This window comes from Stenotrophomonas sp. YJH_SMC_133 (genome assembly GCF_059370655.1).
On the sequence record NZ_JCAFTW010000009.1, the window covers coordinates 57,672 to 112,466 of the forward strand.

Consider the following 54,795-nt stretch of genomic DNA (forward strand, 5'->3'; position numbering starts at 1 on the left):
GCTGGATCATGGACTTCGGCGACGTGAAGGCGGCCTTCCAGCCGATCTACGACCGCCTGGACCATCACTACCTCAATGACATCCCCGGCCTGGAGAACCCGACCAGCGAGAACCTGGCGGTGTGGATCTGGAACGAACTCAAGCCCAGCCTGCCGGCGCTGAGCGAGATCACCGTGCACGAAACCTGCACCTCCGGCTGCCGCTACCGCGGCCCGACGGCCTGATCAACCCATTGATCTAAAAGGTGTTTCAAAGGCGCCTGGGGCGCCTTTGTTATTTTTGTTGCATTGCCGCATCAACGGCGTATGCTGCAATGCATCAAGCCACTCCCTGATGCCCCCATGGCCGCCGCCTTCAGCGATCGCTTCAGTGATGCCACCCGCCAGCTCGCAGCCGCAGCAACCCGCGCGAACCGGTTGGCGTTGGAGAACGCGGAAAGCATGTTCGGCGTGCAGCTGAAGGCGATGGAGCGCAACCTGACCGCGACCGGCGGCTGGTTGGGGGAACTGGCCCGTAGTGACGACACGGCCGGGATGCTCAACAAGGGCGCACAGCTGTGGCAGGACAACCTGCAGCGGCTGGGCCAGGCCCAGCAGGACGTGGTCGGTCTCGGCCTGCAGGCCGGCAAGGCCTGGTCCGAACTGGTGCAGGGCTACAACGAATCAACGGCGGACGCGAACAACCACTGACGCGACGCAACGCTCATTGCGTGGGTCCCTCCCCCCACGCAATCCGGACCCGGCAGATCCCTCCCTCTGCCGGGTCTTTTTTTGCCTGGCGTCTGCATTGAAGAGCGCTTCCTCGTCTGGATTCGCCGCGAACTGAAGGGCCCCGCCGGGACAGGCAGGGGCCTGGGCAAATGTCCCCCGGCGCCGGCCGTTGGCCGTCACCTCCTCCTTTACTTTGCCCAAACCCCTGCCCGCCCCGACGAGGCTCGGCGTGCGGTGAGGAAAGCGCAGCACGCGCGGCCGCCTTTCAAGGAAGCGCCGACAAACTCCGAACGCCGGGCGGATGCCCTTGCGTACGAAGTAAAGGGGGAGGTGACGGCCAACGGCCGGCGCCGGAGGACATTCGTACGCAAGGGCATCCGCACGGCGCCACGCAGAATGAATCCGCCACACGCGTGTCTTCGTCCCGATTCCCCGCGAACTGACGGGCCCCGCCGAGACAAGCAGGGGCCTGGGCAAATGTCCCCCGGCGCCGGCCGTTGGCCGTCCCCTCCTCCTTTACTTTGCCCAACCCCCTGCCCGCCCCCGACGAGGCTCGGCTTGCGGCAGGAAAGGAAAAGCGCAGCGCTCGCGGCGCCTTTCAACGAGGCGTCGACGAACTCCGAACGCAGGGCGTAGGCCCTTGCGTACGAAGTAAAGGGGGAGGTGACGGCCAACGGCCGGCGCCGGAGGACATTCGTACGCAAGGGCCTACGCCCTGCGCCACGCAGAACAAACCGCGAAGGAATCTCAACGCCCGCGATTGACGTGCCAGTGCTGGTGCCACGCCTGGAACATCAGCACGTTCCACAGGTGCGTGTGCCACTTGCGTTCGCCACGCAGGAACGCTTCCCAGATGCCGCGCACGCGTGCCGCATCGAAGCAGCCCTGGTTGCGCAGCAGCTGCGGGTCCAGCAGTGCCTCCGCCCAGTCGCGCAGCGGGCCCGCCAACCAGCGCGCCATCGGCGGTCCGAAGCCGCGCTTGGGGCGATACACCAGCGGCTCGGGCAGGTAGCGCGCCAGCAGGTGCTTGAGGATCCGCTTGTGCTCACCGTCGTGGTACTTCAGGTGCTGCGGCAGGCGCCAGGCCAACCGCACCACCTCCATGTCCAGCAGCGGCGCGCGCGTCTCCACGCCCGCCGCCATGCCCGCACGATCGACCTTGGCGAGAATGCCCTCGGCCAGGTCCATGCGGAAATCCAGCAGCTGGATGCGGGCCTCGGCCGGCAGCGCCGTGTCCTGCTGCTGGAAGATCGTCATCGGCTCGCGTGCACCCAGCACCACCTGCGCCGGCTGCCGCCAGCGCGTCACGCGCTGCAGGTAGTGACCTTCCACGTCGTTGGCGGCGACTTCCGCCACCAGTGCGCGCCAGCCGCCCAGGCGGCCGCGCTCGACATTCATGCGGTTGCCGCTGCGCCGCGCCAGATCACGCACCCAGTCCGGCAGGCCACCGCACAGGCGCGCATTGCGCAGCGCGCGGCCATAGCTGGGGTGGCCGAAGAACAGTTCATCGCCACCGTCGCCGGTGAGGGCCACCGGCTTGCGCGCGCCCAGCAGTTCACTGGCCAGCAGGGTCGGCAGCTGCGAGGCATCGGCGAACGGTTCGCACCAGACCTGCGGCAGCCGCTGCAGCAGATCCAGGCCTTGTCGCGCATCCATCCGGTGCAGATGATGCTGCACGCCCAGATGCCGCGCGACCTGCGAGGCCCAATCGCTCTCGTCATGGCCGGGATCATCGAAGCCAACCGTCCACGCTTCGATCGGAAGCGTCGACTGTGCCTGCATCATCGCCGTCACCAGCGAGGAATCGGTGCCGCCGGACAGGAACGCACCGCAGGCCAGCGGCGAATGCATGCGTGCGGCGATGGCCTTCTGCAACGCAGTTTCCAGCTGGTCGGTCGCCTGCTCCAGGCTCGGCGCCGGCAGCAGCGGTTCCTGCAGTGCGCTCTGCATCGCATCGCGTGCGCACCAGTAGCGTGAACCACCCTGTGCGGCCTGGCTGGAGCCGCCAGCCGCATGGTCATTCAGATCGACGCGCAGCATCGCGCCTGCCACCAGCTTGTGGATGCCGCGGTAGATGGTGTGCGGTGCCGGCACGTAGTCATGGCGCAGCAGCAGGCTCAGCGCATCCTGGTCGATGCTCGGGGCGAAACCGGCAAAGGCCTGGAGTGCCTTCATTTCCGAGGCGAACAGGAACCGGCCCTGGTACCAGCCGTAGTACAGCGGCCGCTCGCCAACCGGGTCGCGGGCCAGCCACAGTTCGCGCGACTCGCGGTCCCATACGCTGAAACCGAACGCGCCCTCGATGCGGGAAAGCGCCCGTTCCACGCCCCATTCGATGATCGCCTGCAGCAGCAGCCGCGCATCGCTGCAGCTGCGTGGCAGATCGCGCAGCTGCGACTGCAGGTCGGCCCGGTTGTACAACCGGCCATCCAGGCACAGCACGTAACGGCCACAGTCCGAACTCAGGGGCTGCAACGGCGTATCGGTTGGCGCCCGGCAGTGGCCCAGCGCCAGGCCGGCCTCGGCGTCGGTCCAGTAGCCGATGCGCCCCCGGCCGCGCTGCTGCAGGGCGCGCAGCATTGGCGCCAGCTGCTGCAGCAGGTGTTCGTCCTCGGCGGGCGGCAGCCAGGCCCCGACCACGCCGCTCATCGGGCACCTCCGCAGCGGCAGCGGCGGGACGGGTTCAGCAGGCAGGCGGCGGCGGGCGACATGGGAGCGACACGCGGAGCGGAGGAGACTCCATGCTCGGCCCGCCCCCGGCCCTGCGTCAGTCGCTTTGCTGTCAGCGATGGTCACCGTGCGTATCACGAAGGTAACGTTTTGTAACAGCATCAGGCTATGCTGGACGCCAAGTTGTTGCCAGGCCTGAGGCCCGGCCCGTGCGCCAGCAACCCCGGCTGAATGGCGCCCGCCCCCGGGACCCGGGCGGCCCGAAGGCTGGGATAGCATCGCCGCGCTCGTGCCGTGGCGGTACGTGTGCGTCCACGGAGGCCTTGAAAATGCTGGATATCGTACTGGTCGAAGACGATGCCCGCCTGGGTACGATGGTCAGCGACTATCTGCAGCGGCATGGCTATCAGGTGGCCCACGAGCGCAGCGGTGAGCGTGCGGTGGCCCGGATCCTGGCCGACAAGCCCGCCCTGGTCCTGCTCGATGTCGGCCTGCCCGACCAGGATGGTTTCGAAGTGTGTCGGCAGATCCGCCCCCACTATGACGGCATCATCTGCGTGCTGACCGCCCGCACCGACAACATCGACCAGGTGCTGGGACTGGAACTGGGCGCCGATGATTACATCGGCAAGCCGATCGAACCACGGGTGCTGCTGGCCCGCCTGCGCGCCCACCTGCGCCGCCACCGCCGGGTCGAACCACGCGACGGCAGCCTCCGCTTCGGCGAGCTGAGCATCGATCCGTCCACCCGCAACGTGCACCTGCAGAGCGCGCTGCTGGAGCTCACCACTGCCGAGTTCGACCTGCTGTTCCTGCTGGCCAGCAATGCCGGCCAGATCCTGGACCGCGATGCGCTGCTGCGCGGCCTGCGCGGGATCGCCTTCGACGGCCTGGACCGTTCGATCGATGCACGCATCTCGCGCCTGCGCCGCAAGCTGGGCGACAACCCTGAACAACCGGAGCGGATCAAGACCGTGCGGGGCCGCGGCTACCTGTTCAGCCGCTCGGCATGGGGATGAAGCGCACGCCCTCGGCGATGCGCGGCCACGCCTTCCACTTCCTGCGCTACGGCATCGGCTTCCTGGTCGCCCACCTGCTACTGATCGTGCTGGGCCTGTGGGCCTGGGATGCGCTGCTGGAAGACCGCACCGAAGCCGGACTGCTGGCCGAGATGCGCGGTACCCATGCCCTGCTGCAGCACCGCTTCGCCGAAACCCCGCGCGAGCAGTGGCCGACGCTGGCGCGCGAACTGGACGCCGACTTCGCCTATGCCCTGCGCATGGTGCCGTTGGCAGAGGCGATGAAGGCGCTGCCGGCCAGCCAGCGCCCCCCCTTCAGCAACGGCCGGGTGCAGATCGACCTGGAGCACATGCGCAGCCTGCAGCGGATCGGCGACAGCGACTACGCGGTGATGCTGGGGCCGTTGGACGAAGCGCTGCCTGACGAGGGCTGGCAGGACAGCGAAGTGTCAGGCGTGGCGATCCTGCTGCTGATCCTGATGGTGGCCGTGGCGCTGCCGATGTACGTGATGGTCTACCGCCTGTGGCGCGACGTCTCGCAGCTGGCCCAGGCCGCCCGGCAGATGCGCGACGGACAGCTGGACACGCGCGCCCCGCGCGCCGGCACTGCGCTGGTGCGGCCGCTGGCCAATGCCTTCAATCACATGGCCGAGCAGCTGCAGCAGCTGCTGGAAAGCCAGCGCGTGCTGGCCCAGGCAGTGGCGCACGAAGTCCGCACGCCGCTGGCACGGATGCGTTTCGGCCTGGCCGACCTGGAGGACACCGCGCTGGACGAGATCCAGCGTGATGCCTTGGGCGGCCTGCGCACTGATGTCGATCGGCTGCAGCACCTCACCGATGCCGGCGTCGAGTACGCCGCGCTCGGCCGCTGCCATCAGCTGACCCGCCAGCGCCTGCAGCTGGCGGCACTGGTACGTGGCGTGGTGGCCCAGTTCGCACCGCTGCCGATGCCGGTACAGCAGGTGCTATCGCCGGCGGGCCTGGTCAACGTCAACCGGCACATGCTGGAACTGGCATTGCGCAACCTGCTCGGCAATGCCCTGCGCTATGCGCGGCGGCAGATCCGTATCGCCAGCACGGTCAACGACGGCTGGCTGTGCCTGCAGGTGGAGGACGATGGCCCCGGCATCGCACCCGAACTGCGCGGCCAGGTGCTGCAACCCTATGTGCGGCTGGATCCGGGTAGCCCCGGTTTCGGCCTCGGACTGGCGCTGGTGCAGGTGGTGGCCGACAAGCATGGCGGCCTGGTCGAAGTAACCGATTCGGAGCTGGGTGGTGCCTGCATCCGACTGCACCTGCCGCTGGAAAGCGGCGCTGCCGTGGAGTGCGATGCGGCCTGCTAGGCCGCTGGTTCCGCACGCGGCAACGCAAACGCGAACAACGCACCGCGCTCGCTGTCACGCAGTTCGATGCGACGGCCGTGCAACTGCACGATGCGCTGCACGATCAGCAGGCCCAACCCGCCGTTCTCTCCACGTCGCGCGCCCAGCGCGGCCGGTGCCTGGAACAGCTGCGTGCGCAGTGCAGGGGCAACACCAGGTCCATCATCGGCCACGCTCACCTCCACGCTGTCCGGCGTCGCGCGCAGGCACACCTCGATCCGCCCACCGTCGGGCGCATGCCGCAGCGCGTTGTCGAGCAGGTTGGTCAGCACCCGCTCGACCAGGCCCAGATCGGCGCGCACCAGCGGCAGGCCGGGCGGGAAGTCCGCGTGCAGGTACTGGTTGCGAGCCTGCGCCGCCAGCTCGAATTTCTGCAGCACGTCCTGCAGCAGCTCCGGCAATGCGAACACCTCCAACTCCAGGCGCACTTCGCCATGTTCCAGCCGCGCCAGCTCGAACAGCGCACGCGCCAGCCGGCCAACCTTGGCGCTCTGCGCCAGCGCGATACCGAGGTAGCGGCGGCGCTCGTCCGGCGACAGCGTGGCGTCCTTCAGCGCCAGCGTTTCCAGATAGCCGTGCAGCGATGACAACGGCGTGCGCAGGTCGTGCGAGATGTTGGCGACCAGCTCGCGGCGCTGCAGGTCCTGCTGGCGCAGCTGCTGCCACTGCTCGCCCAGCCGCTGCGCCATCTGCGCGTGTGCGTGTTCGAGGATCACCAGCTCGTCGCGCTCACCGGGACGCAGCGGCTCCGGCGGCGGCAACGGCGTGGGTGCGTCGATGTCGAAGGCCTGGATGCGCCGGGTCAGCCGCCGCAGCGGGCGCGTCACCCAGTAGAAGGCCACCAGCCCGGCCAGCAGGCCCAGGCTGCCGACCAGCATCACCGACCACAGCGTGGTGTTCCACTGGCTGCCGGCGGCAAGGTCGTCGGACAGCATCTGACGGTGTTCGCCGACCAGCACCACGTACACATAACCGGCCTGGCGACCCTGCACGATCAGCGGCGCGGCACTGAACACCTTGCGGCCGTCCGTGCTGCGCGGGTCATCGCCCAGGATCGGCAACGGCGCACCGGCCAGCAGCCGACGCAGCGGTGCCACGTCCACCCGGTTGCGCACCAGATGGCCTGTCGGCGCATCGTGGCCGAGGATGCGGCCCTGGTCGTCCAGCAGGTAGACCTCGACGCTGGGGTTGACCGCCATCAGCTGGCCGAACAGCGCGCGCACCGCGGCATCACGCATGCCGCTGGTGTCCATCAGTTCGCTGCGCTGGGCAATGTGCTCGGCCAGGCCCAGCGACAACCGCTGCACCACTTCCTGCTCGTGGCGGGTGTTGGCGCGCATCTGCAGCGCCAGCAGCGCCATGCAGCACATCAGCATCAGCGCAGCGATCACCGCCGCCAGCTTCTGCCACAGGTTCGGCTTGATCATGCCGCCGCCCCGGCCGGATCGACCAGCTTGTAGCCACGGCCCCACACCGTCAGCAGCCGCCGTGGATTGGCCGGGTCCGGCTCGATCTTGCTGCGCAGGCGATTGATGTGGGTGTTGACCGTGTGCTCGTAGCCATCGTGCTGGTAGCCCCAGACCTGGTTGAGCAGTTCCATGCGCGCGAACACCTGGTCCGGATGACGGGCGAAGAACAGCAGCAGGTCGAACTCGCGCGGGGTCAGCTCCAGTGCGTTGCCATCCACTGAGGCGGTACGCGCGACCGGGTCCAGCTGCAGGCCGCCCAGCTCGATCGCGCCGGCATCGATGCGCGCGCTCTGCGCCATCGCCTCGGCCCGGCGCAGCAATGCGCGCACCCGTGCCACCAGTTCCGGCATCGAGAAGGGCTTGGCCAGGTAATCATCCGCCCCCAGTTCCAGGCCGACGATGCGCTGCGTTTCGCTGCCTCGCGCGCTGATGATGATGATCGGCACATAGCGCGCCATCGCGCGTGCACGCTGGCACACCTGCAAGCCGTCCACGCCGGGCAGCATCACGTCCAGCACCAGCGCATCCCATGGCCCTTCCTGCTCGAGCAGGCGCAGGCCGGCATCGCCGCTGGCGGCATGGGCGACGTCGTAGCCCTCATCGCCCAGATGCATGCGCAGCAGGTCGGCGATGTGGGCATCGTCTTCAACGATCAGCACGCGTTTGGTGGACATCGGCAGCTCGGGGCCAGTGGGGAGGCTGGCTGCATTGTGGCGCGGGATAGACGCCGATACCTCACGAAAAATTGAATCCTGCGTGAGGATTCGTTGACCCGGGCGGGCGCAGCATGGCCCCGTCGCCCCTTCCCGGAGTCCGCCATGTCCCTTACCCGACGCCATCTGCTGGGCCTGGGCGGTGTTGCCACCGCCGCCGGCCTGCTCGGTCTGGGGGCCTGCAGCCGTGCCGCCCCGGCCGCCGCTGAAGCGCGCCCGTCGCGACAGTTCGAGGTCATGCGCAGCGATGCCGACTGGCGCCAGCGCCTGACCCCGGCGCAGTACGCAGTGCTGCGCCAGCAGGCGACCGAGCGCCCGTACAGCAGCCCGCTCAACAAGGAACACCGGCAGGGCACGTTTGCCTGCGCCGGCTGTGCGCTGCCGCTGTTCTCCTCCTCCACCAAGTTCGAGAGCGGCACCGGCTGGCCCAGCTTCTGGGCGCCGCTGCACAACGCCATCGGCGAAGACCGCGACGTCACCTTCGGCATGCTGCGGGTGGAGGTGCACTGCCGCCGCTGCGGTGGCCACCTCGGCCATGTGTTCAACGACGGGCCTCGCCCAACCGGACTTCGCTACTGCATGAACGGCGCGGCGATGGTGTTCGTTCCCGGTGCCGCTGAGGGCGGTACTGCCGATGGCTGGCGGGTGCCGGTCGGTTCTTCCCCTGCTTCCGGAGCCTGACGATGCTGCTGTTGCTGCTTGCCTACCTGGGGGGCGCGCTGACCCTGCTCAGTCCCTGCATCCTGCCGGTGCTGCCGTTCGTGTTCGCGCGTGCCGACCGCCCCTTCCTGCGCAGCACGCTGCCGCTGCTGCTGGGCATGGCACTCACCTTCACCGTGGTCGCCAGCCTGGCTGCGGTGGGCAGCCAATGGGTGGCACAGGCCAACCAGGTCGGACGCTGGATCGCCCTGCTGCTGATGGCGCTGTTCGCACTGGCATTGCTCTGGCCACGACTGGCCGACCATCTGCTGGCGCCGTTCCAGCGCGTGGGTGCCCGCTTGAGCGCGCGTGCCGATGCGACCGACGCAGCGGGGCGTGGCGGTGCGTGGACCTCGCTGCTGATCGGCATCGCCACCGGCCTGCTGTGGGCGCCCTGCGCCGGGCCGATCCTCGGCCTGGTGCTGACCGGTGCCGCGCTGCACGGGGCAAGCGCCGGCACCAGCACGCTGCTGCTGGCCTACGCACTGGGCGCGATTACCGCACTGGCGCTGGCGGTATGGGTAGGTGGCCGCGTGTTCCGCGCGCTGCAGGCGCGGCTCGGCCTCGGCGATGTGCTGCGCAAGGTACTGGGCGTGGCTGCACTGCTGGCGGTGGTGGCGATCGGCCTGGGCTGGGATACCGGCCTGCTGACCCGCCTGTCCACGGTCAGCACCGCGCGCATCGAGCAGGGCCTGCTGGATGCCGTTCCCGGCGCGCAACCGGCAGCACCGTCGATGACGATGATGGCGGGCCCCGATGCGGGTGCCAGTGCACCGCTGCCAGTGGAAGGCACCCTGCCCGCGCTGGATGGTGCCACCGGCTGGCTCAACAGCCCGCCGCTGACGGCCCAGCAGCTGCGCGGCAAGGTGGTGCTGGTCGATTTCTGGACGTACTCGTGCATCAACTGCCTGCGCGCGATGCCGTTCGTGCACGAATGGGAGCGCCGTTATCGCGACCACGGCCTGGTAGTGGTCGGCGTGCACACCCCGGAGTTCGCCTTCGAGCGTGACCCGCGCAACGTCATGAAGGCGGTGCAGCAGCTGAAGGTTGAGTACCCGGTGGCACTGGACAACCAGTACACGATCTGGCGCGCGTTCAACAACCGCTACTGGCCGGCGCAGTACTTCGTCGATGCGCAGGGCAACATCCGCGGCCACCAGTTCGGCGAGGGCAACTATGCGCGCTCGGAACAGGTGATCCGTCGCTTGCTGACCGAGGCCGGCCAGACGAACCTACCGCCGCCGGCCGATCCGGCCGCCGCCGATCTGAAGGGCGTGGCTGCGCAGGCCGACATGGGCAATCTGCGCTCGCCGGAAACCTATCTGGGCCACGCCCGTGCCGAGCAGTTCGCCTCGCCCGGTGGGCAGCGCAGCGACACCGCGTTCGACTACACGTTGCCGGCCAGCCTGGCGTTGAACCAGTGGGGCCTGTCCGGACGCTGGACCGTTACCGACGAGGCTGCGCAGCTGCAGCAAGCCGGTGGCCGCATCGCCTTCCAGTTCCATGCGCGCGACCTGCACCTGGTGCTGGCACCGGGCCAGGAAGGAAAGCCGGTGCGCTTCCGCGTCCTGCTGGATGGCAAGCCATTGCCCGCCACCGATGCCGGCACTGATGTCGGCGCCGATGGCAGCGGCGTGGTCGACGAGCACCGCCTCTACCAGCTGGTGCGCCAACGCGGCACGGTCAGCCCGCACCGCTTCGAGATCGAGTTCCTCGATGCGGGCGTGCAGGCCTATGCCTTCACCTTCGGTTGAACCGGGAGGACACGATGAAATTCTCCTTTGAACAGGGCATTGCCGCTGGCGTTGCCGGACTGGTGGCCACGGCACTCATCGCCGGCGTGCTGCTCGTTGACCATGGCGCCATCGCGGCACCGGTCGAAGCCAGCGCGCAGACCCAGGCACTCCCTGTACCCACGGGCGACGCTGCGTTCCGCGATGACGCCACCCACGCCAGCGTGGTGTTCGCCGGCGGTTGCTTCTGGGGCGTGCAGGGTGTGTTCCAGCATGTCAAAGGCGTGAGTAATGCGGTGTCCGGCTACATCGGTGGCAGCGCTGCCAATGCCCGCTATGAGCGGGTCAGCAGCGGTCAGACCGGTCATGCCGAAGCGGTGAAGGTCGACTACGACCCACGCCAGGTCAGCTATGGGCAGTTGATGCAGGTGTTCTTCTCGGTGGTGCACGACCCGACCCAGCTCAACCGCCAGGGGCCCGACCACGGCAGCCAGTACCGGTCGGCGATCTTCACTGATGACGCCCGCCAGCAGGCAGCCAGCCGCGCCTACATCGCCCAGCTCGGCCAGGCCGGCAGCTACCGCGCACCGATCGTCACCCAGCTGGTCAGCGGCCAGCGCTTCTACCCGGCCGAGAGCTACCACCAGAACTACATGACCAACTACCCGCAGGCCGCGTACATCCGCTACTACGACGCGCCGAAGCTGGCCGCGCTGGGCAGGCAGTTCCCGGGGCTGTACCGGCGCGATGCGGTGCTGGTGCCGATGCGCTGACGGCATTTCCGTGGGGCCGGCTGGCGCTCGGTGACGCTCCTGCCAATGCGGTAACGATCCGGGTAGTGCCGGCCGCTGGCCGGCTCTTGCGGTTCCAGGGAATGCCGGCCAGCGGCCGGCACTACCAAAAAAAGACGCACGGCCATCCAGCCGTGCGCTTGGAAAGTACCGGCCGTGCCCCGATCAGGCCCGGCCGACAACGACATGCTAGGCTCGCCGTCATCATGGGTACAGCACCAGATGGCGGGAAACTCGATGGATACAGATGATCAGAGCGCAATGATCCCCCCCCGCTACCAACGGCTGTCCGACGAACTGGCCGAGGCCATCCACGGCGGACGCCTTCCGGTCGGCAGCCGCCTGCCCTCGCTGCGGCAGATGGCCCTGCAGCGCCGGCTCAGCCTGAACACGGTGATTGCCGCCTACCGCCAGCTGGAAGACGCTGGCCTGGTCATTCCGCGGCCGAAAGCCGGCTTCGAGGTGGCGCCGCGGCTGTCGGTGCCGGAACGTTCGCTGCGCGACACGCCTTCTGCGCCCACCGCGCCGCTGCAGCAGGTACTGATGGCCCGCGTGCTGGAAGCACAGCGCCGCCCCGGCGTGATCGACCTGGCCTTTGCCGGCCCGCGCGGTCGCCAGTTCTACCCCGGCGCGCAGCTGGCCAAGCACACGGCGCAGGTACTGCGCCATGGCCAGCAGACCGTGGAGACCTATGCACGCCCCAACGGCTCGCCACGGCTGCTGGCGCAGATCGTGCGCCGCGGCCCGCGCATGGGCCTGCATACCCACAGCGAACGCCTGCTGCTGACCCACGGTGCGATGGAAGGGCTGCAGCTGGCGCTACGCGCGGTCACCCAGCCCGGTGATGCGGTCGGCATCGAGGCGCCGTCCTACTTCAACCTCTACCCGTTGCTGGCCAACCTCGGCCTGCAGGCCATCGAACTGCCCACCCACCCGCAGCTCGGCCTGGATGTGGATGCGCTGGATGCGCTGCTGGAGCACACGCCGCTGGCCGCACTGGTGGTGATGCCGACCGTGCACAACCCGCTCGGCTGCACCATGCCGACCGCCGCCAAGCAACGCCTGGCCGAACTGGTCAACGCACGCCAGCTGCCGCTGATCGAAGATGCGGTGTATGCCGAGCTGCAGTTCTGCGAACCGCCGGCACCGCTCCTGAAGGCCTTCGATCGCGGTGGCTGGGTGATGGTGGTCGGCGGCTTTTCCAAGACGCTGGCGCCGGATTACCGCATCGGCTGGCTCGATGGCGGCCGCTTCGCCGAGCGCATCGCGCTGCTGAAATTCCAGTCCACCGGCGGCGAGCCGCAGCTGCTGGGCGACGCGGTGGCGGCCTATCTGGAAGCGGGCAGCTACGAGCACCACCTGCATCGCATGCGCCGGCTGTACCGCGAACAGGTCGGACGGCTGCGCCAGCTGGTGGCCGAACACTTCCCGGCCGGCACCCGCGCCACCGAACCGCAGGGTGGCTTCCTGCTGTGGCTGGAACTGCCCGGCGTGGACACGCGCGAGCTGTTCGAGCGTGCACTGCAGGAGGACATCGTGTTCATGCCCGGCCAGGTGTATTCACGCGGCGCGCGGTATCGCCATTGCCTGCGGCTGTCGTGCTGCCAGACGCTGGATGCACGCTTCATCGGCGCGGTGGAGCGGTTGGGTGCGATCGCGCGGGAGCTGGCGGCCGCAGCACGGTAGTGCCGGCCGCTGGCCGGCAACTGCACGCAGGTGGATACATCGAGGTTGCCGGCCAGCGGCCGGCACTACCCCAGGTCAATCGAGCAGATGCGTGCTCAACGCTTCGCCATCCGCTCCCGGCAGATGTGGCAGCCGCCCCCAGCACGGCATCGGCAGGCGCTGCTGCAGCGTTGCGATGTTCTCATCCTGGCGCTGCATCGCCGGGTCGATGTGGTTGCCGATCCAGCCCAGGCACTCCACGCCGCTGGCCTGCAACGACTGCGCGGTCAGACGCGCGTGGTTGACGCAGCCCAGCCGCATGCCCACCACCAGCAACACCGGCAACCGCAATGCGCGCACCAGGTCGAGCTGGTCGAGCGTGGCCGAGACTGGTGCCAGCCAACCGCCAACACCCTCCACCACCACGACATCGGCCTGCGCACGCAGCCGCTCGAACGCTGCCACGATCGGCGCCAGCTCCACCTGCACGCCGTCCTCGGCAGCGGCCAGCTCCGGTGCCAGCGGCTGGCGCAACGCATACGGGTTCAGATCGGCATAGTCCGGTACCGGCCAGCTGGCCGCCTGCAGCGCCAATGCGTCTTCGTTGCGCAGGCCCCGGCCCAGGTCTTCGCTGCCGCTGGCCACCGGCTTCATCCCCACCGCACGCAGGCCACGCCGGCGCAGCACATGCAGCAGCGCGGTGCTCGCCGCGGTCTTGCCGATCTCGGTATCGGTGCCGGTGACGAACAGGGCGGGCGGCAGCGTGGCGGGCAACGGCATCGACGGGCTCCAACAGGGCAACAGTGTGTGCATTATCGCTGGCCCGGCACGCTTGCTAGACTGCTGGCATGTTCGCCAATGCCTCGCTCACCGGCAGCAAGCCGGAACAATACGCCCAGCTGCTGGAACAGGCCCGTGGCCTGGTCTACGCCGAGTCCGACCGCATCGCCAACGCGGCCAACCTCTCGGCCCTGGTCTACCACGCCCTGCCCGACCTGAACTGGGTGGGCTTCTACCTGTACGACGGCAAGGAACTGGTGGTCGGCCCGTTCCAGGGCCTGCCGGCCTGCGTGCGCATCCCGCTGGACAAAGGCGTGTGCGGTGCCGCCGCCAGCCAGCGCGTGACCCAGCGCGTAGAGGACGTCGACGCCTTCCCCGGCCACATCGCCTGCGATTCGGCCTCGCGCTCGGAACTGGTAGTGCCGCTGCTGCGCGGCGATGAACTGATCGGCGTGTTCGACATCGACAGCCCGAAGGTCGGCCGCTTCGATGCCGACGACCAGGCTGGCCTGGAAGCCATCGCCCGCGTGTTCGTCGAGGCGCTGGGATGAGCGCACCGAAGCTGCGCAACATCGGCCCGAAAAGTGCGGCGTGGCTGCGCCAGGTCGGCCTGCGCAGCCGCGACGACCTGGTCGCGATCGGAGCCGTCGGCGCCTTCGTCAAGGTCAAGCGCGCCGGCTTCAAGCCCAGCCTGAACCTGCTGTACTCGCTGGAAGGCGCGTTGCTGGACTGCCATTGGCAGGAGCTGAGCGAGCCACAGCGTGAAGCACTGGTGCAGGATTACGAAGCACGCATCGCTGCGCATCCGCTGAAGGCAGCCGGCCCGGCGTCGGGCCCGGTGCATGAGCAGCGCTTCGATGCCGACGATGACGCTGAGGACAGCGTGGCCGAGGGCGCGGACGAGGATTGAGGCATCCGCGTTCCTGGGGATGCCGGCCAGCGGCCGGCACTACCAGTGTGATGCGGGATCGGTAGCGCCGAGCCATGCCCGGCGAGTGCGCTCAGGGCTGCTGCAGCTCCAGCAGCTCACCCACCAGCCCGATCTCACCGCGCTCCAGCCACACCCGCAGGCGCGTGCCGTGGTCGATGCGCAGCGCCCAGCACAGCGACATCGGCAGGCCGCAGACCTGCGACAGCACCATGCGCAACGGGCCGCCATGGCTGACCACCAGCGTCGGCACCGGATCGTCATCATCGAGCAGGCGATCCAGCGCGCGCGCGATGCGCCGCTCGAAGTGGCCCCAGCTCTCGCCATTGGGCGGCGGGAACGCGTGCGGGTCGGCATGGAAGGCCGCCAGTGCATCCTCCGGCAGGTCGAACAGCGACCGCCCGTCCCAATCGCCGAAGTCCAGTTCTTCCCATTCCTCGTCCGCTTCCACGTCCAGCCCACGCGGCGTGGCCAGGGCCATCGCCGTATGCAGCGCGCGCAACCGCGGTGAACTGATCACCCGCTCCCAGCGTTGCCCGGCGTAGGCCTCGACCAGCTCCTGTGGCAGGCCGGCCAGCTGCGGTGGGTCGCTGCGGCCATCAAGGAACTCATCACGGCCATTGCCGGCATGGCGGACCAGGTCGAGGATCATGCGCGCGTCCCGGACGGGCGACGCAGGTACAGCGGAAAACGGGCGGACATCGGCAACGGCACCACGGGATCGAGCAACCATTCTAAAGGCACAGCAAAGGCAGTCGCGCAGGCGCGACGCAACGGGACGGCCTGCGATGCCGTAGACTGCGCGCACTTCCAGGTGACCTGCGGCCATGGCCGGCAGGTTGAAACGGGAAGCCGGTGACGCGTGATTCCACGCCAGGCCGGCGCTGCCCCCGCAACGGTAAGCACGTCAGTTCCAGGCAACACCGCCACTGTGCCGCAGGCATGGGAAGGCGCCTGGACGGTGGCCTCGCGCCACCCGGCGGCAAGCCCGGAGACCGGCCCGGAAGCCTCAGGTCGCGATGCGGTGGGCATGGCGCTGGATGACCGTGGCGTGCGCTGCGGCATCGGCGCACGCCTGCCTTCGCGGCTCCTCCCCTTCGCCACGCGGGCGTGCGTGGCACCCGGAGTCCCCCATGAAGCTGCAGTCCCGAATGCTGTCCCTGGCCGTGCTGGCCGCCCTGCCCGCGCTGGCCCAGGCCGCCAATGACACCACCGCGCTCGACCAGATCCTGGTCACTGCCACCCGCACCCCGATCGCCCTGCAGGACAGCATCGCGCCGGCGCAGGTGATCGACCGCGCCCAGATCGAATCCAGCCAGGCCACTTCGCTGCAGGAACTGCTGCGCGGTCGCGCCGGCATCAACCTGGCCAATGCCGGCGGCCTCGGCAAGCAGAGCTCGCTGTTCCTGCGCGGTACCAATTCCGGCCACACCGTAGTGCTGGTGGACGGCGTGCGCATCAACAGCGCCGACCTCGGCCTGGCCATGTACCAGGACCTGCCGCTGGCGCAGATCGAGCGCGTGGAAATCGTGCGCGGCCCGCAGTCGAGCCTGTACGGCGCCGACGCCATCGGTGGCGTGATCCAGATCTTCACCCGCCGCAACCAGGGCGATTTCGCCCCGCACTTCCAGCTTGGCGGTGGCAGCAACGGCCTGCGTGAAGCCAGCGGTGGCATTGGCGGCGGTACCGAACGCGGCTGGTTCGGTGCGGATATCGCCTACCAGCATTCCGATGGCATCGATGCCTGCCGCGGCTCGGCCACGCTGTTCACCGGCTGTTTCGCCGACGAGCCCGATCGCGACGGCTACCGCAACCTGTCCAAGAGCCTGCGCGGTGGCTACACCTTCAACGAGCAGTGGAACGTGGAAGGCAGCGCCCTGCGCGCCGACGGCAAGAACCACTACGACGGCTACTACAACTATTCGGAAACCCGCCAGCAGGTGCTGGCCGGCAAGGTGCGCTACACCCCGTCCGAGCGCTTGGCATTCACCGCCAACGTCGGCCGCAGTGACAACGAGTCGGACAACTTCGGCGACTTCGGTGCACGTGGCAGCGCACAGACCCACCGCGACAGCGCCTCCCTGCAGGGCGATTTCGGCGTGGCCGAGGGCCAGCTGCTGAGCGCAGGCGTGGACTGGAGCGAAGACAACCTGGATGGCAGCAGCGCGGGTTACCTGGTCGACAGCCGCCGCAACACCGGCGTATTCGTGCAGTACCAGGGCCGCTTCGGCCGCCACCAGCTGCAGGCCAGCGCACGCAACGACGACAACCAGCAGTTCGGCAACCACGCTACCGGCAGCGTTGGCTGGGCCATGGAGCTGGGCCACGGCCTGCGCCTCAACGCCAGCTATGGCACGGCGTTCAAGGCACCGACCTTCAGCGATCTGTACGACCCGTGGAGCGGCGTGCCGACGTTGAAGCCGGAGAAGTCCAAGAGTGCCAACCTCGGCGTTTCGCAGCAGGGCCAGGGCTGGCACTGGGGCCTAGATGTGTATGAAACCCGCATCGATGATCTGATCACCTACGATGCGGCGACCTTCAAGATGCAGCAGGTGGAGAAGGCCCGCATCCGCGGTGCCGAACTGACCGGCGGCGTGCTGCTGGCCGGCTTCGACATCAACGCGCAGCTGAGCTACACCGACCCGCGCAACCGCACCGGCGGCAGCACCCAGTTCGACAACTGGCTGCCACGCCGCGCGCAGCAGACCGCGCGCCTGGACATCGACCGTCGCTTCGGCGATTTCCGCGCAGGCCTGACCGTGCAGGGTGCCGGCAAGCGCTACGACGATGCCGCCAACACGGTGAAGGTGGGAGGCTACGGCACGCTGGACCTGCGCGCTGAGTACGCACTGACGCCATCGTGGTCGCTGCTGGCACGTGCCGCCAACGTCTTCGACCGTCGCTACGAAACGGTGGCATGGTTCAACCAGCCCGGCCGCGAGTACCAGTTGAGCGTGCGTTACCAGCCGAAGTGAGCGCAACGTTCATGGTAGTGCCGGCCACTGGCCGGCAACATCATGACCTTCGGCAACGCATTCCGGGTTGCCGGCCAGCGGCCGGCACTACCCCTCTGCTTCAGCCCCGCAACCCCGGCAGTTCACGCAGGTCGTCGATCACCGCCACCGCATGCGCGGTGGCCAGGTCCAGGCCGCGCGGATAGCCGTAGCGCACTAGCGCGATCGGCATGCCGGCCTCTTCGGCGGCGCGGTAGTCGGTCAACGAATCACCCACCATCAGGCAGGACTCCACCGGCAGCCCGAAGTGCGCGGCGATGTGCCGCAGTGGCTCGCCACTGGGCTTGCGCTGCGGCAGCGAATCCCCCCCCAGTACCAGCGCGAATGCATCACCGATACCCAGGTGCTGCAGCAGCGGCGGCACCAGTGCTTCGGGCTTGTTGGTGCAGATCGCCAGCGGCACGTTGCGCGCACGCAGTTGCGCCAGCGCTTCGCCCACGCCGTCGAACAGTCGCGGGCTGCGCAGCAGGCACTCACGGTAGTGCACCATGAACACCGGCATCACCTCGGCCAGGTCCACCTCGCGGCCGGCGGCCTGCACCGCCTGCTCGACCAGACGACGCACACCGTCACCGATCCAGCCCAGCACGGTGGCTTCCGGCACGCGCGCCACGCCGATGTCTTCCAGCGTGCGGTTCAGCGCTTCGGCAATATCGGCAGCGCTGTCGACCAGCGTGCCATCGAGGTCGAACACGACCAGCGGATACGGATACGGCAAGGGACTGCACCTGCATGACGTGGGGCCGTCCATTGTACGCCGCAGTATTTTGGGCAGGCCTGCCTCAACCGATCCGGCGCGCGCGCGTGGCCAGGAACGTGGGCAGGTAACGGTCGATCAGGAAGCGCGGCTGCGGCTGCCAGTCTTCCATGAAGCGATCGATGACGAAGCCGGCATCGAGCTGGCCACCGATCAGTTCGGTCAGGCTGTGGCCGAAGGTCAGCGCATCGCCCCGCGCCAGTTTCGCCTCGCGCTCGGCCGGTGGCAGGTCTTCCAGATCCGAATAGGGAATGGCGTACTGCGGTCGGATCAGGCCCTGTGCATCCAGCTGCGGATCGCGTGCACCGACGAACAGCACCGGGTTGTAGAAGCTGGCCATCAGCATGCCATCACGCGCCAGCACGCGGCGGCATTCGGTCCACACCGGCCGGACGTCAGGCACGTACAGGTTGGAGATCGGGTGGAACACCACATCGAAGCTGTCGTTGGCGAAGGCGTGCAGATCGCGCATGTCGCCCTGCACCGTGCGCAGTTGCAGGCCATCACGCGCCGCCACCTGACGATCCTGCTCGAGCTGGCCATCGGACAGATCGAACACGGTCACCTCCGCCCCGGCCGCCGCCAGCACCGGGGCCTGCTGGCCACCGCCCGAGGCCAGGCAGAGGATGCGGCGGCCGCGCACATCCCCCAGCCAGTCCAGCGGCAGCGCGCGCGGGGTCAGGTGCACCTGCCAGCGGCCATCGCGCGCGGCGGCAATCGTTGAGCTTTCCACCGGGCGCGACCATTCGCGCACTTCGCTGGCCTGGCGGTCCCAGGCAGCACGGTTGTGGTCGATCAAGGCCTGTCCGTGGTTCATGTGTTCTCCTTGCCCGGTGGGCGCCAATCCAGATCCTGGAAGGCCGGGCTGGCGAAACACTCGGCCAGGAAGTCCAGGAATCGCCGCATGATAGCGGGCTGCTGGCGCCGTGATGCGTACACGGCATGAATGCCGAGTTCGTCCAGACTGAACTCGGGCAACAACTCGATCAGCTCGCCACTGCGCAGCAGTGGCGCCACCTGGTAGGTCGGCAGCATCGCGATGCCGGCGCCCGCACGCACCGCTTCCAGCAACAGCGACGCTTCGTTGGCGCTGATGTTGCCGCCCACAGCCACCGACAGCGAACGGCCATCGCGGTGCAGCTGCCACAGGCTCTTGCCCACGTAGTGATGGGTCAGGCAGTTGTGCCCGGCCAGGTGTTCCGGGGCGGTAGGCGTACCGCGCGCGTGCAGGTACGACGGCGTCGCGCACAGCACCGAGCGGCAGGTGGCCAGCCGTCGTGCGATCAGGCTGGGATCGATCTGGCGGGCGATGCGCACGGCAAGGTCCACCCGCTCTTCCACCAGGTTCACCATGCGGTCGACCAGCAGCAGTTCGATGCGCGCCGCCGGATGGCGTGCGACGAAACCGGCCACCGCACGCGCCAGGTGGCTCTGCCCGAACGACACGCTGGCGGTCACCCGCAGCGTGCCATGCGGTTCGGGATCGTCGCTGGCCAGCTCGCCCTGCAGTTCCTCGCCGATGGCCAGCATCTGCCGGAAGCGCGCCAGCGCCGCCTCGCCGGGGCCGGTCAGGCTGACCCGGCGCGTGGTCCGGTGCAGCAGGCGCGCGCCCAGCCAAGCCTCGACCTCGGCCAGGTAGCGGGTAACCATCGCCCGCGACATGTCCAGCACCTCGGCGGCGGCGGTGAGGCTGCCGCGCTCGGCCACCTCGACGAATACAGTCATGGCGGTCAATCGGTCCATATGCTCGATCCATGCAACAAACAAGCGCGTTATACGCTGTTTTTCGAGCGACTGCAGCGGCCTAGAGTGGCCCCATTCCCACCCCACACCGCCCCACGGAGTCCTGCCATGAAGATCGCCCTCGTTGGTTCCACCGGCAACATCGGCCGCCAGATCGCCCGCCACGCGCTGGCCAACGGCCACGAACTCACCGTCATCGTACGCAGCGCGCAGGATCTTCCGGCCGAACTGGCCGGTGCCCATCCGGTGATCGCCTCGCTGGATGACCAGGATGCCCTGGTCGCCGCCATCGCCGGCCACGACGTGCTGGCCAGCGCCTATGGCCCGCGTCCGGGCGATGACATCGGCCGCGTCGGCGAAGTGGCCGCGCAGCTGGCCGCCGCCGCGCGCAAGGCCGGTGTACCGCGCCTGGTGGTGGTCGGTGGCGCCGGCAGCCTGGAAGTCGCGCCGGGCGTGCAGCTGGTCGATACCCCCAACTTCCCGGAGGCCTACAAGCCGTACGCGCTGGCCCATCGTGAAGCCTTCAATCGCCTGCAGGCGGTGGACGACCTGGACTGGACCTTCTTCTCGCCGGCCGCCGAAATCGGCCCGGGCGAAGAGCGCGGCCAGTACCGCGTGCAGCCCAAGGCCTTCCTCGCTGATGCCAGCGGCCACAGCCGCATCAGCTACGCCGACTACGGCGCCGCGTTCGTCGCCGAGCTGGAAGCGCAGCAGTACCCGAAGCAGATCATAACCGCGGCGTACTGATCGACGCGCGTGCCCTGTAGAGCCGAAGGCAACGGCAGGAGCCGTTGCCAACGTCACTTGCGACGGCCCGCAGGGGCCCGGGCAAGGACGCCCGGCATAGCCCACGTTCGGCTCCCCATTCGACACAAGGAATTTCCAATGCGCACCGCTGCCCTGCTGCTTCCCCTCGCCCTGGCCGCCAGCTTCACCAGTGCGCCGCTGCTGGCCGCACCGGCCACCGCGGCGCCCGCGGCAGCGACAAGATCCCAGCTGCACCTGCAGGCCTTCCATCCCGGTCCGCAGGCGATGTTCTCGGTGTCCTCGGTGCTGATCGAAGGCCGCCGCGATGCGATCCTGGTCAACGCGCAGTTCGGCGCCAGCGATGCGCGCAAGCTGGTCGAGCTGATCCGCGCCAGCGGCAAGCAGCTGACAACGATCTACATCAGCCACGGTGATCCGGACTACTACTTCGGCCTGGCTACCCTGCAGGACGCGTTCCCGCAGGCACGCATCGTCGCCACTGCGCAGACCGTTGCCCACATCCAGCAGACCCAGGCCGGCAAGCTGGCCTACTGGGGGCCGAAGATGGGTGCCGACGTGCCGTCGCGCATCGTGGTGCCGCAGGTGCTGGATGGCGATGCCCTGCAGCTGGAAGGCCAGCGCCTGCCGCTGATCGGCGTGGATGGCCCGACCCCGGACCGCACAGTGCTGTGGGTGCCGTCGCTGCGCGCGATCGTCGGCGGCATTCCGGTGGTGGTCGGTGAACACGTGTGGATGGCCGACACGCAGACGCCGAAGTCGCATGCCGACTGGCTGCAGACCCTGCAGCGGTTGCAGGCGCTGAAGCCGAAGGTGGTGGTGCCGGGGCATTACGCGCCGGGTGCCGCACTGGATGCCAGTGCGCTGCGCTTCACCGCAGACTACATCCGCGCGTTCGATGCCGAGGCGGCCAAGGCCAAGGACAGTGCGGCACTGGTGAAGGCGATGCAGGCGCGCTATCCGAAGCTGGCGGGCGTGGCGTCGCTGGAACTGAGTGCGAAGGTGGCCAAGGGCGAGATGCAGTGGCCGTGAGGTAGGGAGTTTTCTTTTGCAGGGCTGCGCCCTGCACCCGCAGAGGCAACAGCAACAGCAACAGCTGGCTATCCGTGGGATGGCGGGGTGGGTCCGGTTGCGGGGGACGCTGCAAGTACGTCCATGTAAGCTCGATCGCGGCTTGCTCGTGTGCGCTGTCCTGCGCACACGGCAAGACCGGGGTTGGGCGTCCTGCCCAACCCGCCCGAGGCATGCCTCGGGCCCATGCGGCTCACGCCCCCGCAACCGGACCCACCCCGCCTTCGACAGTTTCCCGCTATCTGTCGGAACCTGCTGCTGATGGTGGGTGCCGACCGTTGGTCGGCACGGGGTCGGATCCCGTTGCTGCGCAACGGGCTCTGACCCCACTGTTTGATGATTAGGTATCTGTGGGATTGATCATGTCGTGCTCGAACAATTCCCCCTGCACCACCGCCTCCTTTTCGCGGAAGCCACCAAGGCCGACGCCGACCAGGCGGTAGCGCGTCTCGGCCGGCAGATCGACCCTCGCGCGCAGCGACAGGGCGATGTCACGCAGCTCTTCCATCGATTCCGGCGGGCGCTCCGGGGTGAAGCTGCGGGTGAGGATGCGGAACTGCGCGGTCTTCAGTTTCAGCACCACGGTGTGGCCGATGCGCTCGGTCTTGCGCGTGGCGTTCCAGGTCTTCCCTGCCAGCTGCACGATCGCCTCGGTCAGGTCTTCCAGCAGCAGGTCTTCGGCGAAGGTGTCCTCCGAGGAGATCGACTGCACCTGCTGATCCGGTTCCACCGGCCGCTCGTCGATGCCACGTGCGCGGTTGTACAGGCTGCGGCCGAAGCTGCCGAATGCCTCTTCCAGATCGATCAAGGCCCACTGCCGCAGGTCGCCGCAGGTGGCGATGCCGCGCGCGGCCAGCTTGCCTTCCATGACCTTGCCGACACCGGGCACGCGGTTCACCGGCAGCGGCGCCAGGAACGCATCCACGCGCTGCGGTGGAATCACGAACTGGCCGTCGGGCTTGCGCCAGTCCGAGGCGATCTTGGCCAGGAACTTGTTCGGCGCGATCCCGGCTGAAGCAGTCAGGTTCGTTTCCTCGCGGATCTGCGCGCGGATGGTGCGGGCGATGTCGGTGGCCAGTTCAATGCCACTCTTCGGCTCGGTCACGTCCAGATAGGCCTCGTCCAGCGACAGCGGCTCGACCAGGTCGGTATGGCGCAGGAAGATCGCGCGTACCTGCTGTGACACCGCCTTGTAACGCGCGAAGTCCGGCGGCACGAAGATCGCGTCCGGGCACAGGCGCTCGGCACGCACGGCGGGCATCGCCGAACGCACGCCGAACACGCGCGCCTCGTAAGACGCCGCACACACCACCGAGCGGGCGCCACGCCATGCCACGACCACCGGCTTGCCGCGCAGTGACGGATCGTCGCGCTGCTCCACCGACGCGTAGAACGCGTCCATGTCAACGTGGATGATCTTGCGCAGTCGGGTCATGTCAGGTGGGAAAGGCGGGGCCGGGCCGGGTGGGCCACACGCCGAAGTATGGTCGTTGCACATCAACAGGATGCGCGTATTCCCTTGAAAACACTACGGTTGCGTACGGTTGAAATGTTTGATCGGCGCAGTTTCCACGGGCATTCTCGGGCGCTTGTTTCCCTGTTCTTCGCTTCCAGGATTGTGCTTCATGACCCGTCTCCACGCGTTCAACCGCGAACAGCTGCTGGCCAGCGCACGCGGTGAACTGTTCGGCACCGCTGCTGGCCGTCTGCCCAACGACCCGATGCTGATGTTCGACCGCATCACCGACATCCGCGAGGACGGCGGACCGCATGGCAAAGGCATGGTACGCGCCGAACTGGATATCCGCCCGGACCTGTGGTTCTTCGGCTGCCATTTCATCGGCGACCCGGTGATGCCCGGCTGCCTGGGCCTGGACGCCATGTGGCAGCTGACCGGCTTCTTCCTGACCTGGCTGGGCGCCCCCGGCAAGGGCCGCGCGCTGGGCTGTGGCGAAGTGAAGTTCACCGGCCAGGTGCTGCCGGAAGCCAAGCTCGTGCGTTACGAGATCGACATCAGCCGCGTCATCAACCGCAAGCTGGTGATGGCCCAGTCGGACGCCCGCATGTACGTGGATGACCGCGAAATCTACAGCGCGCGCGACCTGCGCGTCGGCCTGTTCACCGAAACCGGGAGCTTCTGATGCGTCGCGTCGTCATCACCGGCATGGGCATCACGTCCTGCCTCGGCAATGATCTGGATACCGTTTCGGCCGCGCTGCGCGAAGGGCGCTCGGGCATCACTGCCCTGGCCGACCACGCCGAAGCGGGCCTGCGCAGCCAGGTCGGCGGTCGTGTCGACCTCGATCTGGAGGCACTGATCGACCGCAAGCAGAAGCGCTTCATGAGCGATGCGGCAGCCTTCGCCTATCTGGCCATGCGCGATGCCATCGCCGATGCCGGGCTCAGCGCCGAGCAGGTCAGCAGCCTGCGCACCGGCCTGATCGCCGGTTCCGGTGGCGGCTCCAGCGAATGGCAGATCGGCGCGGTCGACCTGCTGCGCGAACGTGGTGTGCGCAAGGTCGGCCCGTACATGGTGCCGCGCACGATGTGCTCGACGGTCTCGGCCTGCCTGGCCACGGCCTACCAGATCAAGGGCGTCAGCTATTCGCTGTCGGCCGCCTGCGCGACCTCGGCGCACTGCATCGGCGCGGCCGCGGACATGATCCGCCATGGCGCGCAGGACATCATGTTCGCCGGTGGCGGTGAAGACCTGCACTGGTCGATGAGCGTGATGTTCGATGCGATGGGCGCGCTGTCGACCAGCTTCAACGAAACCCCGGCCAGCGCCTCGCGTCCGTACGACAAGGACCGCGACGGCTTCGTCATCGCCGGTGGTGGCGGCATGCTGGTGCTGGAGGACTACGACCACGCCGTTGCGCGCGGCGCGCACATCCACGCCGAACTGATCGGCTATGGCGTGACCTCCGACGGCGCCGACATGGTCGCTCCGTCCGGCGAAGGCGCGGTGCGCTGCATGAAGATGGCGCTGCAGGGCGTCGATCGCCCGCTGGACTACCTCAACACCCACGGCACCTCCACGCCGCTGGGCGACGTCACCGAGCTCAATGCGATCCGCAAAGTGTTCGGCGATGCGGTGCCGCCGCTGTCCTCGACCAAGGCGCTGTCCGGCCATTCGCTCGGTGCGGCGAGCGTGCACGAGGCGATCTACTGCCTGCTGATGATGCGCGATGGCTTCGTTGCCGGTTCGGCCAACATCGGCGAGCTGGACCCGAAGGTGGAGAGCTTCCCGATCCTGCGCGAAAGCCGCGAGCAGAAGCTGGATACGGTGATGTCCAACAGCTTCGGCTTCGGTGGCACCAACGCCGCGCTGGTGTTCGGGCGGGTGTGATGGGGCAGGTGTGCCGACCAACGGTCGGCACCCACCAGGGCAGTAAAGAGTGCCAACCAAGGTTGGCACCCACCGGGGCATTGGGGTCTGCCGACCAACGGTCGGCACCTACCGGTTACCTCGGCAACAACGGCAGCAGGAGCGCGTGCGCGTCCACCAGCGATCCAACGATGCGGTGGCCCAGCGCGCGCAGTTCCTCGTCAGGATGGACCAGGTCAGGCACCTGGATCACGGTCATGCCGGCCGCCAGCGCCGCACGCGTACCGGCCGGTGAGTCTTCCAGCGCCAGGCAGCGTTCCGGCGCCTGGCCCAGCCGCTGCGCGGCCAGCAGGTAGATATCCGGCGCCGGCTTCGGCCGCGCCACGTCGCCACTGGTGATCACCGCATCGAAATACGGCAGCAGGCCGGCAGCGGCCAGCTTGCGGTTGGCGCGCGGCTGCCGCGTGGTGGTTGCCACCGCACGCGGTACCGCGTGCGCCTTCAACAACTCCAGCAACTCCAGGATGCCCGGCCGCAACGGCAGGCCGGTCTGTGTGCGTGCTTCATACAGGTCGTGGCAGCGCGCGGCCACCGCCTCGATCACGCTGTCCTCGATGCCCTGCGCACGCAGCAGCGCGTGCGTGTCACGGTCACCGAGGCCGACCATGCGCAGGAACACCGCCTCGTCCAGGCCCAGTCCGAACTCGTCGGCGGCCTGGCTCCAGCAGGCCAGCGAAACCCGCTCGCTGTCGATCATCAGGCCGTCCATGTCGAAGATGACGGCGTCGGGGAGGAACGGCAGCGCAGCGATGGTGGTCATGGAGCGAACAGCGTATCCAGGTCGGTGGAGGTGAGCTGCCGCCATTGCCCCTCGTCCAGTCCCTGCAGGTCCAGCCCGCCGACGCGGCTGCGGTGCAGGGCCTGCACGTGGTTGCCGGTGGCGGCGAACATGCGGCGTACCTGATGGTAGCGGCCTTCGTGCAGCACCAGGCGCGCGCGACGCGCATCCAGCACTTCCAGTTCAGCCGGCAGCAGGGGCGTCTTCTCGGACTCCAGCATCAGCGTACCGCTGGCGAACAACGCTACCTCGTCGCCGCGCAGGTCGTCGCTCAACTCGACCTCATAGACTTTCGGCAGCTTCGACTTCGGCGAGATGATCCGGTGCAGCAGGCCGCCATCGTCGGTCAGCAGCAGCAGGCCACTGGTCTCGCGGTCGAGGCGGCCCACCGTGGACAGCACCGGATCGCGGTCGCGGAAGCGCGGCGGCAGCAGATCGTAGATCAGGCGGCCGGTGTCCTTGGTCGAGCAGGTGTAGCCGGCCGGCTTGTGCAGCGCGATCGACAGGCCCACCGGCGGGTCCAGCGGCTCGCCGTCGACACGGATCGCCTCGTGCGGCACCTGGTCGTCGGCATACAGCACCTCGCCGTCGGCGTCGGTGACGCGGCCTTCGCGGAACATCCACTGCACCTGCTTGCGGCTGCCATAGCCCAGGTTGGCGATGAGCTTGACCAGCTTCACTTGCCCTTCCCCTTCACCGCTTCCACCAGCTTGAAGCCATCACGCTCGGCGATCACGCGCACCGCGCCAAAGCTCTCGTTGAGCGTGTACTCGTACGGCAGGTGGCGGTTGGCCACTACGTACAGGCGTCCGCCCGGGCGCAACGCCTGCGCGGCCACGGCGATGAAGCGCTGGCCGATGTCCGGGCGATCGGCGCGCGACGGCGTGTGGAACGGCGGGTTGCTGATGATGACGTCGTAGCCCGGTTCGATACCCGCGGTGACGTCCTGCCACAGGAAGCGCAGCGGCAGCGGGCGCGGCGGCGGCGCCAGATTGAGTTCGGCCAGTGCCAGCGCGCGCTGCTCGGCTTCGTACAGGTCCAGCGCGGTGATCTTCGGGCAGCGTTCCAGCAGCTCGCGCGACAGGTAGCCGTAGCCCGCGCCGAGGTCGGCGGCACGCCCGGCCAGGTCGGCCGGCAGGTGTTCGGCCAACAGCGCCGACGCCGGGTCGATGCGATCCCAGGCGAACACGCCCGGGCGGCTGAGGAAACGGCCGCCGACGATTGGCCGCACCGCATCCAGTGCCAACCAGCGCTTGGCCAGGTCGGCGTCGTGCTGGCCCTGCATCGGCGCGGTCCAGTACACGCGGCAGTGATTCTTGGTCAGGCTGCCGCCGAGGCCGGTCAGCTGCTTGAGGTCACCCTCGCCCGAGCGTGCGCCTTCGTTGTTGGACTGGCAGGCAACGATGCGGCCGCCGTCGGCGACCAGCGCCAGCGCGCGGGCGAACAGCGCGCGGGCTTCTTCACGCTGGCGCGGCGGCAGCACCAGCACCAGCGGGTAGCGGCCCTTGCCGGCCACATCATCCAGCTGGCCGCTGACGGTCCAGCCGGCGGCCTGCTGCAGCGGCTGCGCGAACGGGGCGAAGCTCTGCTCGCAATGCACCTCGCGGTTGCCGGCCACTTCGCGCAGCGGCCAGCCGTCGCGGGCCCGCAGGAAAGCCACGGGGCCTTCCGGCCAGCGCAGGGCGCCTTGGGAGAACGGCAGGAACAGGGTCTGCAGGGGGGCGTCGTCGCTGGAGGCCATCGGCGCGGTACTTCAAGCGTGAGGGCCGTCCATTGTACCGGCTTGACCGGGCCGGGCCCGGCAGCCGCTTTGCGAAACCCGAACGGGGCCTTGATCTGCCAGCAACATTGGAACGTTCAGGGTAGAGGCTCCCCCGGAAACCCAGGAGAACCTGCATGCGAGCCTTGTTCGTCGGTGGCGTGGTCGACAACAGTGAAATGGACCTGGAAGGCAGCCATCCGCCCGTGCATTACCCCGAGGACACCGGCGGCGGCCACTCGCGCTACCGGCTGCACCAGGTCGGTCATGGTGCCGACGGCAGCGTGGCCTATGCGGTGTATGGCGCGCCGGACCTGGCCGATGACGAGGTGGCGAGGGTTGCGGAGGAGCGGGCGTATGCACGCCGGTTCGAGGCGACGCCGACCCTGTTCGAGCACTGAGCGCAGCAGCCACGCATGGCGTGGCTCTACTGCAACCTCTGGTAGATCCACGCCAAGCGGGGATGGGCCCGGCAGGTTGCCGTCAAACCCTCGGCGGCAACCTGCGGATGCTGGCGATCTCGTCCAACCACACATGGTGCTGCTGCACCGGCGTGTCGTAGTCATCCACGCGCAGCTGGCCGTTGCTGCCTTCATCGCCAGCGACGTTGCGGTATTGCTGCACGGTTGGCCTCACGGCCACCGTGCCGAGCAGGCGGCGGCCATCGTGCAGAATCAGTTCCACCTGCGTTTCGCCATCCAGCTGCGGCAGCAGGGCTTCCAGGCGCGCGATCTGCGCCGGATCGGTGTGGATACGTGGAGCTATACGGGACATCGGCGACCTCCTGATTGCAGGGTCGCCGATCGGCCGTGAATGTTCAGTGCAGCGCGCTGTCCGCGCGCGGCACCTGCACCTTGCGTACGGCAGCCACCAGCTGCGCCACCGAGTACGGCTTGGCGACATGCTCCTGGAAGCCCGACGCCAGCGCGCGGCGGCGGTCATCGGCACGCGCCAGTGCAGTCACCGCCACCGCAGGCAAGGTTGCCGCGTCCACGCCCATGTCCTCGCGCAGCGTGCGCACCAGCCCATAGCCATCCATGCCCGGCATGCCGATGTCGGTCAGCATCACGTGGTACTGCAGATGGCCGGTGTCGGCCAGCAATGCCAGTGCCTCGCCGGCCGAGCTGGCCGCCGACACGCTGGCGCCCTGCTCTTCCAGCATGCGCCGCAGGTACTCCAGCACCTCCGGCTGGTCTTCCACCGCCAGCACATGCATGCCCCGCAGCGGATACGGTTCGACGATCACCGGCTCCAGGATCGGCCCGCTGATGACTTCGCGCAGCGGCCGGCGCTCGGCATCCGGCAGGTGCTGGGGCAGGCGAACGGTGAACGTGGCGCCGTGGCCATGGCCTTCGCTGGCGGCGGCGACGGTGCCGCCGTGCAGTTCGACCAGCTGCTGCACGATCGCCAGGCCCAGGCCGAGGCCGCCATGGCGGCGCGTGGTGGTGCCATCGGCCTGGCGGAAGCGGCTGAACAGGTGGTTGAGGAACTCCGGTGCGATGCCATCGCCGGTATCGCGCACCGTAATCACCCAGTGGGTGCCGTCGGCCTGCAGCTGAACGTCGATGCGGCCCTCGGCCGGGGTGAACTTGATCGCATTCGAGAGCAGGTTCCAGAACACCTGCTGGAGGCGCGTGGCATCGCCCAATACCAGGCTGGGCTGCTCGGGCAGCTGCAGGTTCACGTCCAGCGCCTTGCCTTCGGCCACCAGTTCCTGCGCGCCGATGGCTTCGCCAAGCAGCGTGCGCAGGTCCAGCACTTCCACCTCCAGCTGTACCTTGCCCAGCAGCATGCTGCTGAGGTCGAGCATGTCCGAGATCAGCCGCTTCTGCGCACCGGCGCTGTTGGCGATCACGTTCAGGCCCTTGTACAGCGGGCTGGTGTTGTCCACGCGCTGCAGCAGCAGCTCGCTCCAACCGAGGATGGTGGTCAGCGGCGTGCGCAGCTCGTGCGACAGCGTGGCCAGGAACTCGTCCTTCAGCCGCGCCATGTTCTCGGCGGCGCTGCGCGCGGCGCGCTCGGACTGCAGCAGTTCCTCGCGTGCCAGTTCGATCTCGCGGCGCTCGGTCACGTCCGGACTGCTGCCAGCCAGGCCGATGAAGCGGCCCATGCGCGAGAAGCGCGGCCGCGCGTTCATCTCCAGCCAGCGCCACTGGCCGTCGGCGCGCCGCGCACGTACCAGCGCATGCATCGAACGCTGCGCCTTCAATGCTTCCTGCAGCTCGTACTCGAATACGGACGCATCGTCTGGATGTACCAGGCCGCGCCAGACATCTTCCGGAACGCGCGTTTCGTCGCCACCGAAAAACTCGCTGAAGGCGCTGTTGACGAAGCGGGCATGGCCGCGCTCGTCGAGCACCCATACCGGCATCGGCAGGCCATCGGCCAGTGCGCTGAAGCGGGCTTCGCTTTCGCCCAGCTCCACTTCCATCTGCTTGCGCGCGGTGATGTCGAAGAACAGGATGCCGACCTTGTCTTCGCCCGGACGACCAACGCGCACCGCATCAACCGCGAACGAGCGGCCCAGGGCGCGCGCTTCCATCTCGAACTGGGCGGGGCGACCACTGCGGGCCACTTCACCGTAGATGCGGAACCAGTCTTCCTCGTGGTTCGGTTCCAACGCACTCATGCGCTGACCGCGTGCGTCCTTCAGGCCGGTATGGCGCTCGAAGGCGTCGTTGACCTCGATGAAACGATAGTCCACCGCGCGGTCGCCTTCGAACAGCACCTGGATCACGCAGAAACCGGCGTTGATGCGCTCAAGCACGCCATGATGCAGGTCGGGTTCGGGCGCCGGCACCATCATCGGTGGGCGCTCCACTAGGGGCGGCAGTGTGGACAAGGGCGTCTGGACGGGCCGGATTGGAGACACAGCATGTTCCAGAGAGCGTATTCACAGCGTCAAGCGCCGTCAGTCAGGGTTGACGACGATGAATTGGCGGTAACCCCCCTTGCATACGCCGCAGCCGGCCATTGCAGTGACCCGGCCACAGGATCACACTCGATCCGTGATCAACATCGTCCCCAGCGCGGGGACGCAGGAGACCGTCATGAAACGCGCACTCGTGATTGCCCTGCTGGCAGGCGCCCTGGTGGTGAGCGGCGCCAACGCTGCAGCGCGCAACGTAACCGGTAGGGACGCGCCGCGTGCGTTGCAGGCCAATGGCCCGGTCAGCGTGAAATGGGAGGATCCGGCCACGTTCACCGAGATCCGCCAGAGCACCAACCGCTTCGAGGCCGAACGCGGTGACTGGGTACAGCAGCTGGCCCGCTACCTGCAGACCACCGCTGCCAAGCCGCTGCAGCCTGGGCAGACCCTCGATGTCACCCTGGTGGACATCAAGCGTGCCGGTGACTACGAGCCGTGGCACGGCCCGCGTGCGCGCGACATCCGCGTGATGCGTGATATCTACCCGCCCCGCATCACCCTGCAGTACACGTTGAAGGACGCCGACGGCCGTATTGTGAGCGAAGGCGACGCCCGCCTGAGCGACTCCGGCTACCTGCAGGGCAGTGGGTTGCTGACCAACAGCGATCCGCTGCGCTACGAGAAGCGCCTGATTGATGACTGGGTGAAGCGCCAGCTGGCCAGCCAGGCCACCGCTGCGCGCTAGGCCCCTCGGCAGGTGTCGACCCTGGTCGACACGCATTAGCCGACCAAGGTCGGCCGCTACCGGAGCCGCGCAGGGCGACCGCTGCGTGCCAGGCCCCCGGTAGGTGTCGACCTTGGTCGACACGCATTACAGGGCGCCGACCAAGGTCGGCCGCCACACCGAAGCCGAGCGTGGGCTCGGCGCTACACGTACACCTTCGCCACGCGCTTGACCGCGCACGGCAGCTGGTACGCGCTCACGCCGCAGCGCGGCGCCAGTTCCGCCAACGTCGGCGCACTGCCCCACAGTTCCACCACGCTGCCCACCGCGGCCTGCGGATGCGCCGTCAGGTCCACCGTCAGCATGTCCATCGACACGCGCCCGATCAGTGCGCCGGGCTGGCCATCGATCAATACCGGCGTGCCATTCGGGGCGAACTGCGGATAACCGTCGGCATAGCCCAGTGCAACCACACCCACGCGGGTGCGCGCCTTGGCCACGAAGCGCGCGCCATACCCCACCGGCTCACCCGCTTCGATCCAGCGTTCGGCGATCACCTTCGACTGCATCGTCATCACCGGGCGCAGGCGCTCGGTCAGCGTGTTGTCGTCCGGCAGCGGGTTTGCGCCATACAGCATCAGGCCCGGGCGCACCCAGTCGCTGCGCACGTCCGGCCAGCCCAGCAGCGCCGGCGAATTGCACACGCTGGTCTCGCCGTGCAGGCCGTCGATGGCGCGCGCGAAGGTCGCCGCCTGTTCGTGGGTGCGTTCGCTGTCCAGCTCGTCGGCGCGCGCCAGGTGGGTCATCAGCACGATGCGCTCGACCTCCGGCAGCGCTGACAGGCGCGCGTGCGCCGCGCGGAAGCTGTCCACGTCCAGGCCGAGGCGATGCATGCCGCTGTCCAGCTTCAGCCACACCGTCAACGGGCGCGGGCTGTCGAAGGCGGCGACGGCCTCCAGCTGCCACGGCGAACCCACGGCGAACCAGAAATCATGCTCGGCCACCAACGCCATGTCGCTGAGTTCGAAGATGCCTTCCAGCAGCAGGATCGGCGCACGGATGCCGGCCTGGCGCAGTTCCAGCGCCTCTTCGATGGTGGCCACGCCGAAGCCATCGGCCTCGCCTTCCAGCGCCTGCGCACAGCGCACCGCGCCATGCCCATAGGCATCAGCCTTGATGATCGCCAGGGCCTTGCCACCGCCCAGTTCACGGGCGAGCCGGTAATTGCTGCGCAGGGCGCCCAGATCGATCAGCGCGCGGGCAGGACGCATGTGCGGTTCTCTTGTTGCGGCGCGTGACCGTACTGGCCGTAGCGGAAAATATCCAGGCCTTCGGTGCTGATCTGCGGCTGGCGCGCGCTCATCAGGTCAGCCAGGTAGCGGCCCGAGCCGCAGGCCATGGTCCAGCCCAGGGTGCCGTGGCCGGTGTTGAGGTACAGGTTGCGGAACGGCGTGGCGCCGATCACCGGCGTACCGTCCGGCGTGGCCGGGCGCAGGCCGGTCCAGAACTGCGCGCGCGACAGGTCGCCGCCCTTCGGGTAGAGGTCGCTGACCACCAGCTCCAGGGTTTCGCGGCGGCGCTGCGACAGCGACAGGTCGAAGCCGGCCACTTCGGCCATGCCACCGACGCGGATGCGGTCGTCGAAGCGGGTGACCGCCACCTTGTAGCTCTCGTCGAGGATGGTCGAGGTCGGCGCCATCGCCGGGTCGGTGATCGGCAGGGTCAGCGAATAGCCCTTCAGCGGGTACACCGGCAGGCGCATGCCCAGCGGTGCGACCAGCGCCGGCGAATAGCTGCCGAGCGCGACCACGAAGCGGTCGGCGGTTTCCAGCTTGCCGTCGATGCGCACGCCGGTGATGCGGTCGCCATCGAACTCCAGGCCGGTGATGTCCTGGTCGAAGCGGAACTCGACACCAGCATCCACGCACATCTGCGCCAGGCGACGGGTGAACAGCTGGCAGTCGCCGGTCTGGTCACGCGGCAGGCGCAGCGCGCCGACCAGGCCATCGACATGGGCCAGGGCCGGTTCCGCCTGGATGATGCCGGCGCGGTCCAGCACCTCGTACGGCACGCCGTACTGGGCCAGGATCTCGATGTCCTGCGCCGAGGCATCCAGCTGCTGCTGGGTGCGGAACAGCTGGGTGGTGCCCAGGTCGCGGCCTTCGAATTCGATGCCGATCTGCGCGCGCAGCTCGTTCAGGCAGTCGCGGCTGTACTCGGACATGCGCACCATGCGCGCCTTGTTGATCGCATAACGCTCGTGGGTGCAGTTGCGCAGCATCTGCCACAGCCAGCGGTACTGGGCCAGGTCCATGCCCGGTTTGATCGCCAGCGGCGCGTGCTTCTCGAACAGCCAGCCGATGGCCTTCTTCGGCACGCCCGGGGCCGCCCACGGCGAGGTGTAGCCGAATGACAGCTGGCCGGCATTGGCGAAGCTGGTTTCCAGCGCTGGGCCGGGTTGGCGGTCGATGACCGTGACTTCAAACCCGGCCTGTCGCAGGTACCAGGCACTGGTGGTACCGATCACGCCGCTGCCGAGAACTAGGACTCGCATGGGACTTCTCCAACCCGATCATTCCCTGCACTGGAGCGCACAGGGACCATAATTGGGGAAGTATAGACAGCCATTCCCAGTTGATTTGCCTGTTTTGAAATCAACGGGCAGGATGTTCTCCTGCAATTCATTCCCCAAGGTTGACGACCATGGCCACCCGTACCCGCGAACTGGACAAGATCGACCGCAAGATCCTGCGCATCCTGCAGGCCGAGGGCCGTATTTCCTTCACCGAACTGGGCGAGCGGGTCGGCCTGTCGACCACGCCGTGCACGGAGCGCGTGCGCCGGTTGGAGCGCGAAGGGGTGATCACCGGCTACCACGCCCACCTCGACCCGGCCGCAGTGAAGGCCAGCCTGCTGGTGTTCGTGGAAATCAGCCTGGCCTACAAGTCCGGCGACATTTTCGAGGAGTTCCGGCGCGCGGCGCTGAAGCTGCCCAACGTGCTGGAGTGCCATCTGGTGTCGGGCGACTTCGATTACCTGCTGAAAGCGCGGATCAGCGAAATGGCCTCCTACCGCAAGCTGCTCGGCAGCACGTTGCTGACACTGCCGCACGTGCGCGAGTCGAAAAGCTACATCGTGATGGAAGAAGTGAAGGAAACGCTGAGCTTGCCGATTCCGGATTGAGGCGGTTGCGATCGGGGTCAGAGCCCGCGTTGCGGGATCCGACCCCGGTCGGGATTCGGCAAGGGGTCGGATCCCGCGCAGCGGGCTCTGACCCCGGTCATGGCAACAGTCAACGCTGCTGTGGATGTTTCTGCGAGCGCTGTTCCTGCTGCTTGCCGCCCTTGTGCGGCTGCTGCGGGTCCATCTGCTGTTGCTGTTGCTGTTGCTGCTGCGGGTTGCGGCCCTGCGGTTCCTTGCCGGGATGACGGTTCTGCTGGTTTTTCATGATCGCGATCCAGTGGACAAAGGACATGCGGCGGCGAAATGCCGGCGCACGGTCACGTTGGTCCCGGAACGGTTAATCGCAGGCGAAAAAGCGGTGATCTGCAGCAGGTTGTTTTCGTGCGTTCAGCCCGCACAGCCCGCAGCCGCTGCCCACCTGGATTGGCATTGGAGGTCAGCGCTTGATCTGCTGGCCATCGCCGGCCGGCACGCTGTCGTAATAGCGGCCGGTGCGCGAGTCGAACACGCGGTTCGGACCGGCCGGGCGCACCCCGGGAACGATGCGGCCATTGCGGTCATAGACCTTGTCGGCCGGCTTCGGGACCGGCGCCGGCGCGACCTGGGCCGGACCGGTGGACTTGATCGGCTGCGTCGGCTGTGGCGAGGGCAGTACCTGCGGCTGCGGGCGCGCGGCCTGTGGTGGCGGCACCACCGGCTGCGGTGCCACGGTGGTGGCACTGCGGGTGGAGGTCGGGCTCGACGACGTCGGTACCTGGGCCTGCGCGACCAGCGGCAGCAGGGCCATCAACAAAAGGGGAGGGATCGGTTTCATGGCACGCTCCGACGTGGATCGTCTTCACCATGCGCCAGCGCCTGTGTGCCGCCCATGAACGGCCATCACACTTGCAAGCGGGCGCCAGCACCCCCACGTTTTCCGGCATCCCCAGGCCATCGACCCCACGGAGCGCCGCCATGACCGCCTTCGATCTGACGCCCCCCACTGCCACCCAGACCGAGGCGCTGGTTGCCGGTCTCAGCAGCGAGGAACGCCGCGTGCTGCTGCAGCACGGCACCGAGGCGCCGTTCTGCGGCGTATTCCTCGACAACAAACGCGAGGGCGTCTACTGCTGCCGGCTGTGCGCGTTGCCGTTGTTCCGCTCCAGCACCAAGTTCGATTCCGGCACCGGCTGGCCCAGCTTCTTTGCTCCGTTCGATCCGGCGCACGTGCGCGAGATCCGCGATACCAGCCACGGCATGGTCCGCACCGAGATCACCTGCGCGCGCTGCGGCAGCCACCTCGGCCACGTATTCCCGGACGGTCCGCCGCCCACCTACGAGCGTCACTGCCTGAATTCCGTCTCACTTTCATTCACTGGCAATGGTGAGCCGTGGCCCGATCCACTGCAGCGTGGCGGCGCAGAAAGCGGTGTGGCGGGCTGAAACACCCCGCTGACCGATTTCACAGAATTCCCTCTTCAGAAAACCGGGCGACGGGCCGACAAGGAGATATCCCCTCTCCTTGCGTCGCCCCATGCTCATCATCGTTGGATTCCTGGTCGTCATCATCAGCGTGATCGGGGGCTACCTCGGTGCCCACGGCCGCCTGGGTGCCCTCTGGCAGCCCTACGAGCTGGTCATCATCGGCGGCGCGGCGCTCGGCGCCTTCCTGGTCGGTACCCCGGCCAAGACCGTCAAGCAGACCCTGCAGGCCATGGTGGGCGTGTTCAAGGGCCCGCGCTACAAGCAGCAGGACTACATCGATGTGCTCAGCCTGCTCTATGAACTGCTCAACAAGGCGCGCCGCGAAGGCTTCATGGCGCTGGAAGACCATGTCGAGCGCCCAGCCGAGAGCGCGCTGTTCGGCAACTACCCCAAGGTGCAGGCCGACCATCACCTGATCGACTTCATCACCGACTGCCTGCGCCTGATGATCGGCAGCAACATCGAGCCGCACGAGCTGGAGCCGCTGCTGGAGCTGGAGCTGGAAAAGCACCACGCCGAGGCCATGGCGCCGTCGCAGGTGCTGACCAAGGTGGCCGACGGACTGCCCGGTTTCGGCATCGTGGCGGCGGTGCTGGGCATCGTCATCACCATGGGCTCGATCGGCGGCGACATCGTCGAGGTCGGCGGCCACGTGGCCGGCGCGCTGGTCGGTACCTTCCTCGGCATCCTGCTGGGCTACGGCTTCGTCGGCCCGATGGCGGCCGCAATGGAAGCCCGCGCCGAACAGGACAGCCGCATCTACGAATCGGTCAAGACCGCCCTGCTGGCCTGCCTGCGCGGCTACAACCCGAAGATCGCGCTGGAGTTTGCCCGCAAGACGCTGCCGTCGAACGTGCGCCCGGCCTTCTCTGATTTCGAGCAGCACCTGAAGACGGTCAAGTAAGCCATGGCCGAGAACAAGCCCACCGTCATCGTCCGCCGGGTCAAGAAGGCCGGCCACGCCGCCCACCACGGCGGCTCGTGGAAGGTGGCCTACGCCGACTTCGTGACCGCGATGATGGCGTTCTTCCTGGTGCTGTGGCTGATGGCCACCACCAACAAGAACGACCGTGCGGCCATTTCCGAGTACTTCCGCAACCCCAGCCCGCTGAGCGGGCAGAACGCCACGCCGGCGCCCGGCATGGCCGGCCCGGGCGGCGCCAGCACCTCGATGATCAAGCTGGGCGGTGCCACCGACATCTCGCGCGGCAACAGCAACGATCCCTTCCAGAACCAGAAGGAAGCCGTGCCGCAGCCGGTGGACCAGCAGCAGCGCGACAAGCAGCAGCTGGAAGCGCTGATGAAGGAACTGCAGGAGGCGATCAGCAGGAGCCAGGCGCTGGAGCCGTTCAAGGACCAGCTGCTGCTGGACCTGACCCCGGAAGGCCTGCGCATCCAGATCGTGGACAAGCAGAACCGGCCGATGTTCGACCTTGGCAGCGCCACGCTGAAGCCGTACACGCAGCAGATCCTGCACGAACTGGCCGAGTACCTGAACCATGTGCCGAACCGGATCAGCCTGACCGGCCACACCGACATCACCGCCTATTCGGCCGCACGCGGCTACGGCAACTGGGAACTGAGCGCCGATCGTGCCAACGCCGCACGGCGCGCACTGGTGGACGGCGGCCTGGAGGACAGCAAGATCACCCGTGTGGTCGGCCTGTCCTCGTCGGTGCTGTTCGACAAGACCGACCCGCAGAACCCGATCAACCGCCGCATCAGCATCGTGGTGATGACCAAGGCCGCCGAGGAGGCCGCCCTGGCCGGTGCCGGCCCGCAGGTGGGGCTGTCGGCGCCCACCGCCGACCCGGACGTGCAGGCCGCGCAAGGTGAGGCAAAGTAGACGGTGGGTGCGGACCTTGGTCCGCACATCCGGGAAAGCGTGCGGACCAAGGTCCGCACCCACCAGGGGCATCACCCGGCGCACCCGCTACAATGGCGGTCTTTCCGTTTCCAGGTGATCCCACCCCATGTCCCAGAACTCCAAGGCCAAGCGCGACAAGCGCAAGAAGCAGCAGGCCAAGCGCCCGTTCCTGCGCCTGAACGCCCAGCAGCAGGTGCAGAACCATGCCGTGCTGACCAACGAAGACGGCCAGGTGGTCGCGGCCATCGGCCTGCAGGGCCGTGAGTGGCTGCTGGCCATCGGCGGCCAGACCATGGGCAACGCCGAGAACCCGGTGCCGATGCTGGCCATGCTCAAGCACCTGGCCAACGTGCAGGAGAAGGAAGGCCGCAAGGTCAACCTGGAATACTCCGAACTGCTGCAGAAGCTGCTGGACACCCTGGCGGCCGAATCCGAGCAGACCGCCGACGAGTACCTGGACAAGCTGGTTGCCGAGTTCGAAGGCGTCGACGCTGCTGAAGGCGAGGAAGGCGAAGCCGCCGACGGCAACGTGGCCGAAGAAGCCGCTGCCGAGGCCGCTCCGGCCGCTGACAGCGACAGCAAGCCGCAGGCCTGAACCGGCCGCGGCGGTGACGGTCTACGTCGATGACGCGGTGCATCCCTGGCGCGGACAGCGCTGGGCGCACCTGATGGCCGACACCCTGGCCGAGCTGCACGCGATGGCGGCGCAGCTCGGCATTCCCCCGCGGGCCTTCCAGAACAAGGCCAGCGGTGCCCACTACGATGTCACTTCCGAGCTGCGCGCACAGGCGATCGCGCTCGGTGCGCGGGCGATCTCACGGCACACCGACCGTGAACTGGTCAAAACGGTGATTGCCAACGCCAGGGCGCAGTACCGGCCGTAGGCCACGTCGCGGTTTCGCCGGACACCAACCGGCACCGACCGGGTAGAGTCGACTGTCAGTCGACTATCGCGCGCAGCGCGGGGTTCTCGCGGCCGGATGGGAGAGCAGTCGACTAACAGTCGACTCTACCCCGTCGGGTCGTCCCCAGCGGATCAACCCATCAGGCCGCGCCCAGCAGATCGTCCCCGCCGGGTCGTGCCGGGCGGATCGGCCCATCGCTCAGAACGGGTCGCTGCCCAGCCGGATTTCCACGTTCAGCAGCGAGCACAGCGCCAGCATTGCGTCGTCGTCGCGGGTCAGCGCCATCACGCCGGTGAAGCCGTCGCTGCCGGCATCCACGCTCCACAGCGTGTAGTTGTGCTCGCGCAGGCGGTCGAAGGCGGTGGACATCAGCTGCACGCCGTCCAGGTCTTCGGCGAAGTCCTCGTCATCCAGGTCGCCGCCCCAGTCCAGCTGCAGGTTGAAGCGCGCCGACAGCTCGTTCACTGCCGACTGCAGCGATTCCAGATCATCACGCTCGACCTCGAAACCGGACTGCCAGGCGATGGCCGTGAACAGGGCCGGCAGCCAGTCGCTGTCCGCTTCCAGCGGCTGCCCGTCCTCGGCCAGGTGTTCGCGCCAGCGGTTGAACTGCTGCAGGGCCAGTTCCTCGTCGCCCGGGTTGATCAGCACCAGCAGGTTCCAGACCCGTGCCTCGAAGCCATCTTCGTCGAAGTCGTGGATGTCTTCCTCGAAGTCGAAATAGTCGCTGTTGTCGGGCATGGCGGAACTTCCTCTGGGGCAGGCCGGCATTCTACGGTTTATCCTGTGCCGCTGAAGCCGGCCTTGGTGGCCGTCACTGTGAATGAAGCGATGAGCGATACCCCTCCCGACCACCTGGCGATCAACCCGGCCAGCCCCTTCCATGATGCGCAGGCGCTGGAGCGCGGCGTCGGCGTGCGTTTCAACGACGTCGAGCGTGACAACGTCGAGGAATACTCGGTCAGCGAAGGCTGGATCCGCGTGCAGGCCGGCAAGGCCCGCGACCGCCGCGGCAACCCGATGACCATCAAGGTCAAGGGCAAGGTCGAGGTGTATTTCCTGGACCAGAAGCCGGAATAAGCACGGCTCCCGGATCCTGGGGTCAGATCCCTTTCCTGCGGAAAGGGATCTGACCCCGATCAACGCGGACCAAGGTCCGCACCCACCCGGGGTACACGGTCATTCGCGCTTGCGCGATTCCAGCAGGTCAAGGTTGCGGATCAGGCGCCGCGAGATCTCATCGGAGATCACCCCGCGCCGGGTCAACCGGAACAGCTCCTCGCGCTCGGCATTGAGGCCGGCGCTGCGCAGCTGGCGGTAGCCCATTTCCATGCGCCGTACCTTCTCCGGGTCCACGTCGGGCCCATCACTGTCGCGCTCCAGGTGGCGCTGGTAGAGCAGGCTCACCCGCGAGGCGGCGTCGTTGTACAGCTGCACGTTCTCGGTGTTCTGGTTCATCACCAGCTGCTGGCGCATGCGCTCGACCCCGGCCAGCGCGGCCTTCGACGACAGCCGGCGTGCCAGGTCCTCTTCCTTGCGCTCGCCCGAGTCAGCCGGCAGCTGCAGGCCCTTCAGCAGCTGTGGCAGCGCGATGCTGGCGCCCAGCAGCGAGAACAGGATCACCGATGCGGCTAGGAAGATCACCAGGTCACGCGCCGGGAATGCACTGCCGTCGGGCAGGAACAGCGGCAGGGTCAACACACCGGCCAGGGTGATCGCACCGCGCACGCCGGCCACCGAGGTCGCCACCACGATGCGCCAGTTCGGTGCCTCGCCCCGCTCCAGGCCGCGACGGCGCGCGCGCAGCAGGTTCCAGCGCAGCGACAACCACACCCACAACAGGCGCAGCACGACCAGTGCCAGATTGATCACCACCACATACACCAGCAGCCACCACGCACTCTGGTGGCCGGTCTCGTTCATGGTGGTGGTGGCGCGTTCGACGATGCCCGGCAGCTGCTCGCCCAGCAGCACGAACATGATGCCGTTGAAGCTGAACTGCAGCATGTTCCAGACCCCGGCGCGCTGCACGCGCATGCTGCCGGAGACGCGACCGGTCAGCTCGACATAGCTCATCGCGATACCGGCGGCGACCGCGGCGAGGATGCCCGAGGCATGGATCTCTTCGGCCAGCAGGTAGGCCGCGAACGGAATGAGCAGGTTGACCAGCATCGCCGCGCCGGGCTCCTCGCCGAAGCGGCGCCACAGCCAGCGCTGGAAGGTGGACACACCCAGCGTCACCGCCACGCCCACCGCCAATCCCGCCACCGCCACCCACACGAAGGTCAGCGAGGCCGTGGCCAGCGAGAAGGTGCCGGTCATCACCGCCGCCACCGCGAAGCGGAAGCAGACCAGGCCCGAGGCATCGTTCAGCAGCGACTCGCCTTCCAGGATGTGCATCAGGCGCTTGGGAATCGGCGCCTTCGAAGCGATCGCGCCCACCGCCACCGGGTCGGTCGGCGAGACGATGGCCGCCAGCGCGAAGCACACCGCCAGCGGCATCACCGGAATCAACCAGTGGATCAGGAAGCCGGCGCCGATGACGGTGAACACCACCAGGCCGAACGCCAGTTCGAGGATCGCGCCCTTGTCGCGGAACAGGCCCTGCTTGGGAATGCGCCAGCCATCGAGGAACAGCAGTGGCGGCAGGAACAGCAGGAAGAACACTTCCGGCTCCAGCGCGTGGCCACGGTTGAACACCCCGGCGATGACCGCACCCAGGCCGATCTGCACCAGCGGCAGCGGCAACGAGAACGGCAGGACGCGAACCAGGTAGCCGCTGGCGACAACGGCCACCAGCATCGCCAGGACGACTTCAATGGTATGCATGCTTCTTCCAGGAAGCGGCGCGTGGGGAGGCTTGGAGGCCAGCGCCGGAAACCCGGAAAAAACTACCACATGCGGCCATGGCCGCGACGGCCGGGGCCGCCGCGCGTCAGCCCCGGCTCATGCCCCGTCGAAGCGGTATAGATCCATGGCAAGGAAGCCGGCATCGATGCCGGCATCGATGCGGCGTGCGCCGAAACCGCCCTCGCCGGCCGCGCCCATTGCAAAGAACAGCGGCAGCAGGTGCTCGTCGGTCGGGTGCGCGCGTTCGGCGAACGGCGCCTGCCGGCGGTAATCCAGCAGGGCCTGGCGGTCATCAGCGGCCAGGCGCTGCTCCACCCATTCGATGAAGGGCCGCACGTACGGCGCTTCCTTGCCGTCCTGGTAGTCGCCCCAGTCGTGCAGATTGTGGGTGATGCTGCCGGAGCCGACCAGCAGCACGCCCTGTTCGCGCAGAGGCGCCAGCGCACGGCCCAGCGCGAACTGATGCTCGGGGCCGAGCAGCGGCTGGATCGACACCGGCACCACCGGGATGTCCGCCTGAGGGCGCAACAGCCGCAGCGGTACCCACGCGCCGTGGTCGAGGCCACGCTGCGGGTCGATGGCCACTGGCAGGCCTGCGGCGGCGATGCGGCCGGCCACTTCTTCGGCCAGTGCCGGATCACCCGGTGCCGGGTACTGCAGTTCGAACAGCGCGCGCGGGAAGCCACCGAAGTCGTGGATGGTCGGCGGCTGTGGATGCGCGCCAACCAGCGGCTGCCGGCCCAGCCAGTGCGCCGAAGCCATCACGATGGCGCGCGGCGTCGGCAGATCGCGCGCCAGCTCGGCCAGGCGCACGCCAACCTGGCCCGGCTGCAGGGCAGTCATCGGCGAACCATGGGAGATGTACAGCGAAGGCAGGCGGGACATGGAATTCTCCAGTTGCAGGATCAGGCGGCGATCAGCGCGAACGCAGGGTCCACTTGCCATCGCCGAGCAGGAACAGCACCACCAGCGCCAATGCCCAGAACGCCGGGTATTCCCAGCCGCCGCCGGCATTGGCGAAACCGAAGCCGTTGGCGCCGTGCACGGTGACGATGGTGCCCAGCAGCAGCGGCACGCCGACCAGGCCCACCCAGCGTGCGTAGATGCCCAGCAGCAGCGCAACGGTGATCACCAGTTCGACGCCGATGGTGAGGTAGCCGAGCACACCGGGCAGGCCCAGAGACTCGAAGAACGCCGCCGTACCGGCCGGGGTGAACACCAGCAGCTTGGTCAGTGCGTGGACCAGGAACAGCACGCCCAGAGCCAGGCGCAGCAGGGTGGCGCCATACGGCGCCAGCGGCGAAACAGGAGCGGTCGTGGTGTGCATGGCAAAGCACCTTGAAGGGAGTGGGCACAGGTTATTGCGCCTTCACTGGCCGATAAATACGATCGTTTGACCGTATTTATTTCACAAGGCGCAACAATGGACACCCTCGAGGCGATGCGCGTGTTCGTGGCGGTGGTCGAGCGCAACGGCTTCAGTGCCGCCGCCCAGGCCCTGGACATGTCCACCGCCGGCGTCACGCGCCAGGTCGCGGCGCTGGAAAAGCGCCTGTCCACCCGCCTGCTCCACCGCACCACGCGCCGGGTCAGCCCGACCAGTGCCGGCGCCGCCTACTACGCCCAGTGCGTGCGCCTGCTGGCCGAATTCGACGCGCTGGAGGCCAGTATCGGCGCGCAGGCGCTGGAGCCTTCGGGCACGCTGCGCATCAACGCACCGGTGAGCTGGGGCATTGCCCGCCTCGGTCCGCTGCTGGCCAGTTATCGCCAGCGCTTCCCGCAGGTGGAGCTGGACCTGGCGCTGTCCGACCGACTGGTGGACATGGTCGAGGAAGGCTACGACGTGGCCATCCGCATCACCCGCGAGCCCGGTCCCACGCTGATCGCGCGCCGCCTGGGCGAATCGCGGGTGAGCCTGTGCGCCGCGCCGGCCTACCTGGCCGCACACGGCACCCCGCAGACCCCGCAGGAGCTGCAGGCACACGCATGCCTGAGCTACAGCTACTGGGCCGCCGGTGATCACTGGCCGCTGCAGGGGCCCGGCGGTGAAGTGAAGGTGGCGGTAAGCAGCCTGCTGCACGCCAACAACGGCGACGTGCTGCGCGAAGCGGCGATCGCCGGCATGGGCGTGATCCTGCAACCGGACTTCCTGCTGGAAGACGCACTGGCCGATGGCCGTCTGGTGCGCGTCCTGCCCGAGTGGGAGGCCGCGCCGATCGGCATCTTCGCGGTCTACACCAGCCGCAGCCACCTGGCACCGAAGGTGCGCAGCTTCATCGACCACCTGGTGGAGGCAGGGGTGTAGCCGAGCCTGGCGTTTGCCGTAGTGCCGGCCGCTGGCCGGCAATCAGACACCTCCCGGTCCTGGGCGAATGCCGGCCAGCGGCCGGCACTACCACTTAGGCGGCGACCTCATCCAGCGCGTCGATGATCCGTTCCAGCGGTGCCGGCCGTCCCAGCAGGTAGCCCTGCACCTGGTCACAGCCGTGCGCAGCCAGCCAGTCCAGCTGTCCCGGCGTCTCCACGCCTTCGGCGATGATGGTCAGGCCCATGCTGTGGCCCAGCGACAGCAGTGCGCGGCAGATCGAGGCGTTGCGTGGATTGGTTTCCACGTCCGCCACGAAGCTGCGGTCGATCTTCAGGATGTCCAGCGGCAGGTGCTGCAGGTAGGACATGCTGGAATAGCCGGTGCCGAAGTCATCCAGCGACACGCTGATGCCCTGCTCGTGCAGGCGCTGCATGGTCTGCATCGCCTGCCCCGGCTTGCGCATCAGGCTGCTCTCGGTCAGTTCCACATGCAGCGCACCCCGCGCCAACCCGAACTCCTGCTGGGCGCGGGTGAACTCGGCCACCAGGTCGCTGTTGAAGAACTGCACGGCCGAGACGTTGACCGCAATCGGCAGCTCGCCCCACCCGGCCTCGACCAACCGCCGCTGCGCCTTCGCTGCCGCTCGGATCACCCAGCGGCCAAGTGCCAGGATCAGCCCGGTGTCCTCGCACAGCTGGATGAACTCATTGGGCGGAATGAAGCTGCCATCAGCCTGCGGCCAGCGCAGCAATGCCTCCAATGCCGCCGGGCTGCCATCGCTGGCATGCCGGATCGGCTGGAAGTACAGCTGGAACTCGTTGTCGATGGCCGCATGGATGCGCCCGGCCAGGCGCAACCGGTCGGCCAGCCGCGTGGTCACCGCTGCGTCGAACCAGACCACCACGTTGCCCTCGGCACGCGCCGCGTGCGCCGCCTGCGCGGCCATGCCGATCACCTGTTCGGCGCTGTGGCCGTCACCGGCCACATGCACCGCCACGCCGATGCGCGGCTCGAACTGGTGCAGTGAATCCTTGCCACGCATCGGCGCCGACACGATCTGCAGCAGGTCGTCCAGCACGCGCTGGGTATCGTGCTCCGAACCGATGGCGAACACGAAGTCCTCCGCCGGCTGGAACGCCAGCGTGCCGCAGCGTGCGCCCAACCCGCCCAAGCGGGTCGCCATCGACTGCAGCACCGCATCACCGATTTCACGGCCCAGCGTATCGGCCACCAGCTGCAGTCCGCGCAGTTGCACGAAGGCGATGGTATAGCCCTCGCCCTGCTCATCCAGCTGGTCGGTCAATGCACGCACGTTGAGCAGGCCGGTGGCCGGGTTGTGCCGTGCCTGGTAGGCCAGGTCGCGCTCGTAGGCCAGCCGTTCGCTCACATCCTCGGCCAGCACCAGGCACGCGGGCTGTCCGTCGAAATCGAGTTTGGACAGGTGTGCGCGCACCTCGAACACACTGCCGTCCTTGCGCCGGTGCAGGCGCACGGTTGCGTCGGGGGGATCGCCCACCTGCGCGCGCTGGATGGCACCACGCACCTCGTCCCAGCCTTCGCGCGGGCGGATGTCGAGGATGCTCATCGCCAGGAACTCCTCGCGGCTGTAGCCGTACTGGCGCACCGCCGCGTCATTGACCTCGATGAAGCGCAGCGTGTCCGGGTCGAACACCCAGAATGGCGCCGGGTTGCGGTCGAACAGCAGGCGGAAGCGGCGTTCCACTTCGCTCATCTGCTCGCGCGCCTGGTAGCGTTCGCTCAGGTCGGTCAACGCGCCGATCATGCGTCGTTCGCTGTCGGCCACCTCCACCCGCTGTCCGCGCGCGCCCACCCAGCGCACTTCACCACCGGGCAGCACCAGGCGGAACACCTGGTCGAGCACTGCGCCGCCGGCAAAGGCCTGGTCGAAAGCCTGCTGCAGGCGCGCGGCATCATCGCGATGCACGCGAGCGAAGAAGTCAGCTACCGGCAGCGCATCGGTCTGCACGCCGAAGATCTCGCGCGCCAGGGGGGACCAGCGCAGCAGCGCGGCGTCCTCATCCACGTACCACGTGCAGACACGCCCGACCTGATGGGCCAGACGCAGCTCGGCATGGCCCGCCTTCAGTTCCTCGGCCATCGCCTGCTGGCTGCGGGTACTGCGGCGCACCGCATACAGCAGCACCAGCAGCACCACGACGTAGGCCAGCACGATCGCCACCGATGCCTGCAGGTACGGCCACCAGGGTGCCAGCACGTCCTCATCGGCCAGGCCGATCTGCACCGCCAGCGGGCTGCGGTCGAGCGTACTGATGGTCGTGATGCGCGGCACACCATCGACCACGCCGGGCAGGCTGCCGAGCTCGACCACCGCCTGCTTGCCGAGCAGGTCACGCCGCGGCAGGTCGTAGCGGCGACCGACCGTGCCATGCGGATCGGGCACGCGCGCCAGCATGTAACCCTCGGCGTCGGTGATCGAGACCAGCCCGTTGGGACCAACATCCAGGCCGCCGGCGATGCGCTGCAGTTCACCACAGCGCAGCCGCGCCAACAGCCAGCGTTCACCGGCCATCGGCAGTGCCAGCGGCACCACCCAGTCGCCATCGCTGGCCCGCTGCGGCGGGCCGATGTACAGGGCACTGCCCTGCCCCCGGCGCAGCGGGTCGGTCCACAGCGGCAGCTGCAGGTCGCCGCGCCCGGCGGTCAGCGCGCGCCCGTGGCGGTCCAGCACCACGATGCTGTGCAGTTCAGCGTGGCGGCGCAGCACGCCACCGATGGCCGCATCCAGCAGTGCCGGGGCCTGTGACGGCACGCTGCGGAACAACTCACCGGCATCGCCGGCGATGCCGGTCATCGCCCGCTCCAGATTGCGCAGTTCCAGCGCCAGCAGGCGCTCGCTCCCCACCGCCAGCGCACGGCTCTGCCGCTGCGCCGCCTCCAGGCGGCGGTGATGGTCGTTGGCCAGCATGGTGGCCAATCCGGCCACCAGCAACAGGCCCAGCAGCACGCCGCCCCAGGTGATGGCGCGCAACGGACGGGCCAACGCCCGCTTCAACGCGGGCATCGGTCGATCTTCCTTGTGCAGTCGGCTGGCTTCATGCGCGAACGAATCCTCCACATCCCCGACCTCAACGGCCGGCGGACGCCATTCTTGACGCCTGACCCCGTCCTGCATGGCCACCTCCCCGTGTCCGCGCAGGGCTCCAGGGCCCAGCATGCACCACCCCGGTGACGGCGTGAAGATCGCTTCGGCGCGTTCAGCCAGATCCTGCACAGGACCGGCCAGCCACAGGGACGGCCAGCCGGGCTGCGGCGGATTAGACTTGGGGTTTTCCGCTGCAAGAGAAGTCCATGTCCAAGCTGCGCCGTCCCACCCTGGCACTGGCCATCGTTGCCAGCCTGTCCCTGGCTGCCTGCGACCGTCCGGCCGATCCGGCCGCTGGCACCGCCAAGCCCGCCGAGGCTGCACCCGCTGCCGCCAAGCCGATGCTGGGCAGCTTCGGCTTCGATGCCAGCGGCATGGACCGCAGCATCGCGGCCGGCGATGACTTCTTCGGCTTCGCCAACGGCACCTGGGTGAAGAACACCGAGATTCCGGCCGACCGTTCGCGCTTCGGCAGCTTCAACGTCATCGCTGAAAAGACCCTGGCCGACACCCGCGCCATCCTCGAGGGTGCGGCCGGCAATGCGCAGGCCAGCGGTGACGACAAGCTGATCGGCGACTACTACGCCGCCTACATGGACGAAGCCGGCATCGAGCAGCACGGCATCGCCCCGGTGCAGCCGCAGCTGAAGGCCATCGAGACCATCGCCGACAAGGCCGGCCTGGCACGTGCCCTCGGCGGCGAGATGCGCGCCGACGTCGACCTGCTCAATGCCACCAACTTCTACACCGACCGCCTGTTCGGCCTGTGGGTCTCGGTCGACATGCTGCAGCCGGACCGCACCGCGCCGTACCTCGTGCAGGGCGGCTTGGGCATGCCCGACCGCGACTTCTACCTGGGCGGCGGCCGCATGGCCGAACTGCGCAAGCAGTACCAGGGCTACATCGCGCAGATGCTGCAGCTGGCCGGCGTGGCCGACCCGGCCGGCAAGGCACAGCGCATCCTTGCGCTGGAGACGAAGATCGCGCAGGCGCATGCCACCCAGGAAGAAACCAACGACGTGACCAAGGGTGCCAATCCGTGGACCCAGGCCGATTTCAACGCCAAGGCACCGGGCATGGACTGGAACGCCTTCCTTGATGCGGCCGCGCTGGGCGAGCAGCAGGACTTCATCGTGTGGCAGCCCAAGGCCGTGGCCGGCCTGTCCAGGCTGGTCGCCACCGAACCGCTGGAGGTGTGGAAGGACTACCTGGCCTTCCACGCACTGGACCGTGCCGCCGCCTACCTGCCGAAGAAGTTCGCCGACGCCCGCTTCGCCTTCCATGGCACCGCGCTGAGCGGCACGCCGCAGCAGAGCGATCGCTGGAAGCGCGCCGTGGATGATGCCAACCATGCTGTCGGCGAGGCCATCGGCAAGCGCTATGTCGAGAAGCACTTCGACGCCAGGACCAAGGAGCGTGCGGACGAAATGGCGAAGAACATCATCGCCGCCTTCGCCAAGCGCATTGACGCACTGTCGTGGATGTCGCCGCAGACCAAGGCGCATGCCAAGGCCAAGGTCGCCGGCCTGACCGTGGGGATGGGCTACCCGGAGAAGTGGCGTGATTACACCGGCCTGGAGATCCGCCGCGATGACGCGCTCGGCAACGCACAGCGCGCCGAGCTGTTCGAATACCAGCGCAACATCGCCAAGCTGGGCAAGCCGGTCGACCACAGTGAGTGGGCGATGCTGCCGCAGACCATCAATGCGATGAACGTGCCGCTGGAAAACCGCCTGGTGTTCCCGGCCGCGATCCTGCAGCCGCCGTTCTTCGACGGTGCCGCCGACGACGCGGTGAACTATGGTGCGATCGGCGCGGTGATCGGCCATGAGATCAGCCACGGCTTCGATAACGCCGGCGCGCTGTTCGACGAGACCGGCAAGCTGCACAACTGGTGGACCGCCGAGGACCTGAAGCAGTTCAACGCCGCCGGTGATGCGCTGGCCGCGCAGTTCAGCAGCTACGAACCGTTCCCGGGCGTGCATGTGAACGGCAAGCTGACCCTGGGCGAGAACATCGCCGACGTGGCCGGCCTGGGCACTGCCTACGATGCCTACCAGCTGTCGCTGCAGGGCAAGCCGGGCCAGACCCTGGAAGGCTTCACGCCGGACCAGCGCTTCTTCCTGGGCTTCGCCCAGGCGTGGCGCAGCAAGAGCCGCGAGCAGGCGCTGCGCAACTCGCTGCTGACCGATGTGCATGCGCCAGGCCAGTTCCGCGCACTCACCGTGCGCAACATCGACGCCTGGTATCCGGCGTTCGAAGTAAAGGAAGGCCAGAAGCTGTACCTGGCCCCGGACAAGCGGGTCAAGGTGTGGTGATGTAACCGGAACGGGCGCCGCGAGGCGCCCGTTTCATTTCCCGGTAGCTGCCAACCTCGGTTGGCGAATGCCCCGCTCGGGTGGATGCCGACGTTGGTCGGCATATCTACAGGTCTACAGGACTACAAGCCATCCACGCATGGCGTGGATCTACCGGCGCGTTGTGGCAATCACCAGCGTGGCGACCATGGCAAGCCCGGCCGCGGCCCACAGATTCGCATGCAGGCCCACGCCATCCAGCAGCCGTCCACCGCCCCACGCGCCCATTGCGATGCCGATATTGAACACACCGACATACAGCGCGGTGGCGATCTCCACCGCGTGCGGGACTGCCTTCATCATCCAGCTCATCAGGCCGACCGACACGCCGCCATAGGCCAGGCCCCACAGCAACAGCACCACAATGCCGCCGGAGGGTGTGCCGCCCAGCCACAGGAACAACAACGGCGTCAGCAGCAGGCCGCAAGAGATCGCCAGCAGCATGCCGCGCGGGTGACGAGCGGCCAGTGGTCCGGCGATGAAGTTGCCCGCGATGCCCGCCATGCCATAGGCGAACAGCAGCGCGCCGATCCAAGCGGCATCCACGCCCGATCGCAGGGTCAGCAACGGGCGTACATAGGTGAACGCAATGAAGTGACCTGCTACCAGCAGCAGCGTCAGGCATAGGCCGCGCTGCAGGCCACGGTGGCCGAGCAGCTGCACGAACTGCGCCGGGCGCACCGACGCCACCACCGGCAACGCGGGAACCACCCACAGTTGCAGCAGCATCACCGCCGCACTGAACAGCGCCATCGCTGCGAACGCGAAGCGCCAGCCCAGGGCGTCGCCGATCAGTGCACCCAGCGGCACCCCCAGAACCGATGCTGCGGCCACGCCCCCGAAGATGATCGAGGTGGCCAGGCCGATGCGATGCGCCGGCACCAGGCGTGCTGCCAGCCCACCAGCGATGGCCCAGATCCCGCCCATGCAGAACCCCACCAGTACGCGCGCGGCCAGCAGCCAGCCGATGCCGGGTGCCAGCGCCGAAGCAACGTTAGCGACCAGCAGCAGCCCCAGCAGCACGCACAGGATGCGGCGACGATCGATGCCACCGGCTGCGATCACCACCAGCGGTGCGAACACTGCCGCCAGCAGGGCCGGCAGCGAGATCATCAGGCCGGCGGTGCCGGTGGACGCGCCGAGATCTTCGGCGACAGGGGTCAGCAGGCCCACCGGCAGCATTTCGGTGGTGACCACCGAGAAGGTGGCGAGGCCAACCGCAGAAACCGCCCACCACGGATGGCGATGCACAGGCGTGGCATGCGCAGGCGATGAAGCGCTCACGGGATGATGCCTTCAGGGGTGGATGCGGCAACCGGGCGCAAGGCACGTCGCGCGAGAACGGCCAACAGCAGCACGCCCCCGCCTGCCACCAGTGCAACGACAAAGCCGCTACGCACGCCCCCCGCATCGACGCTCTGCCCGGACAGCGCCGCGCCCAGCGCCACGCCGATGTTCAATCCGGCCAGCAGCCAGGTCATGCCCTCGGTCAGGCGCGATTCGGGTACGCGTTGTTCGACCAGCGACATCGCCACGATCATCGTCGGCGCGAAGAACACCCCGGCCAGCAACACCGCCACGGCCAGCCCGGGCAGGCTGCCGACCCATGGCAGCGGCAGGGTGGTCATCGAGGTAGCTGCTGCACCGAGCAGCAACAGGCGCCGCAACGGCGCCTGCAGCTTCAGTGCCCCGAACAGCAGGCCCGCCGCGCAGCTGCCCAGCGCATAGGCCGACAGCACCACGCTGGCGGCAAGCGGCTGCCCCCGCTGTTCGGCGAAGGCCACGCTGGTGATGTCGACCGTACCGACAATCACGCCCATCGCCAGCATCAGCAACGCCAGCAGGCGGATCTCCGTGTGCCGCAGCAGCGAGCCCGAGGGAGTTGCACCTTCGTGCTGCTGCAGCGGCGGCTCGGTGCCCCGCTGCAGCACCAATGCGGCGACGCCGACCACCAGCAACAGGGCGGCCGCCAGTACGCCGGCCTGTGGCCATACCGCCACCGACAGCCCCACTGACAACGGTGGACCGACGATGAAGGTCACCTCATCGAACACGGTCTCCAGCGAATACGCGGTCTGCAGCTGCGGGCGACCGCGATGGATCGCAGTCCAGCGTGCGCGCACCATTGCGGACACGCTGGGCATGCATCCAGCCAGCATGGCGGCGACGAAAAGCGCCCAGTCTGGCGCAGCCAGCAGCGTGCACGCGAGCAGCAGCAACAACCCTGCCGCACTGGCCGCAGTAGCCCATGGCAGCACCCTGCCCTGCCCGCGCCGGTCGACCCAGCGCGATAACTGTGGCGACAGCAGCGCGTAGGTCAGCACGAAGGTGGCCGACACCGCACCGGCCAAGGCATAGCTGCCGCGCAGCTGCGACAGCAGTGTGATGATGCCGATGCCGGTCATCGGCAGCGGCACGCGGGCCAGCAGGCCGGCCAGGGCGAGGCCGGCGGTGCCAGGGGCGGCGAACAGGTCGCGGTAGGGGGTGGCCATCGGGATCTCCAGGGCAGCGGCTTGCCTGGCGCTCCCGGCGCCACGACAATACATACAGAGCGTATGAATAAGAGCCTACATTCATACGCGTCGTATGTAAATAATCATGCACTGCGTATGTAAGGAGTTCCGGATGGTCCGTCGCACCCGCGCCGAGATGGAAGAAACCCGTGCCAGCCTGCTGGCCACCGCCCGCCGCGTGTTCAGCGAGCATGGCTATGCCGCCACCTCGATGGATGACCTGACCGCCCAGGCCGGCCTGACCCGGGGTGCGCTCTACCACCACTTCGGCGACAAGAAGGGCCTGCTGGCCGCGGTGGTCGCCCAGCTCGATGCCGAGACCGACCTGCGCCTGCAGGCGATCAGCGATGGCGCGGATGATGCCTGGGACGGTTTCGTACAGCGCTGCCGTGCCTATCTGGAGATGGCGCTGGAGCCGGAGATCCAGCGCATCGTGCTGCGTGACGCGCGCGCGGTGCTGGGTGGCGCCTCACCGGAATCGCAGCGCCACTGCGTCCACTCGATGCAGCGCCTGATCGAACAGTTGATCGCGCAGGGCGTAGCGATGCCGGTGGATGCGCAGGCGCTGGCATCGCTGATCTACGGCAGCCTGGCCGAGGCCGCGTTCTGGATCGCCGAGGGCGAGGATGGCGACGCGCGCCTGCGGCAGGCGACGACGGCGCTGGAAATGCTGTTGCGTGGCTTGAAGTCGGCCGGGTGAGGCCCATCCACGCATGGCGTGGATATGCTGCCGCATCCGCTCTGGTAGAGGCCAACCTTGGTTGGCCCTTCTGCGGCACCGCGCGCAGCGCGTGCCAACCAGAACCATGGCATCAGTAGATCCACGCCATGCGTGGATGAAGCTTTATCGCGCAACGCGTGCCGACCAAGATTGGCACCTACCGGGGAACGGTGGGCCACTCGCGCAGCACCGACACCGGCACGCCCATGCGCGCACAGGCGCGGCTGGCGAGGCCATCGGGCAGCGCACGGCGGAACAGCGGCGCCATGCCCTGCATCAACTTCGCTGAAGCGGCCGCCTGCGCACGCTGGCGGCCGCTGCGTTCAAGCATGCCTTCGGCCCAGTCCGGCAGCAGTGCCGCACCGGCGCCAAGGAACACCTCGCGCGACAGCCCCGGCACCGGTACCGGCAGGCGCACGCCGGACAACACCTCCAGCACTTCACGCGAGCGCTCGTCCACACGCAGCTCCGGTTGCCGCGCGCAGAAGTACGCTGCCACCTCGGCTTCACTGCGCGGCACATCCACCGCACCCAGTGCCTCGGCCACGCGGCGGTACTCGTCGTAGTAGCGGTCGGCGATGTGCGCCGGCACCTCGCGCCCGTAGCGACGGAAGCCCTGCAGGAAACCAAACGCCTCAGTCACGTGCACCCATGTCAGCAGTTGTGGATCGTCCGCCGCGTAGGGCTCGCCCTGCGCGGTCTGGCCGCGGATCTGTGCATGGATGCGGCGCACCTGGGCCACCAGCGCCTCTACCTCCCCGCTGGGTGCATAGCTGGTACCGGCGACAAACGCGGTGGTGCGACGCAGGCGGCCCACCAGGTCCTGGCGGAAATTGGAGTGGTCGTAGACCCCGGCCAGCGCGCGCGGATGCAGGGTCTGCAGCATCAGCGCACACAGGCCCCCGGCCAGCATCGAGGGGAACTCGGCGTGCAGGCGCCAGGTCACGCTGTCAGGTCCAAACCAGCCCGGGTCACCCAGCGGCTGGTCGTAATCGATGCCGCTCTGGCCACGCGGGAAGGCCTCCAGTACCCAGCGCCGGATCGGCGCGGTGATGGGGCGGGAGAGTCGCTGCAGCAGAGCCGGCATCACAGATCCAGGAAAAGCGAAAGAGTGGCCGCGAGTTGCGCGGTCAGCCCCGATTCTGGGCGATCACGACGCCGGCGGCGAGTCTTCGCACTCAGCCACGGTTTCATGTGCGGCCGCAGCACATTTCACCCTGCGACATCCTGTCGCAGGCTCCGGCCTCGATGCTGCGATGCAGCAACATTCACCGATTCAGAGAAGGCCCTTACGCGGCTTGGCATTGCGCCCATTGCACGGCTCGCTGGAAGTGCTAGAACTGGACCCGCCACACCGTCCAATGCTGATCGACGCACGTTCCACAAGGAGCCAGCCATGATTGCTTTGTTCAAGGGTTTGGGAATTCTGCTTCGCGACAACGAGCTCTACAGCAGCCCGTTCGATAAACAGGTTGCGCATTGGCGCAATCTCAGCGAGCAGCAGATCCGCGATGAAGTAGCCGTGCTGGCGCAGGCCAAGTGCCAATGGCTGATCGCCTCGATCGTCGGCTGGCAGGCGGCCTCGCTGCTGATTCTTGGCCTGATCGCCAACTACCTGTGGCGTGACGACTTCCATATCACGTTCACCCGCGTGGTAGTCGTGTTCGGCTCGTGGGTCTCGATCCTGTTCGTGATCTGGTTCATGGCCAACATGTTCGATCAGCAGGCCGGTTTCGAGCGCTGGATGAAGGCGTTCAACAGTCGCGCACGCATCAGCTCCAAGGCCGACAGCGTCGAGCACGTGGCCGAGGCACTGGACCTGGCCGAGCATTACCCGGAAGTGCTCGATTACAAGCAGGCGGTCACCGCCAAGCGCGAGCTGCGCCACGAGGACATCCGCATCATGACCGAGATCGGGCGCATGAAGCAGCACTCCGAACTGGTCGGCCGCCTCAACCACGTGGGCGAGAACGAGCACCACCACGACCTGACACTGCAGCCTGCCTACTGACCCTTCAGGGAAGCGGGGGGACCCACAATGCCGCCGTGATCACTCACGGTGGCATTGTTCTTTCC

Annotated in this window: 55 protein-coding genes and 1 riboswitch (2 of these 56 running past the window's edge); of the genes, 28 read left to right on the forward strand and 27 right to left on the reverse strand. The window is 67.9% G+C overall.

The genetic code is table 11. The annotated features are described in order from the left end of the window. Together queD and AC5P78_RS14095 are read left to right on the forward strand one after the other, a co-directional pair. A protein-coding gene (gene queD, locus AC5P78_RS14090) for a 6-carboxytetrahydropterin synthase QueD (protein WP_005407953.1) crosses the window boundary here: on the forward strand, nucleotides 1-224 show its 3' portion. 139 nt of this gene lie to the left of the window's left edge; only the last 224 of its 363 coding nucleotides appear in the window; its start codon lies off the left edge, out of view; its stop codon occupies nucleotides 222-224. A gap of 117 nt (nucleotides 225-341) precedes the next feature. After that, the gene (locus tag AC5P78_RS14095; protein WP_005407952.1) at nucleotides 342-689 is read left to right on the forward strand and encodes a phasin family protein; all 348 of its coding nucleotides are present in this window, start codon (nucleotides 342-344) and stop codon (nucleotides 687-689) included. A 768-nt stretch (nucleotides 690-1,457) separates the two neighbouring features. Here the strand turns inward: AC5P78_RS14095 and asnB are convergent. Beyond that, entirely contained in the window at nucleotides 1,458-3,359 is a 1,902-nt protein-coding gene (asnB, locus tag AC5P78_RS14100; RefSeq protein WP_049417429.1) for an asparagine synthase (glutamine-hydrolyzing), read from the reverse strand. A 350-nt stretch (nucleotides 3,360-3,709) separates the two neighbouring features. On the opposite strand from asnB, the gene AC5P78_RS14105 reads away from it, so the two are divergent. Together AC5P78_RS14105 and AC5P78_RS14110 are read left to right on the forward strand one after the other, a co-directional pair. Then, the gene (locus AC5P78_RS14105) at nucleotides 3,710-4,399 is read left to right on the forward strand and encodes a winged helix-turn-helix domain-containing protein (RefSeq protein WP_062608101.1); all 690 of its coding nucleotides are present in this window, start codon (nucleotides 3,710-3,712) and stop codon (nucleotides 4,397-4,399) included. Next, nucleotides 4,396-5,742: an ATP-binding protein gene (locus tag AC5P78_RS14110; RefSeq protein ID WP_044571165.1), complete on the forward strand. Its 1,347-nt coding sequence runs from the start codon at nucleotides 4,396-4,398 to the stop codon at nucleotides 5,740-5,742. Before AC5P78_RS14105 ends, AC5P78_RS14110 begins: the two co-directional genes overlap by 4 nt. On the opposite strand, the gene AC5P78_RS14115 is transcribed toward AC5P78_RS14110, so the two are convergent. Beyond that, entirely contained in the window at nucleotides 5,739-7,208 is a 1,470-nt protein-coding gene (locus AC5P78_RS14115; RefSeq protein WP_414498308.1) for a sensor histidine kinase, read from the reverse strand. The genes AC5P78_RS14110 and AC5P78_RS14115 overlap by 4 nt on opposite strands. Next, nucleotides 7,205-7,924: a response regulator transcription factor gene (locus AC5P78_RS14120; RefSeq protein WP_005407947.1), complete on the reverse strand. Its 720-nt coding sequence runs from the start codon at nucleotides 7,922-7,924 to the stop codon at nucleotides 7,205-7,207. The genes AC5P78_RS14115 and AC5P78_RS14120 overlap by 4 nt, the downstream gene beginning before the upstream one ends. Before the next feature lie 144 nt (nucleotides 7,925-8,068). Between AC5P78_RS14120 and msrB (AC5P78_RS14125) the strand changes: the two genes are divergently transcribed. The 4 genes from msrB (AC5P78_RS14125) to AC5P78_RS14140 all read left to right on the forward strand — a co-directional run bounded on the left by msrB (AC5P78_RS14125) (nucleotide 8,069) and on the right by AC5P78_RS14140 (nucleotide 12,872). Continuing rightward, on the forward strand, nucleotides 8,069-8,644 hold the full coding sequence (gene msrB, locus AC5P78_RS14125) for a peptide-methionine (R)-S-oxide reductase MsrB (protein ID WP_005407946.1): 576 nt from the start codon (nucleotides 8,069-8,071) through the stop codon (nucleotides 8,642-8,644). 2 nt (nucleotides 8,645-8,646) lie between these two features. Then, on the forward strand, nucleotides 8,647-10,416 hold the full coding sequence (locus AC5P78_RS14130) for a cytochrome c biogenesis protein DipZ (protein ID WP_414498307.1): 1,770 nt from the start codon (nucleotides 8,647-8,649) through the stop codon (nucleotides 10,414-10,416). A gap of 14 nt (nucleotides 10,417-10,430) precedes the next feature. Next, nucleotides 10,431-11,168: a peptide-methionine (S)-S-oxide reductase MsrA gene (gene msrA, locus AC5P78_RS14135; protein ID WP_049402691.1), complete on the forward strand. Its 738-nt coding sequence runs from the start codon at nucleotides 10,431-10,433 to the stop codon at nucleotides 11,166-11,168. Between the two features lie 255 nt (nucleotides 11,169-11,423). After that, complete coding sequence (locus tag AC5P78_RS14140; RefSeq protein ID WP_076739394.1) at nucleotides 11,424-12,872, forward strand: aminotransferase-like domain-containing protein; 1,449 nt, start codon at nucleotides 11,424-11,426, stop codon at nucleotides 12,870-12,872. Nucleotides 12,873-12,947: 75 nt separating this feature from the next. On the opposite strand, the gene bioD is transcribed toward AC5P78_RS14140, so the two are convergent. After that, entirely contained in the window at nucleotides 12,948-13,631 is a 684-nt protein-coding gene (gene bioD, locus AC5P78_RS14145; protein ID WP_414498306.1) for a dethiobiotin synthase, read from the reverse strand. A gap of 68 nt (nucleotides 13,632-13,699) precedes the next feature. Between bioD and AC5P78_RS14150 the strand changes: the two genes are divergently transcribed. Then, a complete protein-coding gene (locus AC5P78_RS14150) occupies nucleotides 13,700-14,182 on the forward strand; it encodes a GAF domain-containing protein (RefSeq protein ID WP_005407940.1) in 483 nt (160 codons plus the stop codon). After that, complete coding sequence (locus AC5P78_RS14155) at nucleotides 14,179-14,541, forward strand: TfoX/Sxy family protein (protein ID WP_005407939.1); 363 nt, start codon at nucleotides 14,179-14,181, stop codon at nucleotides 14,539-14,541. Before AC5P78_RS14150 ends, AC5P78_RS14155 begins: the two co-directional genes overlap by 4 nt. A 91-nt stretch (nucleotides 14,542-14,632) precedes the next feature. Here AC5P78_RS14155 and AC5P78_RS14160 read toward each other — a convergent pair whose 3' ends face one another. Further along, on the reverse strand, nucleotides 14,633-15,211 hold the full coding sequence (locus tag AC5P78_RS14160; RefSeq protein WP_005407938.1) for a histidine phosphatase family protein: 579 nt from the start codon (nucleotides 15,209-15,211) through the stop codon (nucleotides 14,633-14,635). Nucleotides 15,212-15,354: 143 nt separating this feature from the next. Next, nucleotides 15,355-15,577, forward strand: a riboswitch (cobalamin riboswitch). Nucleotides 15,578-15,692: 115 nt separating this feature from the next. Between AC5P78_RS14160 and btuB the strand changes: the two genes are divergently transcribed. Beyond that, nucleotides 15,693-17,534, forward strand: coding sequence for a TonB-dependent vitamin B12 receptor (gene btuB, locus AC5P78_RS14165; protein ID WP_065184090.1), 1,842 nt, complete (start codon nucleotides 15,693-15,695; stop codon nucleotides 17,532-17,534). A gap of 100 nt (nucleotides 17,535-17,634) precedes the next feature. Here the strand turns inward: btuB and gph are convergent, their stop codons facing one another. From gph to AC5P78_RS14180, 3 genes are all read right to left on the reverse strand, one after another. Next, complete coding sequence (gene gph / locus AC5P78_RS14170) at nucleotides 17,635-18,291, reverse strand: phosphoglycolate phosphatase (RefSeq protein ID WP_065184091.1); 657 nt, start codon at nucleotides 18,289-18,291, stop codon at nucleotides 17,635-17,637. 64 nt (nucleotides 18,292-18,355) lie between these two features. Then, nucleotides 18,356-19,147 carry a class I SAM-dependent methyltransferase gene (locus AC5P78_RS14175; RefSeq protein WP_005412139.1) on the reverse strand — a complete coding sequence of 264 codons (792 nt, stop codon included), beginning with the start codon at nucleotides 19,145-19,147 and terminating at the stop codon, nucleotides 18,356-18,358. Further along, nucleotides 19,144-20,073 (reverse strand): LysR family transcriptional regulator, encoded by a 930-nt coding sequence (locus AC5P78_RS14180; protein ID WP_099596141.1) that lies wholly within the window; start codon nucleotides 20,071-20,073, stop codon nucleotides 19,144-19,146. The genes AC5P78_RS14175 and AC5P78_RS14180 overlap by 4 nt, the downstream gene beginning before the upstream one ends. 108 nt (nucleotides 20,074-20,181) lie before the next feature. Between AC5P78_RS14180 and AC5P78_RS14185 the strand changes: the two genes are divergently transcribed. Together AC5P78_RS14185 and AC5P78_RS14190 are read left to right on the forward strand one after the other, a co-directional pair. Then, a complete protein-coding gene (locus tag AC5P78_RS14185) occupies nucleotides 20,182-20,820 on the forward strand; it encodes an NAD(P)-dependent oxidoreductase (RefSeq protein WP_012479034.1) in 639 nt (212 codons plus the stop codon). A 138-nt stretch (nucleotides 20,821-20,958) separates the two neighbouring features. Then, a complete protein-coding gene (locus AC5P78_RS14190) occupies nucleotides 20,959-21,870 on the forward strand; it encodes an MBL fold metallo-hydrolase (protein WP_414498305.1) in 912 nt (303 codons plus the stop codon). Nucleotides 21,871-22,249: 379 nt separating this feature from the next. Here AC5P78_RS14190 and dinB read toward each other — a convergent pair whose 3' ends face one another. Beyond that, a complete protein-coding gene (gene dinB / locus AC5P78_RS14195) occupies nucleotides 22,250-23,344 on the reverse strand; it encodes a DNA polymerase IV (protein WP_180874157.1) in 1,095 nt (364 codons plus the stop codon). A 190-nt stretch (nucleotides 23,345-23,534) separates the two neighbouring features. Between dinB and fabA the strand changes: the two genes are divergently transcribed. Further along, a complete protein-coding gene (fabA, locus tag AC5P78_RS14200; RefSeq protein WP_005407930.1) occupies nucleotides 23,535-24,050 on the forward strand; it encodes a 3-hydroxyacyl-[acyl-carrier-protein] dehydratase FabA in 516 nt (171 codons plus the stop codon). Next, the gene (gene fabB, locus AC5P78_RS14205) at nucleotides 24,050-25,258 is read left to right on the forward strand and encodes a beta-ketoacyl-ACP synthase I (RefSeq protein ID WP_414498304.1); all 1,209 of its coding nucleotides are present in this window, start codon (nucleotides 24,050-24,052) and stop codon (nucleotides 25,256-25,258) included. Before fabA ends, fabB begins: the two co-directional genes overlap by 1 nt. A 115-nt stretch (nucleotides 25,259-25,373) precedes the next feature. Here fabB and AC5P78_RS14210 read toward each other — a convergent pair whose 3' ends face one another. From AC5P78_RS14210 to AC5P78_RS14220, 3 genes are read right to left on the reverse strand one after another with little or no spacing between them, the layout of a single operon-like run. Then, a complete protein-coding gene (locus AC5P78_RS14210; RefSeq protein ID WP_012479030.1) occupies nucleotides 25,374-26,057 on the reverse strand; it encodes an HAD family hydrolase in 684 nt (227 codons plus the stop codon). Then, nucleotides 26,054-26,755, reverse strand: coding sequence for a pseudouridine synthase (locus AC5P78_RS14215; RefSeq protein ID WP_005407927.1), 702 nt, complete (start codon nucleotides 26,753-26,755; stop codon nucleotides 26,054-26,056). The genes AC5P78_RS14210 and AC5P78_RS14215 overlap by 4 nt, the downstream gene beginning before the upstream one ends. Then, nucleotides 26,752-27,816, reverse strand: coding sequence for a class I SAM-dependent methyltransferase (locus AC5P78_RS14220; protein ID WP_012479029.1), 1,065 nt, complete (start codon nucleotides 27,814-27,816; stop codon nucleotides 26,752-26,754). Before AC5P78_RS14220 ends, AC5P78_RS14215 begins: the two co-directional genes overlap by 4 nt. A gap of 155 nt (nucleotides 27,817-27,971) precedes the next feature. Between AC5P78_RS14220 and AC5P78_RS14225 the strand changes: the two genes are divergently transcribed. Then, nucleotides 27,972-28,235, forward strand: coding sequence for a hypothetical protein (locus tag AC5P78_RS14225; RefSeq protein WP_005407925.1), 264 nt, complete (start codon nucleotides 27,972-27,974; stop codon nucleotides 28,233-28,235). A gap of 82 nt (nucleotides 28,236-28,317) precedes the next feature. On the opposite strand, the gene AC5P78_RS14230 is transcribed toward AC5P78_RS14225, so the two are convergent. Next, nucleotides 28,318-28,608 (reverse strand): DUF3247 family protein, encoded by a 291-nt coding sequence (locus AC5P78_RS14230; protein WP_005407924.1) that lies wholly within the window; start codon nucleotides 28,606-28,608, stop codon nucleotides 28,318-28,320. Between the two features lie 43 nt (nucleotides 28,609-28,651). After that, nucleotides 28,652-30,640, reverse strand: a complete 1,989-nt coding sequence (locus AC5P78_RS14235; protein ID WP_049442177.1) for a hybrid sensor histidine kinase/response regulator — start codon at nucleotides 30,638-30,640, stop codon at nucleotides 28,652-28,654. 244 nt (nucleotides 30,641-30,884) lie between these two features. On the opposite strand from AC5P78_RS14235, the gene AC5P78_RS14240 reads away from it, so the two are divergent. After that, the gene (locus tag AC5P78_RS14240) at nucleotides 30,885-31,448 is read left to right on the forward strand and encodes a DUF3016 domain-containing protein (protein ID WP_012479027.1); all 564 of its coding nucleotides are present in this window, start codon (nucleotides 30,885-30,887) and stop codon (nucleotides 31,446-31,448) included. Nucleotides 31,449-31,630: 182 nt separating this feature from the next. Here the strand turns inward: AC5P78_RS14240 and alr are convergent, their stop codons facing one another. Then, entirely contained in the window at nucleotides 31,631-32,698 is a 1,068-nt protein-coding gene (alr, locus tag AC5P78_RS14245) for an alanine racemase (protein ID WP_012479026.1), read from the reverse strand. Further along, complete coding sequence (locus tag AC5P78_RS14250) at nucleotides 32,677-33,981, reverse strand: D-amino acid dehydrogenase (protein ID WP_005412127.1); 1,305 nt, start codon at nucleotides 33,979-33,981, stop codon at nucleotides 32,677-32,679. The genes alr and AC5P78_RS14250 overlap by 22 nt, the downstream gene beginning before the upstream one ends. 149 nt (nucleotides 33,982-34,130) lie before the next feature. Between AC5P78_RS14250 and AC5P78_RS14255 the strand changes: the two genes are divergently transcribed. After that, on the forward strand, nucleotides 34,131-34,610 hold the full coding sequence (locus tag AC5P78_RS14255; protein WP_005407919.1) for an Lrp/AsnC ligand binding domain-containing protein: 480 nt from the start codon (nucleotides 34,131-34,133) through the stop codon (nucleotides 34,608-34,610). 109 nt (nucleotides 34,611-34,719) lie between these two features. On the opposite strand, the gene AC5P78_RS14260 is transcribed toward AC5P78_RS14255, so the two are convergent. Together AC5P78_RS14260 and AC5P78_RS14265 are read right to left on the reverse strand one after the other, a co-directional pair. Next, nucleotides 34,720-34,902: a hypothetical protein gene (locus AC5P78_RS14260; protein WP_044569475.1), complete on the reverse strand. Its 183-nt coding sequence runs from the start codon at nucleotides 34,900-34,902 to the stop codon at nucleotides 34,720-34,722. A 144-nt stretch (nucleotides 34,903-35,046) separates the two neighbouring features. Next, nucleotides 35,047-35,424 carry a classical arabinogalactan protein 4 gene (locus tag AC5P78_RS14265; RefSeq protein WP_065184141.1) on the reverse strand — a complete coding sequence of 126 codons (378 nt, stop codon included), beginning with the start codon at nucleotides 35,422-35,424 and terminating at the stop codon, nucleotides 35,047-35,049. 140 nt (nucleotides 35,425-35,564) lie between these two features. On the opposite strand from AC5P78_RS14265, the gene msrB (AC5P78_RS14270) reads away from it, so the two are divergent. The 5 genes from msrB (AC5P78_RS14270) (at nucleotide 35,565) to AC5P78_RS14290 (ending at nucleotide 38,825) form a co-directional block, all read left to right on the forward strand. Continuing rightward, nucleotides 35,565-36,032 (forward strand): peptide-methionine (R)-S-oxide reductase MsrB, encoded by a 468-nt coding sequence (gene msrB / locus AC5P78_RS14270; RefSeq protein ID WP_005412124.1) that lies wholly within the window; start codon nucleotides 35,565-35,567, stop codon nucleotides 36,030-36,032. Between the two features lie 91 nt (nucleotides 36,033-36,123). Beyond that, entirely contained in the window at nucleotides 36,124-36,978 is an 855-nt protein-coding gene (motA, locus tag AC5P78_RS14275; protein WP_005407915.1) for a flagellar motor stator protein MotA, read from the forward strand. Nucleotides 36,979-36,981: 3 nt separating this feature from the next. Further along, a complete protein-coding gene (gene motB / locus AC5P78_RS14280) occupies nucleotides 36,982-37,920 on the forward strand; it encodes a flagellar motor protein MotB (protein WP_012479024.1) in 939 nt (312 codons plus the stop codon). Between the two features lie 127 nt (nucleotides 37,921-38,047). Then, nucleotides 38,048-38,536 carry a hypothetical protein gene (locus AC5P78_RS14285; RefSeq protein WP_065184140.1) on the forward strand — a complete coding sequence of 163 codons (489 nt, stop codon included), beginning with the start codon at nucleotides 38,048-38,050 and terminating at the stop codon, nucleotides 38,534-38,536. 13 nt (nucleotides 38,537-38,549) lie between these two features. Beyond that, on the forward strand, nucleotides 38,550-38,825 hold the full coding sequence (locus tag AC5P78_RS14290; protein ID WP_005412122.1) for a DUF4031 domain-containing protein: 276 nt from the start codon (nucleotides 38,550-38,552) through the stop codon (nucleotides 38,823-38,825). Nucleotides 38,826-39,044: 219 nt separating this feature from the next. Here the strand turns inward: AC5P78_RS14290 and AC5P78_RS14295 are convergent, their stop codons facing one another. Then, nucleotides 39,045-39,587, reverse strand: coding sequence for a DUF6630 family protein (locus AC5P78_RS14295; RefSeq protein WP_005407911.1), 543 nt, complete (start codon nucleotides 39,585-39,587; stop codon nucleotides 39,045-39,047). Nucleotides 39,588-39,677: 90 nt separating this feature from the next. Between AC5P78_RS14295 and AC5P78_RS14300 the strand changes: the two genes are divergently transcribed. Beyond that, nucleotides 39,678-39,926 (forward strand): DUF3297 family protein, encoded by a 249-nt coding sequence (locus AC5P78_RS14300; protein ID WP_005415112.1) that lies wholly within the window; start codon nucleotides 39,678-39,680, stop codon nucleotides 39,924-39,926. Nucleotides 39,927-40,025: 99 nt separating this feature from the next. Here AC5P78_RS14300 and AC5P78_RS14305 read toward each other — a convergent pair whose 3' ends face one another. From AC5P78_RS14305 to AC5P78_RS14315, 3 genes are all read right to left on the reverse strand, one after another. Further along, on the reverse strand, nucleotides 40,026-41,675 hold the full coding sequence (locus AC5P78_RS14305) for a Na+/H+ antiporter (protein WP_005407909.1): 1,650 nt from the start codon (nucleotides 41,673-41,675) through the stop codon (nucleotides 40,026-40,028). Between the two features lie 117 nt (nucleotides 41,676-41,792). Then, nucleotides 41,793-42,581, reverse strand: coding sequence for a dioxygenase family protein (locus tag AC5P78_RS14310; protein ID WP_005407908.1), 789 nt, complete (start codon nucleotides 42,579-42,581; stop codon nucleotides 41,793-41,795). Between the two features lie 31 nt (nucleotides 42,582-42,612). Next, nucleotides 42,613-43,023: a DoxX family protein gene (locus AC5P78_RS14315; RefSeq protein ID WP_005407907.1), complete on the reverse strand. Its 411-nt coding sequence runs from the start codon at nucleotides 43,021-43,023 to the stop codon at nucleotides 42,613-42,615. A gap of 96 nt (nucleotides 43,024-43,119) precedes the next feature. Between AC5P78_RS14315 and AC5P78_RS14320 the strand changes: the two genes are divergently transcribed. Continuing rightward, complete coding sequence (locus AC5P78_RS14320; protein WP_005412119.1) at nucleotides 43,120-44,001, forward strand: LysR family transcriptional regulator; 882 nt, start codon at nucleotides 43,120-43,122, stop codon at nucleotides 43,999-44,001. Between the two features lie 94 nt (nucleotides 44,002-44,095). Here AC5P78_RS14320 and AC5P78_RS14325 read toward each other — a convergent pair whose 3' ends face one another. Then, a complete protein-coding gene (locus tag AC5P78_RS14325; protein ID WP_414498303.1) occupies nucleotides 44,096-47,158 on the reverse strand; it encodes a bifunctional diguanylate cyclase/phosphodiesterase in 3,063 nt (1,020 codons plus the stop codon). A 176-nt stretch (nucleotides 47,159-47,334) separates the two neighbouring features. On the opposite strand from AC5P78_RS14325, the gene AC5P78_RS14330 reads away from it, so the two are divergent. Then, nucleotides 47,335-49,446, forward strand: coding sequence for a M13 family metallopeptidase (locus AC5P78_RS14330; protein WP_005407904.1), 2,112 nt, complete (start codon nucleotides 47,335-47,337; stop codon nucleotides 49,444-49,446). A gap of 150 nt (nucleotides 49,447-49,596) precedes the next feature. On the opposite strand, the gene AC5P78_RS14335 is transcribed toward AC5P78_RS14330, so the two are convergent. Further along, complete coding sequence (locus AC5P78_RS14335; RefSeq protein WP_043033929.1) at nucleotides 49,597-50,769, reverse strand: MFS transporter; 1,173 nt, start codon at nucleotides 50,767-50,769, stop codon at nucleotides 49,597-49,599. Then, entirely contained in the window at nucleotides 50,766-51,977 is a 1,212-nt protein-coding gene (locus AC5P78_RS14340; protein ID WP_043033930.1) for an MFS transporter, read from the reverse strand. Before AC5P78_RS14340 ends, AC5P78_RS14335 begins: the two co-directional genes overlap by 4 nt. 133 nt (nucleotides 51,978-52,110) lie before the next feature. On the opposite strand from AC5P78_RS14340, the gene AC5P78_RS14345 reads away from it, so the two are divergent. Continuing rightward, nucleotides 52,111-52,698 (forward strand): TetR/AcrR family transcriptional regulator, encoded by a 588-nt coding sequence (locus AC5P78_RS14345; protein WP_005407901.1) that lies wholly within the window; start codon nucleotides 52,111-52,113, stop codon nucleotides 52,696-52,698. Between the two features lie 178 nt (nucleotides 52,699-52,876). On the opposite strand, the gene AC5P78_RS14350 is transcribed toward AC5P78_RS14345, so the two are convergent. Next, nucleotides 52,877-53,806: an oxygenase MpaB family protein gene (locus AC5P78_RS14350; protein ID WP_049442172.1), complete on the reverse strand. Its 930-nt coding sequence runs from the start codon at nucleotides 53,804-53,806 to the stop codon at nucleotides 52,877-52,879. A gap of 309 nt (nucleotides 53,807-54,115) precedes the next feature. Between AC5P78_RS14350 and AC5P78_RS14355 the strand changes: the two genes are divergently transcribed. Further along, on the forward strand, nucleotides 54,116-54,730 hold the full coding sequence (locus AC5P78_RS14355) for a hypothetical protein (protein WP_014645784.1): 615 nt from the start codon (nucleotides 54,116-54,118) through the stop codon (nucleotides 54,728-54,730). Between the two features lie 39 nt (nucleotides 54,731-54,769). Here AC5P78_RS14355 and AC5P78_RS14360 read toward each other — a convergent pair whose 3' ends face one another. Beyond that, nucleotides 54,770-54,795 carry the end of a hypothetical protein gene (locus AC5P78_RS14360; RefSeq protein ID WP_065184041.1) on the reverse strand. Its footprint extends 319 nt past the window's final position, so the window shows 26 of its 345 coding nt (coding positions 320-345); its start codon lies off the right edge, out of view — the gene reads right to left on this strand; it ends in the stop codon at nucleotides 54,770-54,772.

Coding starts and splice junctions, on each gene's coding strand:
- AC5P78_RS14095 (WP_005407952.1), top strand. CDS start 342: ATGGCCGCCGCCTTCAGCGATCGCTTCAGTGATGCCACCCGCCAGCTC.
- asnB (WP_049417429.1), bottom strand. CDS start 3,359: ATGAGCGGCGTGGTCGGGGCCTGGCTGCCGCCCGCCGAGGACGAACAC.
- AC5P78_RS14105 (WP_062608101.1), top strand. CDS start 3,710: ATGCTGGATATCGTACTGGTCGAAGACGATGCCCGCCTGGGTACGATG.
- AC5P78_RS14110 (WP_044571165.1), top strand. CDS start 4,396: ATGAAGCGCACGCCCTCGGCGATGCGCGGCCACGCCTTCCACTTCCTG.
- AC5P78_RS14115 (WP_414498308.1), bottom strand. CDS start 7,208: ATGATCAAGCCGAACCTGTGGCAGAAGCTGGCGGCGGTGATCGCTGCG.
- AC5P78_RS14120 (WP_005407947.1), bottom strand. CDS start 7,924: ATGTCCACCAAACGCGTGCTGATCGTTGAAGACGATGCCCACATCGCC.
- msrB (WP_005407946.1), top strand. CDS start 8,069: ATGTCCCTTACCCGACGCCATCTGCTGGGCCTGGGCGGTGTTGCCACC.
- AC5P78_RS14130 (WP_414498307.1), top strand. CDS start 8,647: ATGCTGCTGTTGCTGCTTGCCTACCTGGGGGGCGCGCTGACCCTGCTC.
- msrA (WP_049402691.1), top strand. CDS start 10,431: ATGAAATTCTCCTTTGAACAGGGCATTGCCGCTGGCGTTGCCGGACTG.
- AC5P78_RS14140 (WP_076739394.1), top strand. CDS start 11,424: ATGGATACAGATGATCAGAGCGCAATGATCCCCCCCCGCTACCAACGG.
- bioD (WP_414498306.1), bottom strand. CDS start 13,631: ATGCCGTTGCCCGCCACGCTGCCGCCCGCCCTGTTCGTCACCGGCACC.
- AC5P78_RS14150 (WP_005407940.1), top strand. CDS start 13,700: ATGTTCGCCAATGCCTCGCTCACCGGCAGCAAGCCGGAACAATACGCC.
- AC5P78_RS14155 (WP_005407939.1), top strand. CDS start 14,179: ATGAGCGCACCGAAGCTGCGCAACATCGGCCCGAAAAGTGCGGCGTGG.
- AC5P78_RS14160 (WP_005407938.1), bottom strand. CDS start 15,211: ATGATCCTCGACCTGGTCCGCCATGCCGGCAATGGCCGTGATGAGTTC.
- btuB (WP_065184090.1), top strand. CDS start 15,693: ATGAAGCTGCAGTCCCGAATGCTGTCCCTGGCCGTGCTGGCCGCCCTG.
- AC5P78_RS14175 (WP_005412139.1), bottom strand. CDS start 19,147: ATGAACCACGGACAGGCCTTGATCGACCACAACCGTGCTGCCTGGGAC.
- AC5P78_RS14180 (WP_099596141.1), bottom strand. CDS start 20,073: ATGGACCGATTGACCGCCATGACTGTATTCGTCGAGGTGGCCGAGCGC.
- AC5P78_RS14185 (WP_012479034.1), top strand. CDS start 20,182: ATGAAGATCGCCCTCGTTGGTTCCACCGGCAACATCGGCCGCCAGATC.
- AC5P78_RS14190 (WP_414498305.1), top strand. CDS start 20,959: ATGCGCACCGCTGCCCTGCTGCTTCCCCTCGCCCTGGCCGCCAGCTTC.
- dinB (WP_180874157.1), bottom strand. CDS start 23,344: ATGACCCGACTGCGCAAGATCATCCACGTTGACATGGACGCGTTCTAC.
- fabA (WP_005407930.1), top strand. CDS start 23,535: ATGACCCGTCTCCACGCGTTCAACCGCGAACAGCTGCTGGCCAGCGCA.
- fabB (WP_414498304.1), top strand. CDS start 24,050: ATGCGTCGCGTCGTCATCACCGGCATGGGCATCACGTCCTGCCTCGGC.
- AC5P78_RS14210 (WP_012479030.1), bottom strand. CDS start 26,057: ATGACCACCATCGCTGCGCTGCCGTTCCTCCCCGACGCCGTCATCTTC.
- AC5P78_RS14220 (WP_012479029.1), bottom strand. CDS start 27,816: ATGGCCTCCAGCGACGACGCCCCCCTGCAGACCCTGTTCCTGCCGTTC.
- AC5P78_RS14225 (WP_005407925.1), top strand. CDS start 27,972: ATGCGAGCCTTGTTCGTCGGTGGCGTGGTCGACAACAGTGAAATGGAC.
- AC5P78_RS14230 (WP_005407924.1), bottom strand. CDS start 28,608: ATGTCCCGTATAGCTCCACGTATCCACACCGATCCGGCGCAGATCGCG.
- AC5P78_RS14235 (WP_049442177.1), bottom strand. CDS start 30,640: ATGATGGTGCCGGCGCCCGAACCCGACCTGCATCATGGCGTGCTTGAG.
- AC5P78_RS14240 (WP_012479027.1), top strand. CDS start 30,885: ATGAAACGCGCACTCGTGATTGCCCTGCTGGCAGGCGCCCTGGTGGTG.
- alr (WP_012479026.1), bottom strand. CDS start 32,698: ATGCGTCCTGCCCGCGCGCTGATCGATCTGGGCGCCCTGCGCAGCAAT.
- AC5P78_RS14250 (WP_005412127.1), bottom strand. CDS start 33,981: ATGCGAGTCCTAGTTCTCGGCAGCGGCGTGATCGGTACCACCAGTGCC.
- AC5P78_RS14255 (WP_005407919.1), top strand. CDS start 34,131: ATGGCCACCCGTACCCGCGAACTGGACAAGATCGACCGCAAGATCCTG.
- AC5P78_RS14260 (WP_044569475.1), bottom strand. CDS start 34,902: ATGTCCTTTGTCCACTGGATCGCGATCATGAAAAACCAGCAGAACCGT.
- AC5P78_RS14265 (WP_065184141.1), bottom strand. CDS start 35,424: ATGAAACCGATCCCTCCCCTTTTGTTGATGGCCCTGCTGCCGCTGGTC.
- msrB (WP_005412124.1), top strand. CDS start 35,565: ATGACCGCCTTCGATCTGACGCCCCCCACTGCCACCCAGACCGAGGCG.
- motA (WP_005407915.1), top strand. CDS start 36,124: ATGCTCATCATCGTTGGATTCCTGGTCGTCATCATCAGCGTGATCGGG.
- motB (WP_012479024.1), top strand. CDS start 36,982: ATGGCCGAGAACAAGCCCACCGTCATCGTCCGCCGGGTCAAGAAGGCC.
- AC5P78_RS14285 (WP_065184140.1), top strand. CDS start 38,048: ATGTCCCAGAACTCCAAGGCCAAGCGCGACAAGCGCAAGAAGCAGCAG.
- AC5P78_RS14295 (WP_005407911.1), bottom strand. CDS start 39,587: ATGCCCGACAACAGCGACTATTTCGACTTCGAGGAAGACATCCACGAC.
- AC5P78_RS14300 (WP_005415112.1), top strand. CDS start 39,678: ATGAGCGATACCCCTCCCGACCACCTGGCGATCAACCCGGCCAGCCCC.
- AC5P78_RS14305 (WP_005407909.1), bottom strand. CDS start 41,675: ATGCATACCATTGAAGTCGTCCTGGCGATGCTGGTGGCCGTTGTCGCC.
- AC5P78_RS14310 (WP_005407908.1), bottom strand. CDS start 42,581: ATGTCCCGCCTGCCTTCGCTGTACATCTCCCATGGTTCGCCGATGACT.
- AC5P78_RS14315 (WP_005407907.1), bottom strand. CDS start 43,023: ATGCACACCACGACCGCTCCTGTTTCGCCGCTGGCGCCGTATGGCGCC.
- AC5P78_RS14320 (WP_005412119.1), top strand. CDS start 43,120: ATGGACACCCTCGAGGCGATGCGCGTGTTCGTGGCGGTGGTCGAGCGC.
- AC5P78_RS14325 (WP_414498303.1), bottom strand. CDS start 47,158: ATGCAGGACGGGGTCAGGCGTCAAGAATGGCGTCCGCCGGCCGTTGAG.
- AC5P78_RS14330 (WP_005407904.1), top strand. CDS start 47,335: ATGTCCAAGCTGCGCCGTCCCACCCTGGCACTGGCCATCGTTGCCAGC.
- AC5P78_RS14340 (WP_043033930.1), bottom strand. CDS start 51,977: ATGGCCACCCCCTACCGCGACCTGTTCGCCGCCCCTGGCACCGCCGGC.
- AC5P78_RS14345 (WP_005407901.1), top strand. CDS start 52,111: ATGGTCCGTCGCACCCGCGCCGAGATGGAAGAAACCCGTGCCAGCCTG.
- AC5P78_RS14350 (WP_049442172.1), bottom strand. CDS start 53,806: ATGCCGGCTCTGCTGCAGCGACTCTCCCGCCCCATCACCGCGCCGATC.
- AC5P78_RS14355 (WP_014645784.1), top strand. CDS start 54,116: ATGATTGCTTTGTTCAAGGGTTTGGGAATTCTGCTTCGCGACAACGAG.